The sequence below is a fragment of the Cupriavidus sp. WGlv3 genome (assembly GCF_023952475.1).
Classification (GTDB): Bacteria; Pseudomonadota; Gammaproteobacteria; order Burkholderiales; family Burkholderiaceae; genus Cupriavidus; species Cupriavidus phytorum.
This window is the reverse complement of record NZ_JALHRX010000008.1, coordinates 113287-170076: the sequence shown is the minus strand read 5'-3', so window position 1 is coordinate 170076 and position 56790 is coordinate 113287. Positions and strand designations below refer to the sequence as shown.

Annotated in this window: 49 protein-coding genes and 1 pseudogene (2 of these 50 cut by a window edge); 24 read left to right on the top strand and 26 right to left on the bottom strand. The window is 68.3% G+C overall.

From position 1 onward, the window contains the following. A protein-coding gene (locus MKD38_RS15720) for a M20 aminoacylase family protein (RefSeq protein ID WP_252678225.1) crosses the window boundary here: on the top strand, positions 1 to 925 show its 3' portion. Its footprint begins 257 nt before the window's first position; the window shows 925 of its 1182 coding nt (coding positions 258-1182); the start codon falls outside the window, past its left edge; its stop codon occupies positions 923 to 925. A 25-nt stretch (positions 926 to 950) separates the two neighbouring features. After that, positions 951 to 1961, top strand: coding sequence for a tripartite tricarboxylate transporter substrate binding protein (locus MKD38_RS15715; protein WP_252678106.1), 1011 nt, complete (start codon positions 951 to 953; stop codon positions 1959 to 1961). Positions 1962 to 1988: 27 nt separating this feature from the next. Here MKD38_RS15715 and MKD38_RS15710 read toward each other — a convergent pair whose 3' ends face one another. Beyond that, on the bottom strand, positions 1989 to 3485 hold the full coding sequence (locus MKD38_RS15710) for a PQQ-dependent sugar dehydrogenase (RefSeq protein WP_252678104.1): 1497 nt from the start codon (positions 3483 to 3485) through the stop codon (positions 1989 to 1991). Positions 3486 to 3971: 486 nt separating this feature from the next. Between MKD38_RS15710 and MKD38_RS15705 the strand changes: the two genes are divergently transcribed. From MKD38_RS15705 to MKD38_RS15695, 3 genes are read left to right on the top strand one after another with little or no spacing between them, the layout of a single operon-like run. Beyond that, positions 3972 to 4649, top strand: a complete 678-nt coding sequence (locus MKD38_RS15705) for a hypothetical protein (RefSeq protein ID WP_252678102.1) — start codon at positions 3972 to 3974, stop codon at positions 4647 to 4649. A 47-nt stretch (positions 4650 to 4696) separates the two neighbouring features. After that, on the top strand, positions 4697 to 5347 hold the full coding sequence (locus MKD38_RS15700; protein ID WP_252678100.1) for a hypothetical protein: 651 nt from the start codon (positions 4697 to 4699) through the stop codon (positions 5345 to 5347). Positions 5348 to 5402: 55 nt separating this feature from the next. Continuing rightward, a complete protein-coding gene (locus MKD38_RS15695) occupies positions 5403 to 6038 on the top strand; it encodes a uracil-DNA glycosylase family protein (protein WP_252678098.1) in 636 nt (211 codons plus the stop codon). Between the two features lie 42 nt (positions 6039 to 6080). On the opposite strand, the gene MKD38_RS15690 is transcribed toward MKD38_RS15695, so the two are convergent. The 3 genes from MKD38_RS15690 to MKD38_RS15680 are packed head-to-tail and all read right to left on the bottom strand — an operon-like array spanning position 6081 to position 9625. Continuing rightward, entirely contained in the window at positions 6081 to 7079 is a 999-nt protein-coding gene (locus MKD38_RS15690) for a tripartite tricarboxylate transporter substrate-binding protein (RefSeq protein WP_252678096.1), read from the bottom strand. A gap of 33 nt (positions 7080 to 7112) precedes the next feature. Further along, the gene (locus MKD38_RS15685; RefSeq protein ID WP_252678094.1) at positions 7113 to 8612 is read right to left on the bottom strand and encodes a M81 family metallopeptidase; all 1500 of its coding nucleotides are present in this window, start codon (positions 8610 to 8612) and stop codon (positions 7113 to 7115) included. Between the two features lie 26 nt (positions 8613 to 8638). Further along, positions 8639 to 9625 carry a Bug family tripartite tricarboxylate transporter substrate binding protein gene (locus MKD38_RS15680; RefSeq protein WP_252678092.1) on the bottom strand — a complete coding sequence of 329 codons (987 nt, stop codon included), beginning with the start codon at positions 9623 to 9625 and terminating at the stop codon, positions 8639 to 8641. A 170-nt stretch (positions 9626 to 9795) separates the two neighbouring features. On the opposite strand from MKD38_RS15680, the gene MKD38_RS15675 reads away from it, so the two are divergent. Continuing rightward, the gene (locus tag MKD38_RS15675; RefSeq protein WP_252678091.1) at positions 9796 to 10803 is read left to right on the top strand and encodes a LysR family transcriptional regulator; all 1008 of its coding nucleotides are present in this window, start codon (positions 9796 to 9798) and stop codon (positions 10801 to 10803) included. Positions 10804 to 10992: 189 nt separating this feature from the next. Here MKD38_RS15675 and MKD38_RS15670 read toward each other — a convergent pair whose 3' ends face one another. From MKD38_RS15670 to MKD38_RS15660, 3 genes are all read right to left on the bottom strand, one after another. Next, the gene (locus MKD38_RS15670; RefSeq protein ID WP_252678090.1) at positions 10993 to 13158 is read right to left on the bottom strand and encodes an alpha/beta hydrolase domain-containing protein; all 2166 of its coding nucleotides are present in this window, start codon (positions 13156 to 13158) and stop codon (positions 10993 to 10995) included. 163 nt (positions 13159 to 13321) lie between these two features. Further along, positions 13322 to 14464, bottom strand: a complete 1143-nt coding sequence (locus tag MKD38_RS15665; protein ID WP_252678089.1) for a mechanosensitive ion channel family protein — start codon at positions 14462 to 14464, stop codon at positions 13322 to 13324. Between the two features lie 83 nt (positions 14465 to 14547). Beyond that, the gene (locus MKD38_RS15660; protein WP_252678088.1) at positions 14548 to 15438 is read right to left on the bottom strand and encodes a LysR family transcriptional regulator; all 891 of its coding nucleotides are present in this window, start codon (positions 15436 to 15438) and stop codon (positions 14548 to 14550) included. 113 nt (positions 15439 to 15551) lie between these two features. On the opposite strand from MKD38_RS15660, the gene MKD38_RS15655 reads away from it, so the two are divergent. From MKD38_RS15655 to MKD38_RS15645, 3 genes are all read left to right on the top strand, one after another. Beyond that, entirely contained in the window at positions 15552 to 16523 is a 972-nt protein-coding gene (locus MKD38_RS15655; RefSeq protein ID WP_252678087.1) for an NAD-dependent epimerase/dehydratase family protein, read from the top strand. A 145-nt stretch (positions 16524 to 16668) separates the two neighbouring features. Then, positions 16669 to 18294, top strand: coding sequence for a GAF domain-containing sensor histidine kinase (locus tag MKD38_RS15650; RefSeq protein WP_252678086.1), 1626 nt, complete (start codon positions 16669 to 16671; stop codon positions 18292 to 18294). A gap of 280 nt (positions 18295 to 18574) precedes the next feature. Next, on the top strand, positions 18575 to 19309 hold the full coding sequence (locus MKD38_RS15645) for a GntR family transcriptional regulator (RefSeq protein ID WP_018008539.1): 735 nt from the start codon (positions 18575 to 18577) through the stop codon (positions 19307 to 19309). A 13-nt stretch (positions 19310 to 19322) separates the two neighbouring features. On the opposite strand, the gene MKD38_RS15640 is transcribed toward MKD38_RS15645, so the two are convergent. Together MKD38_RS15640 and MKD38_RS15635 are read right to left on the bottom strand one after the other, a co-directional pair. Further along, positions 19323 to 20054 (bottom strand): BON domain-containing protein, encoded by a 732-nt coding sequence (locus MKD38_RS15640; RefSeq protein WP_252678084.1) that lies wholly within the window; start codon positions 20052 to 20054, stop codon positions 19323 to 19325. Positions 20055 to 20221: 167 nt separating this feature from the next. Next, on the bottom strand, positions 20222 to 20890 hold the full coding sequence (locus MKD38_RS15635) for an alpha/beta hydrolase (protein WP_252678082.1): 669 nt from the start codon (positions 20888 to 20890) through the stop codon (positions 20222 to 20224). A 383-nt stretch (positions 20891 to 21273) separates the two neighbouring features. On the opposite strand from MKD38_RS15635, the gene MKD38_RS15630 reads away from it, so the two are divergent. From MKD38_RS15630 to MKD38_RS15610, 5 genes are all read left to right on the top strand, one after another. After that, a complete protein-coding gene (locus MKD38_RS15630; protein ID WP_252678080.1) occupies positions 21274 to 23739 on the top strand; it encodes a DUF3772 domain-containing protein in 2466 nt (821 codons plus the stop codon). 184 nt (positions 23740 to 23923) lie between these two features. Then, positions 23924 to 24811, top strand: a complete 888-nt coding sequence (locus tag MKD38_RS15625) for a LysR family transcriptional regulator (protein ID WP_252678078.1) — start codon at positions 23924 to 23926, stop codon at positions 24809 to 24811. A gap of 57 nt (positions 24812 to 24868) precedes the next feature. After that, on the top strand, positions 24869 to 25984 hold the full coding sequence (locus MKD38_RS15620) for an NAD(P)H-dependent flavin oxidoreductase (protein WP_256505031.1): 1116 nt from the start codon (positions 24869 to 24871) through the stop codon (positions 25982 to 25984). A gap of 169 nt (positions 25985 to 26153) precedes the next feature. Continuing rightward, positions 26154 to 26504: a hypothetical protein gene (locus MKD38_RS15615; protein WP_062804128.1), complete on the top strand. Its 351-nt coding sequence runs from the start codon at positions 26154 to 26156 to the stop codon at positions 26502 to 26504. 11 nt (positions 26505 to 26515) lie between these two features. Next, positions 26516 to 27100 carry a methyltransferase domain-containing protein gene (locus MKD38_RS15610; protein WP_252678076.1) on the top strand — a complete coding sequence of 195 codons (585 nt, stop codon included), beginning with the start codon at positions 26516 to 26518 and terminating at the stop codon, positions 27098 to 27100. 165 nt (positions 27101 to 27265) lie between these two features. Here the strand turns inward: MKD38_RS15610 and MKD38_RS15605 are convergent, their stop codons facing one another. The 4 genes from MKD38_RS15605 to MKD38_RS15590 all read right to left on the bottom strand — a co-directional run bounded on the left by MKD38_RS15605 (position 27266) and on the right by MKD38_RS15590 (position 33627). Next, entirely contained in the window at positions 27266 to 30382 is a 3117-nt protein-coding gene (locus tag MKD38_RS15605) for an efflux RND transporter permease subunit (protein WP_252678074.1), read from the bottom strand. A gap of 6 nt (positions 30383 to 30388) precedes the next feature. Then, positions 30389 to 31549: an efflux RND transporter periplasmic adaptor subunit gene (locus MKD38_RS15600; RefSeq protein ID WP_252678071.1), complete on the bottom strand. Its 1161-nt coding sequence runs from the start codon at positions 31547 to 31549 to the stop codon at positions 30389 to 30391. 2 nt (positions 31550 to 31551) lie between these two features. Next, the gene (locus tag MKD38_RS15595) at positions 31552 to 33000 is read right to left on the bottom strand and encodes a TolC family protein (RefSeq protein ID WP_252678069.1); all 1449 of its coding nucleotides are present in this window, start codon (positions 32998 to 33000) and stop codon (positions 31552 to 31554) included. Positions 33001 to 33216: 216 nt separating this feature from the next. Then, complete coding sequence (locus MKD38_RS15590; RefSeq protein ID WP_252678068.1) at positions 33217 to 33627, bottom strand: cobalt-zinc-cadmium resistance protein; 411 nt, start codon at positions 33625 to 33627, stop codon at positions 33217 to 33219. Positions 33628 to 33938: 311 nt separating this feature from the next. Here MKD38_RS15590 and MKD38_RS15585 point away from each other — a divergent pair, with 311 nt between their 5' ends. Together MKD38_RS15585 and MKD38_RS15580 are read left to right on the top strand one after the other, a co-directional pair. Then, positions 33939 to 34169, top strand: coding sequence for an antitoxin of toxin-antitoxin stability system (locus MKD38_RS15585; RefSeq protein WP_111517174.1), 231 nt, complete (start codon positions 33939 to 33941; stop codon positions 34167 to 34169). Beyond that, positions 34162 to 34521 (top strand): type II toxin-antitoxin system PemK/MazF family toxin, encoded by a 360-nt coding sequence (locus MKD38_RS15580; RefSeq protein WP_252678067.1) that lies wholly within the window; start codon positions 34162 to 34164, stop codon positions 34519 to 34521. The genes MKD38_RS15585 and MKD38_RS15580 overlap by 8 nt, the downstream gene beginning before the upstream one ends. A gap of 22 nt (positions 34522 to 34543) precedes the next feature. Here MKD38_RS15580 and MKD38_RS15575 read toward each other — a convergent pair whose 3' ends face one another. The 3 genes from MKD38_RS15575 to MKD38_RS15565 form a co-directional block, all read right to left on the bottom strand. Further along, positions 34544 to 36166, bottom strand: coding sequence for a rhodanese-related sulfurtransferase (locus MKD38_RS15575; protein ID WP_252678066.1), 1623 nt, complete (start codon positions 36164 to 36166; stop codon positions 34544 to 34546). Further along, on the bottom strand, positions 36163 to 36780 hold the full coding sequence (locus tag MKD38_RS15570; RefSeq protein WP_252678065.1) for a cysteine dioxygenase family protein: 618 nt from the start codon (positions 36778 to 36780) through the stop codon (positions 36163 to 36165). The genes MKD38_RS15575 and MKD38_RS15570 overlap by 4 nt, the downstream gene beginning before the upstream one ends. A 108-nt stretch (positions 36781 to 36888) precedes the next feature. Beyond that, complete coding sequence (locus tag MKD38_RS15565) at positions 36889 to 38103, bottom strand: acyl-CoA dehydrogenase family protein (RefSeq protein WP_252678064.1); 1215 nt, start codon at positions 38101 to 38103, stop codon at positions 36889 to 36891. A gap of 192 nt (positions 38104 to 38295) precedes the next feature. On the opposite strand from MKD38_RS15565, the gene MKD38_RS15560 reads away from it, so the two are divergent. The 8 genes from MKD38_RS15560 (at position 38296) to MKD38_RS15525 (ending at position 47669) form a co-directional block, all read left to right on the top strand. Then, the gene (locus MKD38_RS15560) at positions 38296 to 39393 is read left to right on the top strand and encodes an LLM class flavin-dependent oxidoreductase (protein WP_252678063.1); all 1098 of its coding nucleotides are present in this window, start codon (positions 38296 to 38298) and stop codon (positions 39391 to 39393) included. 35 nt (positions 39394 to 39428) lie between these two features. Then, the gene (locus MKD38_RS15555; protein WP_252678061.1) at positions 39429 to 40445 is read left to right on the top strand and encodes an ABC transporter substrate-binding protein; all 1017 of its coding nucleotides are present in this window, start codon (positions 39429 to 39431) and stop codon (positions 40443 to 40445) included. Positions 40446 to 40449: 4 nt separating this feature from the next. Then, positions 40450 to 41511, top strand: coding sequence for an ABC transporter permease (locus tag MKD38_RS15550; protein ID WP_252678059.1), 1062 nt, complete (start codon positions 40450 to 40452; stop codon positions 41509 to 41511). After that, positions 41505 to 42362: an ABC transporter ATP-binding protein gene (locus MKD38_RS15545; protein ID WP_252678221.1), complete on the top strand. Its 858-nt coding sequence runs from the start codon at positions 41505 to 41507 to the stop codon at positions 42360 to 42362. The genes MKD38_RS15550 and MKD38_RS15545 overlap by 7 nt, the downstream gene beginning before the upstream one ends. A 40-nt stretch (positions 42363 to 42402) precedes the next feature. Beyond that, complete coding sequence (locus MKD38_RS15540; protein ID WP_252678057.1) at positions 42403 to 43578, top strand: c-type cytochrome; 1176 nt, start codon at positions 42403 to 42405, stop codon at positions 43576 to 43578. 397 nt (positions 43579 to 43975) lie between these two features. After that, positions 43976 to 45742 (top strand): sulfoacetaldehyde acetyltransferase, encoded by a 1767-nt coding sequence (gene xsc, locus MKD38_RS15535; RefSeq protein ID WP_252678220.1) that lies wholly within the window; start codon positions 43976 to 43978, stop codon positions 45740 to 45742. Between the two features lie 128 nt (positions 45743 to 45870). Then, positions 45871 to 46902, top strand: a complete 1032-nt coding sequence (gene pta, locus MKD38_RS15530) for a phosphate acetyltransferase (protein WP_252678055.1) — start codon at positions 45871 to 45873, stop codon at positions 46900 to 46902. Next, positions 46899 to 47669, top strand: a complete 771-nt coding sequence (locus MKD38_RS15525; RefSeq protein WP_252678053.1) for a sulfite exporter TauE/SafE family protein — start codon at positions 46899 to 46901, stop codon at positions 47667 to 47669. The genes pta and MKD38_RS15525 overlap by 4 nt, the downstream gene beginning before the upstream one ends. A 26-nt stretch (positions 47670 to 47695) precedes the next feature. Here the strand turns inward: MKD38_RS15525 and MKD38_RS15520 are convergent, their stop codons facing one another. The 10 genes and pseudogenes from MKD38_RS15520 to MKD38_RS15475 form a co-directional block, all read right to left on the bottom strand. Then, on the bottom strand, positions 47696 to 49000 hold the full coding sequence (locus MKD38_RS15520) for an MFS transporter (RefSeq protein ID WP_252678051.1): 1305 nt from the start codon (positions 48998 to 49000) through the stop codon (positions 47696 to 47698). Positions 49001 to 49044: 44 nt separating this feature from the next. Further along, positions 49045 to 50535, bottom strand: a complete 1491-nt coding sequence (locus tag MKD38_RS15515) for an amidase (RefSeq protein ID WP_252678049.1) — start codon at positions 50533 to 50535, stop codon at positions 49045 to 49047. Between the two features lie 255 nt (positions 50536 to 50790). Further along, positions 50791 to 50967 (bottom strand): hypothetical protein, encoded by a 177-nt coding sequence (locus tag MKD38_RS15510; RefSeq protein WP_252678047.1) that lies wholly within the window; start codon positions 50965 to 50967, stop codon positions 50791 to 50793. A gap of 105 nt (positions 50968 to 51072) precedes the next feature. Next, on the bottom strand, positions 51073 to 51783 hold the full coding sequence (locus tag MKD38_RS15505; protein ID WP_111517157.1) for a GntR family transcriptional regulator: 711 nt from the start codon (positions 51781 to 51783) through the stop codon (positions 51073 to 51075). Positions 51784 to 51853: 70 nt separating this feature from the next. Beyond that, positions 51854 to 52855 (bottom strand): 2Fe-2S iron-sulfur cluster-binding protein, encoded by a 1002-nt coding sequence (locus MKD38_RS15500; protein WP_252678045.1) that lies wholly within the window; start codon positions 52853 to 52855, stop codon positions 51854 to 51856. Positions 52856 to 52876: 21 nt separating this feature from the next. Continuing rightward, positions 52877 to 53356: a GlcG/HbpS family heme-binding protein gene (locus MKD38_RS15495; RefSeq protein WP_252666363.1), complete on the bottom strand. Its 480-nt coding sequence runs from the start codon at positions 53354 to 53356 to the stop codon at positions 52877 to 52879. Positions 53357 to 53384: 28 nt separating this feature from the next. Further along, the gene (locus MKD38_RS15490; RefSeq protein ID WP_252678043.1) at positions 53385 to 54830 is read right to left on the bottom strand and encodes an aldehyde dehydrogenase family protein; all 1446 of its coding nucleotides are present in this window, start codon (positions 54828 to 54830) and stop codon (positions 53385 to 53387) included. Positions 54831 to 54855: 25 nt separating this feature from the next. Then, the gene (locus MKD38_RS15485) at positions 54856 to 55587 is read right to left on the bottom strand and encodes an iron-containing redox enzyme family protein (protein WP_092310146.1); all 732 of its coding nucleotides are present in this window, start codon (positions 55585 to 55587) and stop codon (positions 54856 to 54858) included. A gap of 169 nt (positions 55588 to 55756) precedes the next feature. Then, positions 55757 to 56689, bottom strand: coding sequence for an ornithine cyclodeaminase family protein (locus MKD38_RS15480; protein WP_252678041.1), 933 nt, complete (start codon positions 56687 to 56689; stop codon positions 55757 to 55759). Positions 56690 to 56746: 57 nt separating this feature from the next. Continuing rightward, positions 56747 to 56790: pseudogene (locus MKD38_RS15475) on the bottom strand (sulfite exporter TauE/SafE family protein) (it continues 543 nt past the right edge of the window).

Sequence of the window (56790 nt, the reverse complement as noted above, 5' to 3'; positions counted from 1 at the left end):
GCCGATCCAGGAACAGACCGGCCTGGACTATGCCAGCACCATCGCGGGCAAGATGCATGCATGCGGCCATGACGGCCACACCGCGATCCTGCTGTGTGCCGCGCGCTATCTGGCCGAGTCGGTCGATTTCAACGGCACGCTGAACCTGATCTTCCAGCCGGCCGAAGAAAACGAAGGCGGCGCGCTGCGCATGCTCGAGGACGGGCTGTTCGAGCGCTTCCCGTGCGACGAGGTGTACGCGCTGCACAACTCGCCGGGAATGCCGGTGGGACAGATCGGCGTCATCACCGGCCCCGCCATGGCCTCGTTCGACCGGGCCACGGTGACGCTGCGCGGACGCGGCGCGCACGGCGCCATGCCGCACCATGGCATCGACGTGATGCAGGGCGCGGCCAGCATGGTGCTGGGGCTGCAATCGATCGTCAGCCGCGAGATCGACGCGCTCAAGTCGGCGGTCATCACCGTCGGCGCGCTGCAGGCCGGCAGCACCTACAACGTGGTGCCCGACACCGCGACCATCAAGATCGGCGTGCGCACGCTCGACCCGCGCGTGCGCACGCTGGTCGAAGAGCGCATCCAGGCCTTCGTCACGGCCCAGGCGCAGAGCTTCCGGCTGCAGGCCGAGGTGGTCTACGAGCGCAAGTACCCGGTGCTGGTCAACCACGCCGCGCAGACCGAGTTCGCGCGCCAGGCCGCGCTCCGGCTGGTGGGCACGGACAACGTGGTCGAGCGCCCGCCCGTGATGGGCAGCGAAGACTTCGCCTACATGCTGGAGCATCGGCCCGGCGCCTATATCCGGCTGGGCAACGGCCTGGGCGAAGACGGCGGCTGCATGGTGCACAACCCGCTGTACGACTTCAACGACAAGGCCCTGCCGGTCGGCGCCGCATTCTGGGCGCACCTGGCGCAAAGCTATCTGGCCTGAAAATAGAAACCGAGGAGACAACCCCATGGCTATCCTGAACCGCCGCCGCTTCCTGCAACACGCCGGCCTTGCCGCCGGTGCTTCCGTACTTTCCGGCCTGCCGGCGTTTGCGGCCGATGCCTTTCCCGCCAAGGCCCTGTCGCTGGTGGTGCCTTATCCCGCCGGCGGCGCCAGCGACGCGTCGGCGCGCATCTTCGGCGAATCGATCAGCAAGAGCGTGCGCCAGCAGGTGGTGGTAGAGAACTACGGCGGCGGCACCGGGCTGATCGGCGCCAACAAGGTGCTGGCCGCGCCGGCCGACGGCTACACCTTCTTCCATGGCTCGATCAACGAGGTGTTCCTGGCGCCGCTGCTGAACCCCGCGGCACGCTACAAGCCGCAGGACTTTTTGCTGGCCGCGCCGATCAGCGACGCCAATATCGTGCTGATGGTGCGCAACGGCATCGCCGTGGACAGCCTCGACAAGTTCATCGAGTTCGCGCGGCAGGCCAAGGGCAAGTCGCTGACCTACGCCACCGTCGGCATCGATTCGATCTATCACCTGATGGGCGATGCGCTGGCCGCGCGCCTGGGCGTGCCGTTCCTGCACGTGCCCTACAAGGGCGGCGCGCCGGCGCTGCAGGGCCTTGCCGGCGGCGAGGTGGACTTCGCCATCCTGCCCTACCAGTCCAGCTTCGACAGCATGCAGCAGCAGGGCCGGCTGAAGATACTGACCAGCTTCTCGCGCGCCTTGCCGCCCGCGCTCAAGTCGGTCCCGCTGATTTCACAGAGCAAGCTGGTGCCGGATTTCGAATACACCATCGGCGGCGGCTATTTCGTCAGGCAGGGCACGCCGGCAGAGCGCGTGGCGGTGCTGCGCAAGGCCATCGGCGAAGCGCTGGCCAAGCCGGAGATCCGCACCAGGCTTGAAGCCGAGGGCCGCACCGTGCTGCAGCCGATCGACAGCCAGGAACAGGCGAACCGGATGTTCGAGCAGTACCTGGCGCGCGTCAACAAGCTGATCCAGGGCGTCGGCCGCAAGACCAACGCTGCCTGAGGCACAGCCAGGCGCGGCGGCAAGGCATCAAGGCGCGCCGCCCGAGGCATCGATCCGGTAGACCCGCCCGCTGTTTGCGGACGTGCCCGGATCGGCCATCACATAGAGCGCCTGCGCGCCATCCACGCCGAACGAGAACACGCTGCCCGGCACCGTGACGTTCCAGTCGACCGGCTCGGTGGCGGCGCCATCGCGGTACACGAAGCTCTGCAGCTTGCCGGTGCACAGATCGGAATAGAAGTAGCGCCCCTGCAGCGCCGGGCTGGCACTGCCGCGATACACGTAGCCGCCGACGATGGCACAGCCGCCGGCCTCGTGGCCGTACTCGAACACGGGCATGGTCAGTCCGCTCTTGTCGCAGGTGGCGGCGCCCACGCACGCGCTGCCCTCGGTCAGGTTCCAGCCGTAGTTCAGGCCCGCGCTGGTGGACAGTGCCACGTCGACTTCCTCGCGCTGCTCCTGGCCGACATCGGCGATATACAGTGACCCGGCGTCGAACGAGAACCGCCACGGGTTGCGCAGCCCGAGCGCCCAGATCTCGTCGCGGCTGCCGGACTGGCCGAGCAACGGGTTGCCGGCCGGCACGCCGTAGCCCGCCGCGCCGCTGACATCGATGCGCAGCATCTTGCCGAGCAGCGTCGCCGCGTTCTGCGCGTTGCCCGCCGGGTCGCCGCCACCGCCGCCGTCGCCCGTGCCGATATAGAGCATGCGGTCGGGGCCGAACGCGAGCTGGCCACCGTTATGGTTGGAGAAGGTTGGATGGGGGATCGACAGCAGCACCGTGCCAGCGTTGTCGGCGAGATCCGGGTTGGCGGCCGAGACCTGGTAGCGGGCGATGGTGATGGCGCCGGCGGTGTCGGTGTAATAGACGTAGAAGCGGCCGTTCGACGCGTAGTCCGGATCGAATGCCATCGACAGCAGTCCGCGCTCGCCGTCGGTGGTGGTCAGCGCCTCGATATCGAGAAACGGCGCGGCCAGCAGCGCGCCGTCACGCACGATGCGGATACGGCCGGCGCGTTCCACCACGAACAGGCGCGCATCGCCGGCGGGCGCCGTCAGGAAGATCGGCGCAGAGAACTCGCCGGGCACCTGCGTCAATGACAACTGCATCGACTCCGGCGATCCATAGGCGACGCTGGCCAGGGCCACCGCGCCCGCGGCCACCGCGACGGTCTGCGACGGCGGCTGCGGCTTGCGCAGCGAGCCACCCGTGAGCACGCTCATGGCCGTGACGGTATAGCTGCCCGGCGGCAGGTTGGAGAGGGTGGCCGACTGGGTCACGGCCTGGCGGAACTGGCCCGGTCCCAATACGATGATGGCCGCCGAGGTCCCGGATGGCAGGCCCGAGATCGACAGCGTCAGCGAGCCGTTGCCGCCACTACCACCGCCGCCGCCACCGCCGCCGCCAGCCTCGCCCGCACCGCCGCTTTCGCCTCCGCCACCACCGCCTCCGCAGGCTGCAAGGCCCAGGCAGCAGCAGGCGATGGCGAATCGGCGAAGCGCGTTGCGTAGTGCGTCGGGCATGGCTGGCTCCTGGACGACCGGGGCACCGCCTGGCATGCCGTGACCGCTGCGCGGCTGCGCATGGCTTGCGCCGGCGGGGCCGGCGGCAGGGGCGCCTTGCCCTTGTAAACTACGTCATGCGCGCGGCATCGGCCAACCACTGCAGGTCCGCTCGAAAGCGCGCATTCCGGACAACCGGGCGATGCCAGCCAGGCCGCGCCCGCCTGGAGCACCTTCACGCGGGATTCGTACTAAAGATTCGCCGTGCTGACGCACACTCCGACAGGTCGTTTCCGCACCATGCGCCGCTATCATCGGTGTGGATCTTTGCCTACACTAAACGCGGCGGCGGTTGGCGAGTGCCGGCGGCGCCGCCTTCGCCGTCTGATCGCGCCCCCGGGAAGCCGCCCGCCCGGGAGCCGCGGGCTCGATGCTGTCGCCCCCGGCAGGGGTGCGACGGCTTCGTCGCAGACCTTCGCCGTGGGCAGTTGCTGCCGGGTGCAACCAGTGCTGACTACTTCCGTAGATCCCCAGGCGGCCGAAGCGCGGCCGCGACTGCTCGATACCGTCGACCGCGTATGCGAGATGTGCTTTGGCCTGTTCATGGCCTTGACCTTCGTGGGGGCCGTGTCGGCCGTCGGCGCGCCGGCGGATGCCCCGCGCACGATGTTCTTCACGGCGCTGGGCTGCAACCTGGCCTGGGGGCTGGCCGACGCCGTGATGTATCTGGTGCGCACGCTGACCGAGCGCGGACGCAGGCTCTCCCTGGTCAAGGCGGTTCGCAATGCCGGTGACCCGGGCGACGCCATCGCGCGCCTGCGTGACGCGCTTTCGCCGGCCTTGCGCACGCTGGTCGACGATGCCGAGCTGGAAGCCATGCGAGGCCGCATCGCCCGCACTGCCGACCTGCCCGCGCGCCCGGCGCTGAGCGTACAGGATCTGCTGGCAGCGGTCGGGATCTTCCTGCTGGTGGTGCTTGCGACGTTCCCGGTGGCCCTGCCGTTTATCGTGTTTGCGGACGTCTCCACGGCGCTGCTGGTATCGCGCGTACTGACCATCCTGATGCTGTTCGGGGCTGGCATCGCACTTGGGCGCCATGCCGGCTTCGGCGGATGGATCGCGGGTGCGATGATGACGCTGGTCGGGGTTGCACTGACCATGGCCATCATCGCGCTTGGGGGCTGACCATGCAGGCCGGAGGCAGCGCTGCACGTCCGGCGGCACCACCGCCCATGCGGGCCGCGCTACTGGCTGCGCGACAGGCCGCACGCTGCCTGGTGCTGGCAGCGGCGATCGCGCCGCTGCCCTTGCATGCCGCCGAAGACAGCGGCACGACCGCGGAGGCGCCGGCGTGGAGCGGCGGGGTCTCGGCTTACCTCAACCTGCCGCGCGGCAGCGAAGCCTATGTCACGGGCATCGCCATCGCCAAGCGTGGCGTCCTGCATCTGGAGGCGCGCAGCAACTACGAAGGCATGGATGCGTACTCATTCTTCGTCGGCTACAACCTTGGCTGGGGTGATGCGTTGCGGCTGGATTTCACGCCGATCCTCGGCGTGGTCACCGGCAGCACGCACAGCGTCGTGGGCGGGTTCGAGGCCACGCTGACCGGCCGCTATGCCGATGCCTATATCGAGTTCGAGTACGTGCCGGACGCCGAACCGTCCGGGTACGCCTATGCATGGAGCGAGCTGGCCTGGCGCCCCCGTGACTGGCTGCGGCTTGGCCTGGCGGCCCAGCGCACGCGTGTGCCCGACAATGGCCGCAATCTGCAGCGCGGCGTGTTTGCGCAAGTGAAAGGGAAGCACGTCTCCGGTGCGGTCTACTGGTTCAACCCCGCCGCGCACGACCAGATCGCCGTGGTCTCGATCGGGCTGAGCTTCTGACGCGGCCGCGGGCTCCGCGCGAAACTGAGGACGAATTGTCCGGACGGGTGCAGGAATGGACTTACCGCGCAAAACCCAGCGTCACCAACCGGCCGCGCTCGATGCCCTGCTGGCCGAGGTCCGCACCTGCCGCGCCTGCGCGCAGCACTTGCCGCTCGGCCCGCGTCCGGTAGTGCGCGCCGGCGCCGGCGCGCGCATCCTGATCGTCGGCCAGGCGCCGGGAACGCGCGTGCACGAGACCGGCATTCCATGGAACGATGCCAGCGGCGATCGGCTGCGGCAGTGGCTCGGCGTCGACGACGCCACCTTCTGCGATGCCTCGCAATTCGCCATCATTCCGATGGGCTTGTGCTATCCGGGCCGCGGCAAAGGCGGCGACAACCCGCCGCGCCCGGAATGCGCGCCCCTGTGGATGGATCGCCTGCTGGCGCAACTGCCGTCGATCGCGCTGACCCTGCTGGTCGGGCAGTACGCGCAGCGGCATTTCCTCGGGGCGCGCCGCAAGCCGACGCTGACCGAAACCGTCCGGGCGTGGCAGGACTACACGCCAGGCTTCATACCGCTGCCGCACCCGTCGCCGCGCAACCAGCCGTGGTTCAAGCAGCATCCATGGTTCGAGAGCGAGGTGTTGCCGATGTTGCGGGAGCGGGTCAGGCTGTTGCTGCGGCCTGGCGATATGCCGACAGGCTAGGCAGCATGCGATACCTGCCGCGCCGTAGCCTGTCGAGGGGCCTCATTCGCTGGCCGTAAAGCCCGAGGCCGCGACCGCCGGCTGCCACTGCGCGCGCTGCGTCTGGATCAGCTTGCGCAAGGAATCTCCCGGCTTGCCGTTCATTTCCATGCCCAGCGCCGACATCTTGTCGCGCACCGCGGGGTCCTTGACAGCGTCGAGCAGCGCCTTCTCGATCCTCGCCACCGCAGCCGGCGGCGTCCCGGCCGGCACAAAAGCCGAGTACCAGCCGGATGCCGCCTCGAAACCTGGCGCGCCCGCCTCCGCCAGCGTTGGCACGTCAGGCAGCAGCGTCGAGCGGCGGGTCCCGGTGACGCCGAGGAACCGTATCCTGCCCGCCCGGTACAGTTCCATCTGCCCGCCCACCGCATCGATCCCCAGCGGCAGCGTGCCGCCGATCTCATCGGCCAGCATCATGACGGCGCCGCGATAGGCGGTGGGCAGCAATGGCACGCCGATCGATTTTCCGAGCGACAGCACCCCGAAATGAATACTGCCGCCGAGCGTGACCAGGCCGACGCCGCCCTTGTCCGGGTTGCGCTTCACCCACGCCAGGTATTCCGGCATGGTCCGATAGGGCTGGTTGACGCTGGCAGACGCCACCAGCGGCACGTCGGCCAGGTAGGCCACCGGAACCAGGTCCTTGTCGGGGTCATAGGCCAGGCGCTTGTAGGTCAGCGGAAAGATGGTGAACGGCGGCGCGGGGGAAATCAGCACCGTCTTGCCATCCGGCGGCGCGCGTTTGACGTTCTCCAGTGCCAGCCGCGCCGATGCGCCCGGGCGGTTCTCGACCAGCACAGGCGTGTCGAGCGAGACCCGCAATTTTTCAGCAAGCGTTCGCGCAAAAATGTCGAGCGCGCCACCGGCCGCAAAGCCGACGACGATGCGCACGGGCGCTTCGCCGCTGGCGGCGCGGGCCATGGCGGGAGCGGCACTGATACCCAGGGCCAGAGCCAATGCCAGCGCGGGGGCCAGCCGTTGCAAGGGATTCGGAAATTGCATGCGGGTCACTCCAGTTGACGGGGGCCGCTGCGCTCAGGCGGCATCCAGCTCAGTGTGCGCTTCCAGTGGATAGATGGGGCGGCGCAGGTTGCGGAACGGAAACTGGCTGTAGTCGGAGCTGCAGACACCGGGGCCGGCCACCAGCACGATCTCGCTGGCGATCGGCTCGAACCCGGCGCGGAAATGCTGGCGCGACTTGATCAGGATGTACTTGCGGCGCGACAGGTCGATGCCCGCGTGCGTGAACACGCCGGTATCGAACGGCTCCTGCGGTTTTTCGCAGATCACCACCAACGTCCCCGCGACATCCAGCACCACGGTGCGACCCAGGCTCAGTTTCATGCCCGTGAACATCGGGCCGGTGACCTGATAGTTGCCGTCGGTAATGCACTGCACCCGGCCGGTCAATCTCAGCGGGCGGCCCTTCAGGTCCAGCGCCGGCATGTCGGTCTTGCCGCCCACATCGAGCGTGACGGACTGCCCTACGCCGGCGGCAATCAATTCCACCACGGCACCCGGATCCCAGAACGGCCCGGCGACCACGCCTTCGAGCCCCTGGCGCAGGACTTCGCCCAACACCGTCATTTCGTCCGTTGGCCCGCCTGCACCACAGTTGTCGCCATGATCCACCAGCACGACCGGACCTTGCGGGAGCGTCCTGGCGCGCGCGATGGATTCTGCCATCGGCTCGATCGGGAAGACGAAATCAGCCCGGCGTTCCCACGCCATGCCGCAGAGCTCGTCGAGCAAGCGCCGGCCCGCTTCGATTCTGGTGGTCTCAGCCACGATCACCACTGCCAGGCCCGTATGCGGGATATCGGCAAGCGGAAAGCCACCGAACACCGACGCGTTGAGCACCTCGCCATCGCGCTCGGCCGTCATCGCACGCTCCATGATGTCCTTCATGGGTTGCGCGCGCGGGGTCTGGCGCAGCATGTGAGTCAGCATCGGCAGCGTGCGCCACAGCAACACCGGGCGGGCCTCGCCTCGCAACGCCGCCATCAGGGTACGGGCGGCGCGTGCGCCGGTCTCATACACGTCCACGTGGGGATAGGTGCAGTAGCCGGCGATCACGGTCGCATTGTCGACCAGTGCAGCGCTGAAGTTGGCGTGGAAATCGAGCGATACCGCGATCGGCGTCTGCGGCGCGACGGCGCGTATGCGGGCCAGCAACTCGCCTTCGGCATCCGGATAACCCTCGGCCACCATGGCGCCATGCAGGTCCAGCATCACCGCATCGCAGCCCGCGCGTACCGCCTCCACGATGGTGCCCGCCATCGACTCGAACGCTTCGGCCGTGACCATGCCGCTAGGCACTGCGTTCGCCATCAATGGCATCACGAATTCGTCGCCCTGGCGCCGAGCGATATCGATGAATGCGGCCGCGGCGCTGTTGGTGCCCTGACAGGCGCGCACTGCGTCGTCGCCGTAAAGCGGGCCATCAGTGCTGCCGCGGTTGAAGGAGCTCAGTGGCGTGGTAATCGGCGAAAAGGTATTGGTTTCATGCCGCATCAGGGCAATGACAAAGCGCATGGACTGGCTCCGACAGCGTGAAAGGTTCAGTTGGATTCGAGATCGACCGCGCGTGCAATGGCGCCGTAGCGGATCGTTTCGGCTTGCAGGAAGCGGCGGGCCTGCTCGGGGGTGGAAAGTACCGGCTCGTAGGCAAGCGTCTTCAGGCGTGCGGCGAAGTCCGCTTCATGCACGCTGGCCTTCACTTCCTGGTAGAGCCGGTCGATGACCGGGGCCGGCGTACCCGTCTTGACCACCAGCGCCAGGTTGCCGCGTACCTGCAGTGCATCCGCGCCACCCGCCCTCTGCGTTGCGAGGGCGGAAAACTGCGTAACCGGCTCCGCCTGCAGCACGGCCAGGGGCCTGGCCTTGCCATCCTGTACGTAGTTGACCGAAGAGCCGATCACATCGACATGGGCATAAGTCTGGCCGCCAATCAGATCCGCCATGGCGGGCGGCGAGCCGCGGTACGGAACGATGGTGAAGTCCAGGCCATTGCGGCGCTTCCAGTCGGCCAGGCCGAGGTGGGCGGCCCCCGCGACGACGTTGATGCTGATCGACACCTTGCCTGGATTGCGCTGGATATGCCTTTTCAGTTCACTCAGCGTGGTCTCCTTGCGGTCGGCGCGCGTGATGATCCAGTGCGGCACGGTGCTGACGATGGTCACCGGCGTCAGGTCATCGGGCCGATAGCGCAGGCCCTTGATCGTGTACGGATTGATACTGAGGGTGCCGTCGCTGGCCAGCAGCAGGGTATTGCCGTCGGCCTTCTCCTTGAGCACTGACGACACGCCCGGCACGGTCGCGCCGCCAGCGATGTTTTCCACCACCACCGGCTGCCCCAGCCGCTGTTCCAGCTTGCGCGCGAGCGTGCGGCCAATGATGTCGTAGGAACCGCCGGCCGGGAACGGCACGACCAGGCGCAGCGGCCGGTCGGGCCACGCGGTCGCAGCGCTTGCGCAAGTGGCCGTTAGCAAGGCTGCGCCGGCAAGCATGCAGCGCATGGTCGAGCGCAAACGGCATACTGCTTCCATGGGTCTCCTCCTGAGGTCTGATTGCCTTGTGATGGCCTGGAATGAATCAGGTGATGCGCCGACTATATGGGATCGGTTCCGATAGCAAAAGCGAATAAAACTCGCTGTTTGTTAATCAGATGGTTAACTCATAAAATGAGCCATTCAACCCCGCCGAAGCGTCGCCTGCCATGCCCGCCGAAACCTTCGCCCATACCCTGCTTGGCCGCCTCAAGCTGCGGCATCTGCGCATCATGCTGGCGTTGAGCGAAATGCAGACCGCCGCCGCGGTCGCCGTGCGCTTCCATGTCAGCCCCGCCGCGGTGTCCAAGACACTGGCCGAGATCGAAGACATCGTGGGCATGCCACTGTTCGAGCGCAGCCGCCGCGGCCTGCGGCTGACCGATCCCGGCAGGGAGATGGCGGCGCATGCGGCGGTCTTGCTGGCGCAGCTGGAACGGCTCGCCGAATCGCTGGAGGCGGTGCGCGCCGGCAGCCAGGGGGCGTTGCGCATCGCGTTCCGGACGATGTCGGTGCAGCCCTTCCTGGCACGGGCGATGAGCGACTTCTACCGGGATCACCCGCGCGTGGAGATCAGCGTGATCGAAGGCGGCATCGGCGAACTGGCGGATCAGCTTGTGGATGGCTCGCTGGATCTGCTGTTCGCCTATGACGATCCGCGCCTGTCGCTACCCGCGCTGCGCGCGGCGCCAGTGGTCCCGGCACAGAAGGTGGTGATCGTCGCCAGCCAGGACCATCCGCTGCTGACGCGCCGCAAGCTGACGGCACGTGAACTGTCCGGACAGCAATGGTGTATTCCGGTGGCCGGCTCGCGCATGCTTCACTTGCTGCATTCGGCGTTCCAGGCGCTGGACGCCCCAGTGCCCACGCTTGGCATCCGCACCAGCGATGTGGCCGCCACGGCCAGCCTGTTGCAGGCGGGTCATTTCCTGGCGGTGTTTCCGGAGCGCATCGCCGCGCAGCTCACCCTGGCCAAGGTGGGAAGGGTGCTTCGCTTCGAACTCGGCAGCCGCGTGGAGCCGGTGGTGGCAGTGTGGAACGGCGAACTCACGCCGCGCACGCCGGCTCGCCTGTTTCGCGAGCTAGTCATGGACCGCGCCAGCGAGGTTTTCATGGCCGAGCCGGTGCCGTTGCTGGCCGCGCGCGCGGTGGCGGCGGCTGCCGCTCGCAAGCGCTGAGCGGGGAGCCTTGCGGCTCCGCTCAGTGCGGGCACAGCACCGCCGCCATCTCCTTCGCCGCCCCTGCACTGGCGGCAAACCGCGTCGAACGGACGGCGCCGCTGACCGGCACCTATCGCGATCGTACGCCAACCACCCGCCGGGCGGGGGGCGTGATGCTGATCGAGATGGCCAACCAGCGGCCGTACGTCACGGCAGCACAGGATTCGCCACCGCGCGCGCAATGATCGCATCAGCATCGCGCTGCAGCAGGAAGCGCTGCGCCACCAGTTCATTAGTCGCAGCCGTAACCGCCGCGACATATCCGGCCTGGTTCGTATACAGCGACTCCAGCGACGGCCTGCTGTCCCCCGCGGCCTGGCGCGCCGCCTCGGTCTTGTGGAACGGGATAAACGCGCCTGTCAGGTTGGACAAGTCGACGATCCCCGGCGTCGCCACGTAGTTGAACTCCAGACTGGTGCCGATCGGCGCGCGTGCTTCCACGCTGCGGATGCCGGCACGCGGAATGCCGGTCGAGGCATCGAGCTGCGGCACCAGGATTGCGTAGTCGCGGTTCAGATAGGCGGGAGGCAGGACCGACGCGATGCCCGATTCATCCTCGCGCCGGTACTGCGAGCCGAAGTCCAGCAGCGGGTAGCCGTTGTAACGGCCCAGGTACTGGAACTCCGGAATCGCGGTCTGCACGCCGGACACCGGCCACGTCAGCCCTTTCATCACCGGCACCGTCAGCGCCGAAGGCCGCACCAGCGTGCCGTCGGCTAACGCCGGCACCTGGCTCGGCGGCGGCGCCGTGTCGCGCACCACCCAATCCTCCAGATCGAGGAACAGCGCGCGGAAAGTGTCGTTGAAATGAATGACGGTGCCGGCAGGATAGACGTTGCGGGTCGGCACATAGTTGATGCTGGCCGTGCCGCCCGGGCCGCCGTGCTGGGCGCCTGCGTAGTAGTAGATGCGGGCGTTGTCGGGCTGCTTCAGGTCGGTGAAGCCGTTGGCGTCGGTCAGTACCGGCGAGCCCTGCAGTTGCCAGAACTCGGTGCCGGACAAGCCGAGGAAGAACTTCGGGCAGGTGCTGGTGGCCGCGCAGCGCTTCATCACGCCGCCGGTCGTCCCGGCGACATCGTCGACATAGTCCTTGTCCAGCGCGCGCGGCGCAGTCTGCCCGAACGCGGTATGGTCGGTGCGCAGCCCGCCACCGCCGCCCGGCACGGCAAAACGCGTGTTGATATTGGTCTGGCGCGCGGCCACGTGGGCGTAGATGCCGTCGAACACCGTCGAACCATCGAGCGCCTGGTTGAAGCCCAGATGCAGGAACGTCTTCATCGCATTGCCCGACTGCGACGTGCCCTGCCCGATGGCATGCCGGATGCGGCCGGCGATCGGGTTCGGCGTACCGACGCTGTCGACGGCCTTGTTGCGGAAGAAGCTGACGACATCGCGCAGCGCGGCCAGGCCCACGCCCATCACCTTCGGGTCCTTCGCCACGTAGACCAGTTCATAGAGATACTGCGGATCGAAGCCGCCGCGCAGGCAGATGCTGGCCGGATCGGCGGTGCCGGGGAACGGGTTGGCACCATCGCACCTGGCGAATTTCCAGTCGCTGGCGGGAATCGCTACGCGGGCGTCGGTCTCGTTGATGCGCCGGGTCAGCGCGTAGCCGGGCTGGGTATTGTCGAGGCTGGCCGGCACGTAGGGGATCATCGAGCCATTGAACACGCCGCCGGGCAGCGACATCGAGGCGGTTGCCGTGGTCGGCACCAGCTCGGCGCGATACGGGCCTGTGATGGAAGTGCCGTCGGCATTCTTCGCCACCGGCACGGTGACGGTCAGGCGCGCCGGGTTCGACTTGGGCACATCGCCTTGCCAAGCCGAATAGAGGAACACGTAGCCGCGCTCGAAATAGACGGCGTCGCCGGGCGTCGTGCCCGGGTTCGGCATGGTCAAAATGTTGCCGCGGTTCGGCGCGTCGTAGCGCAGCACACCGCCCGCCTTGCCCATGTCCTTGGGCTTGAGCATGACAAAATCGGTCGTGTACTCGACCATGCCATTGGTATTGACCGGCGCCAGGCCCAGGTCCTGGATGATCGCATTCTTGGGATCCTTGGGATCGACCTCGCCGGTGATAGTGCCCGTCACCTGCTCATACTGGCCCACGCTGCCGTAGCTGCCGGCGAAGTCCTGCGTGCCGGTGATCTTCAGTGTCAGTGCGGGCGTGCGCGTCTGCGGTGGTGTGCCGCCACCACCTGAACCACCGCCCCCACCGCCATCGCCACCACCACATCCGGCCAACAGCAAGATGGCCGTGGCGCCGCCCAGGGCGAGCGCCATCGCGTGCCGCCCGAGTGCACGTGCTTCCATCGGTGTCTCCTCGTCTCGTCGTTATAAAAATGGTTCCCGTCGGAATTACGGGATGCGACTCGACTATAGAGGACTTGGATTGTGCTGATAAATTGATTGTTTGGATGGATTTATCGACTCCGCAGGTCAATCGCGGAAGGTCTGTTCAGTGAGGTCCTTACCTTCACAGCGCTGCGCTGCGCTCAGCTTCGGCAATGCCTTCCACGCCATCCCGGGAACGCGCGGCAGCGCCATGCAGATGACGTGCGCCGCCATGCTGCGCCGGGCCCTCGCCTTCGATTCGCAGCCGCGGCAGGAACTGCGGAAACTCGCGCTGCATGAAGTCGATCAGTCCTTCGCGCACCACACAGCGCAAGTCCCACGCCAGCCCGGACGAGGCCGCGGTGCACAGTACGCGTATCTGCATGGTGCGCTCGGTGGCATCGGTGACCACCAGGTTGAAGAAGCGACGGTCCCACTCGGGCGCTGCATGGACGATGCGCTCCAGTTCCTTGCGCAACGGTGCCAGCGGCATGCCGTAGTCCACGTGAAAGAACACGGATCCCAGCAGCTGCGCATTGTTGCGGGTCCAGTTCTGGAACGGCTTCTCGATGAAATACTGCAGCGGGATGATCAGACGGCGGTCGTCCCATATCCGGAGCACGACGTAGGTACCGGTAATCTCCTCCACACGGCCCCACTCCCCTTCGACGATCAGTACGTCATCGAGCCGGATCGGCTGGGTCAGCGCGAGTTGGAGTCCGGCGATCATATTGCTGAACACCGGCTTGGCCGCAAAGCCCGCAATCAGCCCGACCACGCCCGCCGAGGCCAGCAAGCTGGCGCCGACTTGCCGCGCCCCCGGAAACGTCATCAGCAGCATTGCCGCGCCCATCACCACGACCAGCGTCATCGCAATGCGCGACAGCACGCGGGTCTGGGTGTGGATGCGCCGCGCACCCACGTTGTCCTCCACATCGACAGGGTGCCGGTCCAGCACCCCTTGCGCAAACCCCGCGATCATGCGCGCCGCAAGCCAGGTGGTCGCGACGATCATCAGCAGCCCGTTGAAATGCCGCACGCTGTCGATCCAGCGCAGATCGTTGGGCGCGGCCTGCCAGGCCGTCTGCAACGCCAGCAGCGGCAAGACTGCCTTCGATGGGGCGCGTGACTTGATCACGATGGCATGCAGCACCGGCGCGGTCCGGGTGATCCGCAACAGCAGCAGCCCGCCAAGGCGATGCGCGATCAGCGCCGCGATGACAGCGATCAGAGCCGCCGCCCATGTGCCGAACCACGGGTGATCGATAAGGGTGGGAAGGCTCATGGGCGTCTTGTTTCATTGGGGTTGCGCGACTATGGAGGTAGCGACACGACGAGCGGGCGGAAGTTTCCGCCTTCGGACGTTCCTCATCCGGCGTAGGCACGCAAGCCCGAAGCCAGCGCGGCAAACGTCACCGCACATCGGGCACTGCCGCGCAGGTCCTCGTGCATGGCGACCCAGGTATCCATCGTCACGGAGAACTGATGTTGCAGGATCCGGACCAGCCGCTTGTCCCGCGCCGCCAGCGCCGACTGGCACACGCCGATGCCGAACCCTGCCCGTATCGCGCCGAGCTGCGCCAGGTCGCTGTCGGCGCGAAACGCCAGACTGTCGCGCGAGAACGCCTGGAACTGTTCCTGCAGACGGCGGATATATGCGCTTTCCTGGTCGAAGCCGATCAGCGTGAAGCCGGACAGCTCGTCCAGCGATTGGGGCACGCCACGGGCTGCCAGATAGCTGTGATGGGCATGCAGGCCCAGCTCGATCCCGCCCACATGCTGGGCCACCAGCGCCTCCTGTTCCGGCCGGAACATTCGCACCGCGATGTCCGCCTCGCGACGCAGCAGGTCGTCCACCTGGTTCGACAGGACCAGCTCGATCTCCAGCTCCGGATGCGCATCGCGCAGTGCCGTGAGTATCGGTGGAAGCACTTCGACGCCGATGACCTCGCTGGCCGACACCCGGACCGTGCCGCGCACGCCCGAGCCGTGGCCGCTGGCCACCCGCCGCATTGCCGCTGCCGTCGCAGCGATGCCAGCCGCATAGGGTCTCAGCTCGTGCGCGGCGTCGGTGGGCGCGAATCCGTCGAAAGAGCGGGTAAAGAGCTTCAGCCCCAGGGCGGCCTCAAGGCTGTCGATGTGCCGGCCCACGGTCGGCTGCGTCAGGCCCATCGCGCGCCCGGCGGCGGACAGCGAGCCGGTTTCCAGCACATGAAGAAAAGTCCGGTACCACTCCCAGTTAGGTTCGCTGTTGAGCATCCTATACATTTTTGTTTAGCGACCACGCGATTATAGGGAATTTCCTTTTGGCACCGGAGTTTGCAAACTGAGTGCAATCGCAAAACCAGTAATACCCACAAGGAGAAATCACCATGCCCAGTGTCGCTCTGTTCGGCGCAGCCGGCGCAATTGGCCACAGCGTGGCCGCCGCATTGCGCAGCAAGGGACAGCCGTATCGCGTGGTCGGCCGCAACGAAGCACGCCTGCGCCAGGCATTCGGGGGCGACCCGCTCGCCGAGATCGCTGCCTGGGACCCGGATTCGCCGGCCTCGGTGCAGGCCGCTGCCAGCGGCATCGAGACGCTGATCTACATGGTCGGGGTCAACTACTGGCAGTTCCAGCTACACCCCGGGCTGATGCGCAAGACCCTGGATGCCGCCATAGCCGTTGGCGTCAAGCAATTCATCCTGATCGGCACGGTGTACCCCTATGGCCGCGTGCAGACCGGCAACCCGGTTCGCGAAGACCATCCGCGCCAGCCCCACACATTCAAGGGCCGCATGCGCAAGGCGCAGGAAGACCTGCTGATGCAGGCCGACGCCAGAGGGCAGATCCATGCGACGGTGCTGCGGCTGCCCGACTTCTACGGCCCTGGCGTGGAAGCCAGCCTGCTGCACCGCGCCGCGCAGGCGGCCGTGAATGGCGGCACGGCCGACCTGATCGGGCCGATCGACCGGCCGCATGAGTTCGTCTATGTGCCCGACGTGGGACCGGTGGTCGCCCGGCTGATCGACACGCCGGCCGCCTTCGGCAAGATCTGGCACCTTGCCGGTGCCGGCGTCACGACACAACATGACCTTGTCTTGGAAATGGAACGACAGACGGGGCGGCCGCTGAAGCTGCGCGTCGCCGGCAAGGCGATGCTGCGCCTGCTGGGTCTGTTCAACCCGTTCATGCGCGAACTGGTCGAGATGCATTACCTGATGACCGACCCGCTGATCCTGGACGACTCGGCGCTGCAACGGCTGCTCGGGCCGATTCGCAAGACACCCTACGCGGAGGGCATTCGTCAGACGCTGGCCGCGGTGCGGAACCCCAGGTCCGCGACCGAAGCTTCAGCCTGAACTGTTGGTACGCAGGCCTCTGCGAAGCCAGGGTCACGTCGTAATCGGCCCGAACAAGGTCTACCATTTAAGCCGGATAAACAGTCATCATCGGAAACCAGCCACCGGTTACAGCGCTGAACTCGTCGGCGCGCAACAAGGCCCGATGAAATCTACGTTCCTCAGCGCCTTAGCGACCATGCCGCACTCAATCCAGATACCTCCTGAAACCGTCAGGAAATGGCAAGAGATTGTCGATCTGCTCGCCGGAATCATGCGCGTTCCTTCCGCGTTGATCATGCAGGTACAGCCTCCGAACATCAAAGTCTTTGTCTCCAGCGAATCCGAAGGGAACCCTTACGAGCCGGCCGAAACCGCGCCCTTGAACACGGGGCTCTATTGCGAGACCGTGATGAAAACCCGCCAGCCGCTGCTGGTGCCTGACGCGCTGCAGGACGACGAGTGGAAATCGAACCCTGATATCAAGCTGGGGATGCTCTCGTACCTGGGTGTCCCGATCAGTTGGCCCGATGGCGAGATATTCGGCACGATTTGCGTGCTTGACAGAAAAAGAAACGATTACAGCGAGACTTTTCACAAACTCCTGCTGCTGTGCCGCGACGTGCTGCAGGCCGACCTCGAATCGCTCACCGCAGTCAACCAACAACTCGAGGAGCGCGAAGCGAAGATCGAGCGCCTGGTCAACGCGGACATTATCGGCATCTTCATCTGGGAACTCGGAGGCCGGATTATCGAGGCCAATGACGCGTTCCTCCGCACCGTCGGCTACGAGCGTGAGGATGTCATCTCCGGCCGCCTGCGCTGGACCGACCTGACCCCGCCGGAATGGTTCGAGCGCGATGTCCGGCAATGGCTGCCAGAGCTCGAGCGGACCGGTCGCCTGCAACCGTTCGAGAAGGAGTATTTCCGCAAGGACGGCAGCCGGGTGCCCGTGCTGATCGGCGTGGCGAGCTTCGAACAAGGCGGGAACCAGGGTGTCGCTTTCGTTCTCGATCTGAGCGAGCGCAAGCGCGCGGAGGCCGAAGCGCGCGAAAGCGAACGCTGCTACCGCGAGATCCAGACAGCGCTGGCGCACGCCAACCGTGTCACAACGATGGGGCAGCTCACCGCCTCGATCAGCCATGAATTAAAGCAACCGATCGGCGCGTGCGGCACCAATGCCGAAGCGGGTCTGCGCTGGCTGGACGCACAGTCGCCGAATCTTGATGAGGTTCGCCAGGCGCTTGAGCGTATCACCAGGGACGCTAGCCGCGCCGGTGCGATCATCAACCGCATTCGCGGCCTCGTCAAAAACACCCCGATGCATACCGAGTGGGTACAGATCAACGAGGCGATCCAGGAGGTCATTGCCCTGACGCGCGGCGAGGCGATGAAACACCACGTGTCCGTGCGGATGGAGCTTGCTGAGGACTTGCCGTTCGTTCCTGCCGACCGGGTCCAACTCCAGCAGGCGATGCTGAACCTGATCGTCAACGCCATCGAAGCGATGAGCGAGGCGGACGAGGGACCGCGGGACCTGACCATCCGCACCGGCATGGATGGGCCGGACGCCGTCCTTGTCACAGTGTGCGATTCGGGGCCGGGTGTTGCTGCCGAGAACATCGAGCGCATCTTCGAGCCGTTCTGTACGACGAAGGCCGGCGGGATGGGCATGGGGCTGTCCATTTGCCGCTCGATCGTGCATGCGCACGGCGGAACGCTACGACTCAACGCAAACGTGCCACGCGGCACCGAATTTCAGTTCACCGTGCCCGTCTCCGCCACGCATTGACAAATTCTGCCTAGGCGGTTATCGCGCCAACGATTCAGGGGAGCGGCAGCCCAGTTTGTGGTGCTGAACAGCCGTGGCAGAGCTGCGCCCACGTGGCGTTCGCGGGACTGGTGTCGGCGCTGTCGGTGGCACTGATCGGGCGGGGGCGCGGGGCCGGGGCGCCGCGTGAAAGCGGCGTGCCGCTGCGCGGCCCGGCGCGCTGAGCGCAACGGTCGCGGCCGCCGTTGCGGCAGGCCGGCAATGTCTTAGAATGGCACCACGCTAATGACAGGGACATTGCATGCAACCTTCGGACGGCACCGGCACCGGAACCGGCACCACCGCCGCCCCGCTCCTGCCCAAGGTGGTGCGCCAGCGGCTGCACGACACCGTGGTCGACCACCTGCGCAACTTCATCGTCGAAGGGGTGCTGGCGCCCGGCATGAAGCTGAACGAGCGCGAACTGTGCGAAACGCTGGGGATCTCGCGCACGCCGCTGCGCGAGGCGCTCAAGGTGCTTGCCGCCGAGGGGCTGATCGAGATCTCGCCCAACCGCGGCGCCAGCGTCTCGCGCATGAGCGAGGCCGAGGCGTGGGAGGCGTTCGAGCTGATGAGCGGCCTGGAAGCCTTTGCCGGCGAACTGGCGTGCGAGCGCATCACCGCGCCGGAACTGGCCGAGATCAAGGCGCTGCATTACGCCATGCTGGCCTGCCATGCCCGCAACGACCTGCCCGGCTACTACAGCCGCAACCAGGAAATCCACGACCGCATCGCCGCGGCGGCGCGCAACCAGACCCTGCTGCAGACCTACCTGACGCTGAACCGGCGGCTCAAGGCGATGCGCTTCCGCTCCAACCACCAGACCGACAAGTGGGACCGCGCGGTGCACGACCACGAAGAAATGATCCGCGCGCTCGAAGCGCGGGACGGCAAGCGGCTGGCGTCGATCCTGCGCCAGCACCTGCTGGAGAAGCGCGCCGCGGTGATGCAGATCCACCCGGATCCGGCCAGCGCGCCTGCCGTGCCCAACGCCTGAGCGCGGCGCCCCGTCAGCGCCGCGTCGCCAGGATGCGGTAGCCGCGGCTGCAATGCTCCTGCGCCGCGGCGCGGGCTTCATCCGGATCGTCGAACAGGCCGGCCTGGGCAATTCCCGGCACCAGCACGGCTTCGCCGGATTCCGCGCCGAGGAAGCGCCCGTCGCGCGACTGGACGATATACAGCACGTCCGCGCTCACCTCTCCCACCGGCTGGCGCCAGCCGGCAGACTGGCCCAGGCGCCGCTGTCCGGGCACGCTGCCGCCGGCACCGGCCTCCTGCTGCCCGTCGTCCATACCGCCTGCGCGGCGCGCCACCTGCAGGTTGTTGCGCACCTCATTGACGCCCAGCACGTCTTCGGCCAGCTCTTCAATGCGGTACTTGATGCCGCGCTCGGCCACGGTGCCGGTCAGCGTGACGATGCCCGAGCCAACGTCGACGGTCACGTCCGAGACGTCATCGTCGGCATGCGCCAGCCGTTCGCACAGGTCATCGCGGATGCGCGTGTCGGTGCGCTGGTAGTTCTTGGGCAGCCGGCGCGATGCGGTTCGCGCCGGGATGCCGGGACGGTACTGCTCTTCCGGAGCCTCGCCCTCTTCCGTGCCATAGCGCGCCTGCCCGTAGCCAAAGCCCGCGCCGCCCGGATTGCCGCTGCGCCAGTGGTGTGCCTGGCGGGTATCGCCGGGCTCGCCATAGCCGCGGTTGCGCCACGTTTCCCTGATTTCTGACGGTGGATAGTCTTTCATGGATTGCCTCCGATCTGAACGCGCGAGTTGCGCCATATCTGGCGCCGTGTCTGCTATCGGTAGCATCATCCATGCCTCACGCCCGGTCACCGCGGCGCGCTGCGGCTCGCGCCTCCCGGACGGCCCCGCCGGCGCGCACCGCGCAAGCGCGGCAACGATCGAAGTTTTTACACGGTGGCGCCGTGCGCGGGCCGGTCGAGGTAGCCGCCGACGATGCGCACCAGCAGCGGCAGCTTGCCGGTAAAGAAGTGATCCGCGCCCGGCACCACCACTACGGGCAATGCCTGGGGCCGGGCCCAGTCAAACAGCGCGGCCAGCTGCGCGCGCTCGTCGCGCTCGCCATGGACCACCAGGCAATCGGCCGGCACGGCCGGGGTGTCATAGCTGCGATGCCCTTTCACCACGCCGTAGGGGGTGCCTGTCAGCACCAGGTGGCGGATCGGCACCGACTGCGCCGCCAGGGCCGCGGCTACATGGGTCATGACGAAGGCACCGAAGGAAAACCCGGCCAGCGCCAGCGGCAGGCCGGGATGCGCGTCGCGCAGGTGGGCCACCACCGCCAGCATGTCCTGCGCCTCGCCGCGGCCCTGGTCATGGGCACCGCCCGAACCCTCCACGCCACGGAAATTCGGCCGCACGGTCAGGTAGCCGCGCGCCACCAGCGCCTTGGCCAGCTGGTGCGGCACCTTGTGTGTGGCCGACCCGCCCAGCAAGGGGTGCGGATGGCCCACCACGGCAATGCCGCGCGGATCGCCTTGCGGTCGGTCGACCAGCATTTCAATCGGCCCGGCGTCGCCGTCGAGCCTGGTCTTTTCGGGGCCTGACGCAAGCGCCATGCGTTCTCCAGAAGATGTCGAGTGACTGAGGCAATGCGGGCCGCGCACGGCCCGAAGCCCGTGATGTTACTGCGATGGCGGCGAGGATGCCGACGTGGGCCGCGTCGGCGGCGCGCACATGGATGCGTATCAATTTGTCACAGTGTGCCCGATCCGCCGCAGCAGCCGGCGGTGTGGCGGATGGGCTTTTCTATAATTCCGGCGAATCGCGGCGGGGCCGGTTGCACCGGTCCTGCCGCCCGCGGCCAAGCGCTGCGATGCATCTGCGTGGCCGCATCGCGCCTTGCCGCACCATGCGCCGAGAGGATCGCCAGCGAGCAGCGGTCCCCTCGCCTGATCATCGCCGGCGTTCCGGCCATCCCCGCATCCGACGAGATTCCGCCATGAGCAACGTTTCACGGCTCGCACTGGGCCTTGCGCTCGCAGCGCTATGCCACCTGATGCCAGCCACCCTGCCCGCCGCGATCGCGGCGCCGGCATCCGAGGCCGCCTCCGCCACCGAGGCCCAGCAGCCCCCCGCCCTCACGCACGCCGAAGCCAGCGCCGAACTCAAGCGCCTGCAGACCGAGCAGGACCGCATCAAGCAACAAGCCTCCGACCCCGAGGGCACCACCAGGCTCGACGAACTCGACCATGAGCTGCACAAGCTCGATGCGGATGTCGACAGCCTGAGTGCCGCGCTGGCGCCGCAACGCGACCAGCTGCAGGCGCAGCTCGGCGTGCTGGGCCCGCCGCCGTCGGACGGCATCACCAAGGAGGCTCCGGCGGTGGTGCGGCAGCGCGCCGAACTCAATGCGCGGCGCCTGCAGCTCGATGCGCAGCTCAAGCAGGCGGCCGAGAGCAAGGAGAACATCGCCAACCTGAGCGGCCAGATCGCCCGGCTGCAGCGCAGCCAGCTGAAAGACCAGCTCGCGCTGCGCTCCGACAGCATCCTGAACCCGCAGTTCTGGAAGCCGTTGGTCAGCCCCGCGGCCGAGGACCGCGCGCGCATGGCCGCGTTCCTGGACCAGGTGGTGCCGATGGTGCAGCTGGCCTGGCAGCCGTCGCAGCGCGCCGCCACCATCGCGCTGCTGCTGCTCGCGCTGGGCGTGTGGCTGCTGGGCAAGCGCCTGGCCGAACGCGCGCTGGCCTGGTTCTGCCTGAACAAGCTGCCGCCGACGCGGCTGCGGCGCAGCGCGCTGGCGCTGGCCACCACCATCGCGACGGTGGCCACCACGGGGCTGGCGGTGCAGATCGTCTACAACGCCTTCACGCGCAACTATGAACTGCCGCCGGACCTGATGACGCTGTACGGCGGGCTGGTCAAGCTGACCCTGACCAGCGCCCTGATCGCGGGCCTCGGGCGCGCCCTGCTATGCACGCGCCATCCGTCGTGGCGGCTGCCCGCGCTGGCCGATCCCGTGGCGCGCGCGATGAAGCCGTTCCCCGCGGTGCTGGCCGGGCTGTTGCTGCTGGCCGGCACGCTGGAACAGCTCAACCGCATTGCCGATACCAGCGTGCAGGTCACGCTGCTGGGGCGCGGGCTGGTCTCGCTGGTGGTGGTGCTGACCATCGGCGCGGCGCTGCTGCGCGCCAACCGCGTGCGCAACGAGCTGGCCGCGGCTGGCGAGCAGCCCGAGGCGCGCGCCACGCTGGCGGGCCTGATCCACGCCGGTGTCACGCTGATCGTGATCGTGTCGATGGTGGCGCTGCTGGCCGGCTATATCAGCTTTGCGCGCTTCCTGACCTACGAGCTGGTCTGGTTCGACATCGTGCTGTGCAGCCTTTACCTGCTGACCCAGGTTACGCGCGACCTGTTCGAAAGCCTGTTCTCGACCCAGCACACCAGCGGCCAGGTGATCAAGCAGCTGTTCGGCGTCGACGATGCGCGGCTGGAGCAGGCCGCCACCATCCTGTCCGGCATTGGCGCCAGCCTGTTGCTGCTGCTGGCGGTGGTGGCCCTGCTGACCGGCGGTTTCGGCACCACCCCCGCGGACCTGGTCAACAGCCTGGTCACCGTGCTGGGCGGCGAAAAGCTGCGCAGCCTGAACATCATGCCCGAGCGCATCCTCAATGCGCTGGTCGCCCTGGGCGTGGGCATCTGGCTGCTGCGCACGGTGCGGCGCTGGCTGGATGCGGAGCTGCTGCCCAAGCTGTGCATGGAGCCCGGGCTGCGCGCGTCGCTGATCACGCTGTTCAGCAATGTCGGCTACGTGCTGCTGGTGCTGCTGACGCTGTCGCTGCTGGGCGTGCGCTGGGACAACCTGGCGTGGATCGTCAGCGCGCTGTCGGTCGGCATCGGCTTCGGCCTGCAGGAGATCGTGAAGAACTTCGTCTCCGGCCTGATCCTGCTGACCGAGCGCCCGGTCAAGGTGGGCGACATGGTCAGCATCGCCGGCGTCGAGGGCGACATCCGCCGCATCAACGTGCGCGCCACCGAGATCCAGCTCGGCGACCGCTCCACCGTGATCGTGCCCAACTCGCAGCTGATCTCGCAGAACCTGCGCAACGTCACCATGAGCAACAGCACCCAGGGGGTGGCCTCGCTGCAGCTCACCTTCCCGCTGAACACCGACCCCGAGCAGCTGCGCGACCTGCTGCTCGACGTCTACCGCGAGAACGAAAGCATCCTCGACGTGCCGGCCCCGTCGGTGATGTTCAGCCAGCTCGCGCCCAACGGCATCACGCTGTCGGTGACCGGCTATGTCGGCAGCCCGCGCATCGCCGCGAACACGCGCAGCGACCTGCTGTTCGAGATCCTCAAGCGGCTGCGCGCCGCCGGCATCTCGCTGTCGGTGCCGCAGTCGCTGCGGCTGGAGAACATGCCGCCGTTCGGGCCGGAACCGGAGCGGGCGCTGGCGACCGGCTGACAGCCGGCGGCAGCGCCGCCATGCCAATCATCGCCACTACAACCCGGCGTGCCCGGCGGCGATGCCGGCGCACGGCGCGGCGGGCTGCGCTCGATATTCTCATGGAAAGATTGTTTGTTTTGCTATATTCTCCAAACGAGAATATCCAAACGACCGTTTTTCCGCCTGCCGCGCCCGACCGCCGATGGAACTGGCCGAACTCGAAATCTTCCGCGCCGTAGCCACGGAGCAGAGCATCACCCGCGCCGCGCGCCTGCTGGACCGGGTGCAATCCAACGTCACCACGCGCGTCAAGCAACTGGAAGAGGCGTTGGGCGTGGCGCTGTTCCAGCGCGACAGCAAGCGCATGCTGCTGACGCCCGAAGGGCACCGGCTGCTCGCCTATGCCAACCAGATGCTGGCGCTGGCCGAAGAAGCGCGGCAGTCGGTGCAGGGCGCCGCGCCGTCGGGCCGCCTGCGCATCGGCACCATGGAAAGCGCCGCCGCCAACCGCCTGCCGATGCCGCTGGCGCGCTTCCACGCGGCCTGGCCCGGCGTGGACATCGAGATCCGCACCGGCACCACGCGCGCGCTGGTCGACGCCGTGCTCGACCACCGGCTCGATTGCGCCGTGGTCGCGCACCCGGGCGAAGGGCCGGCGCGCGCGGCCGATCTGGATGAACTCGCCCCCGGCCTGGAAGGCACCTACCTGTTCACCGAACACTTGCAGTTGGTGCTACCGGCCAGCCATCCCAAGGTGCGCGGGCCGCAGGATGTGGCATTGCGCCGCCTGGCCGCCTTCCCCAAGGGCTGCACCTACCGCCAGTGCGCGGAAGACTGGCTGGCGCAGGGCGGCGACGCCATGCGCCGGCGCCTGGCCGTTACCGAGATGCCGTCGTACCACGCCATGCTGGCCTGCGTCAGCGCCGGCACCGCGATGGCGATCCTGCCCCGCTCGCTGCTGGCGCTGCACCGCGACGCGGTCGACGTGCAGACCGTGCCGGTGCGCGCGGTGCACACCTATCTCGTCAAGCGTGCTGGCTATGCCACGCACGCCTGCGACGCCTTCGTGCGCGAACTGCGCGACGGCTGACCCCTGCCGTCCCCCTCGCCGCACCATCGCCATCGAACCTTGTCAAGGAGCGCCAAATTGACCCCGACAACCCCCATCGCTGATCGGCTGCCGCTGTTGCGCAGGCTTGGCATCCGCACCCCGATCATCCAGGCACCCATGGCTGGTGTCAGCACGCCCGCGCTCGCCGCGGCCGTCACCAATGCCGGCGGGCTCGGTTCGCTCGGCGTGGGTGCCATGGATGCCGAAGCCGCGCGCAAGGCCATCCGCGAGACCCGCGCGCTGACCAGCGGCCCGTTCAACGTCAACGTGTTCTGCCATGCGCCGGCCGTTGCCGATGGCGCGCGCGAGCAGGCCTGGCTGGCCTATCTTGCGCCGCGCTTTGCCGAATTCGGCGCCACCCCGCCGGCGACGCTGCGCGAGATCTATCGCAGCTACGTCACCGACGAAGCCATGCACGCGATGCTGCTGGAAGAACGCCCGGCCGTGGTCAGCTTCCATTTCGGGCTGCCCGATGCGGACCGGATTCGCGCGCTGCGCGACGCCGGCATCGTGCTGCTGGCCAGCGCCACCTCGCTCGCCGAGGCGCGCGCGATCGAGGCGGCGGGCCTCGACGCGATCGTCGCGCAGGGTATCGAGGCCGGCGGCCATCGCGGTGTGTTCGACCCGGCCGCCGTCGACGAGGGCCTGGGCACCTTCGCGCTGGTACGCGTGCTGGCGGCGCAGACCCGCCTGCCGGTGATCGCCGCGGGCGGCATCATGGACGGTGCCGGCATCGCCGCGGCGCTGGCGCTGGGCGCGCAAGCCGCGCAGCTTGGCACCGCCTTTATCGCCTGCCCCGAGACCGTGGCCGACGGCCCTTACCGCGAGGCGCTGCTGCAGGCGCGCAGGCCGACCGTGCTGACGCGGGCCATTTCCGGCCGCCATGCGCGCGGCCTGGCCAACCGCTTCACCGAGCTTGGCGCCGCAGCCGACGCGCCCGCCACGCCGGACTACCCGACCGCCTACGATGCCGGCAAGGCCTTGCACGCCGCCGCCAAGGCGCACGGCAGCGCGGACTTTGCCGCGCAGTGGGCCGGCCAGGCGGTGCCGCTGGCCCGTGCGCTGCCGGCGACGGAGCTGGTCGCGGCGCTGGCCGGCGAGCTTGCTGCCAGCGCGCGCGGGCTGGGGTCGCTGGCCGAAACGCTCGGGTAAGCGGTTTCGGACACCGCCGTCTTACCGCGTCTTACACCAGGTTAAAAAAAGCAGGTCTTAAAAGCCGCGGTTACAAAGCTAACAAGTCGACCCGGGGCCGGAAACACCTTGAGCGCCGCTTTGCGTCCATCATTCAGGAGCACAAGCTGTGCATGACAAGGAGTTCGAAATGCGCCCCTCCACCCGCATCGTCGCCGCGGCGGTCCTGGCCGCGACCCTGGTAGCCGCCGGTTCCGCCTCCGCGCGCGGCCGGCACCACCACCATGGCGGCTCCAACGCCGGCGCCGTGCTGGCGGTCGGCGCGCTGGCGGGCCTGGCGCTGGGCGCCATGCTGGCCTCGGGACCGGTGGTGGCGGCACCGGTCGCGCCGCCGCCCGTCACCTACGCCCCCGCGCCGGTCTCGTACGCGGCGCCGGCAGTGCCGCCGGGCTATTGCTACCGCGACTACGACCGCGCCTACGTGCCGTGCGGCCCGCAGCCATCGGGCTACTACCGCGAGGCGCCGTACTACGGCTACTGAGGCCTGCCGCCATGCCGGTCGACCGCGACTATTTCGCTGGCCTGTACGGTCGTAACGAGGACCCCTGGGGCATCGGCACGCGCTGGTACGAAGCGCGCAAGCGCGCCCTGCTGCTGGCCACGCTGCCGCGCGAGCGCTTCACCCGCGCCTTCGAGCCCGGCTGCGGCGGCGGCCACCTGAGCGTGGCGCTGGCGCCGCGCTGCGACGAGTTGGTCGCGATGGAGCTGGCCGAGACCGCGGCCGAGCAGGCGCGGCAACGGCTGGCACCGTTCCCGCAGGCACGCGTGCTGACCGGCGAATTGCCGCAGCAGTGGCCGGAAGGCAGGTTCGACCTGATGGTGTTTTCCGAACTGGGCTACTACTTTCCCAAGCCGGACTGGCACGAGGTCGCCGCCATGGCCGCGCGCGCGCTGGCCGACGACGGCGTCATCGTCGCCTGCCATTTCCGGCATCCGTTCGCGGAGCAGCAAATTACCGCGCAGGCGGTGCACGAAGCGATCGGCGCGCAGCGGGGGCTGTATCGGCATATCCGCCACGAGGAACCGGATTTCGTGCTGGAACTGTGGACGCGGCAGCTGGAGATGCGGCTGGCGTAGGCGTCTGTGTTGATCGGGAAATAAAAACGCCCCATGCAAGTTGCCACTTGCATGGGGCGTTGTCTTTGGGCAAATCGGCCGGCCAAGTCCACCGGTTCATGAATTACCGCCGCGGTACTCCCTCTCCCGCAGGTGGGAGAGGGGAGCAAACCAGCGGTTCAACAATTACACCGGCACATCCCTGGTCGGATCCGGCTTGCGATCATCGAACCAGCGATACAGCGTCGGCACCATCACCAGCGTCAGCAGCGTCGACGTGATCAGCCCGCCGATCACCACCACCGCCAGCGGTCGCTGGACTTCGGAACCCGGGCCGGTCGAGAACAGGAACGGCACCAGGCCCAGCATGGCGATGGTCGCGGTCATCATCACCGGACGGAAACGCTGGGTCGCGCCCTGCACCACCGCCTCGTCGAGGGACAGGCCCGAATCGCGCAGCGTGCGGATGTACGACACCAGCACCACCCCGTTCAGCACCGCCATGCCCCACAGCGCGATAAAGCCCACCGACGCCGGCACCGACAGGTATTCGCCGGTGACGAACAGCCCGATGATGCCGCCGATCGATGCGAACGGCAGCACCGTGATGATCAGCGTGGCGAAGCGCAGCGAGTTGAACAGCAGGAACAGCAGGAAGAAGATCGCGGCGATGGTGACCGGCACGATGATCTTCAGGTGGCCCATGGCGCGTTCCATGTTCTGGAACTGGCCGCCCCACTCCAGGTAGTAGCCTTCCGGCAGCTTGACCTTGGCGTCGGCGGCCTGCTGCAGCTCGGCGACGAAGCCGCCGAGGTCGCGATCCTTCACGTTGATCATCACCACGACGCGGCGCTTGGCCATTTCGCGGCTGATCTGCGCCGGGCCGTCATTGACTTCGATCCTGGCCACGCTCTGCAGCGGCACCTGCGTGCCGTCCGGCGTGTTCACCAGCAGCTGGCGGATCGACTGCACGTTGTTGCGGAACTCGTCCGGCAGGCGCACCGCCGCGGCAAAGCGGCGCTCGCCTTCGAAGATATCGGTGGCGCGCTTGCCGCCGATGGCGATCTCGATCACGTCGTGGATGTCCGAGACGTTGAGCCCGTAGCGCGCAATCGCCTGGCGGTCGATCTCGATCGACAGGTACTGCTGGCCCGACACGCGCTCGATGCGGATATCCTGCGAGCCCTGGATGCCGCCGGCGACGCGGGCGATCTCGCCCGCCAGCTCGCGCAGCTTGTCCAGGTCATCGCCGAACACCTTCACCGCCACGTCGGAACGCACGCCGCTGACCATTTCGTCGACGCGGTCCGAGATCGGCTGCGCCATCACGATCTGCACGCCCGGAATGGCCTTGAGCTTTTCGCGGATGGCGTTGGCGATATCGTCCTGGGTCCAGCCGTCGGGCCACTCGTCGCGGTCCTTCAGGCTGGCGATCGGGGTCGATTCGTTCTGGCCCTGCGGATCCGCCGGGCTTTCGCCGCGGCCCACGCCCGACACCACCGACTTCACGCCCGGCACGCCCAGCACCAGCTTGTTGGCTTCCTTCTCCAGCTTGATCGACTCTTCCAGCGAGATATTGGGCACGCGGTCGATTGCGGGGACAATCGAGCCTTCCTTCATCTCCGGAATGAACGAGGTACCAAGCAGCGGCACGATCAGCAGCGTGGCGACGAAGGCGCCGACCGCGCTGAGCACGGTCTTGCGGCTGTTGCCCAGCGCCCAGTGCAGCAGGCGCAGGTAGTGGCGCTTCATGAAGGCGATCAGGAAGGTGTCATGCTCGGCGCCGCCCTTGAGCAGGTACGACGACAGCACCGGCGACAGCGTCAGCGACAGGAACAGCGAGATCGCCAGCGCGATCGAGATGGTGAACGCCAGCGGCGCGAACATCTTGCCTTCCATGCCCGACAGCGTCATCAGCGGCAGGAACACCAGGATGATGATGCCCACGCCGACGATCACCGGCGTGGCCACTTCCTGCACCGCCTTGACCAGGATCTCGGTCTTGGACAGTCCGGGCTCCTTGTGGCCGAGCCGCTCGAATGCGTTCTCGACCACCACCACCGAGCCGTCGACCATCAGGCCGATGGCGATCGCCAGCCCCCCGAGTGACATCAGGTTGGCCGACAGCCCGGCCTCGTTCATCACCATGAAGGTCAGCAATGGCGTCAGCACCAGCGTGGCCAGCACGATCACCGAGGAACGCACGTCGCCCAGGAACAGGAACAGCACGATCACCACCAGCACCACGCCTTCGAGCAGCACCTTGGTCACGGTCCACAGTGCCGCGTCGACCAGTTCGCTGCGGTCGTAGTACGGCACGATCTGCAGCTTGCCCGGCAGCATGCCGCGCTCGTTGATCTCGGCCACGCGGGCCTTGACGCGGCTGACCACTTCCTTGGCATTGCCGCCGCGCATCATCATGACGATGCCGCCGACCGCCTCGGTCTGGCCGTTCTTGACCAGCGCGCCCTGGCGCACCTCATGGCCGATGGTGACGTTGGCCACGTCGCGCAGGTAGACCGGCGTACCGTTGACTTCCTTCAGCACGATGCTGCCGAGATCCTCGACGCCCTTGGCCAGGCCGACGCCGCGGATCAGGTACTGCTCGGCGTAGTGCGGCAGCACGCCGCCGCCGGAGTTGGCGTTGTTGCGCGCCAGCGCCTCGTAGACCTGCTGGATCGAAACGCCGTAATGGCGCATCCGCTCCGGGTTGACCAGCGCCTGGTACTGGCGCACATAACCGCCCTGCGAGTTGATCTCGGCCACGCCGGGAATCGAGCGCAGCAGCGGGCGCACCACCCAGTCCTGGGCGATGCGGCGCTCGGCCAGCTCTTCCTGGGTCAGTTCGCGGTTGCCGTCGTCGGCGCGGTCCAGCGTGTACTGGTAGACCTCGCCCAGGCCCGTGGAAACCGGGCCCAGCACCGGCGACACGCCTTCCGGCATGCGCCCGCCCACTTCGATCAGGCGCTCCATCACCAGCTGGCGCGCGAAATACACGTCGGTGGCATCGGTGAACACCAGCGTGATCAGCGACAGGCCCGCCTTGTTCAGCGAGCGCATTTCTTCCAGCCCGGGCAGGCCGGTCATGGCCATTTCCACGGGCACGGTGACAAAGCGCTCCACTTCCTCGGGCGAACGGCCCGCGGCCTCGGTGGCGATCTGCACCTGCACGTTGGTCACGTCCGGGAACGCATCCACCGACAGCTTGGTGGCAGCGCGCAGGCCGAAGAAGAACAGCACCACGGCGAGGACGCACACCACCAGCCGCTGCTTGATGGCGGCTTCGACTAGGGATTTCATCATGGCCGATTACCCTTGTTCGAGGCGCTTGCGCTCGTTGTCCAGGTGGAAGGCGCCCTCGACCACGATGCGGTCGCCGGCCTTCACGCCGTTCTGGACCACGCGCATGCCGTCGCTTTCGGCACCCAGCTTGACGCGGGTCAGGCGGTACTTGTTGCCCGGCATCTCGACATAGACCATTTCGTCATTGCCGTCGCGCACCACCGCCGCCGCCGGCACCACCAGCTGGTCGACCGGCTTGCCGGCAATCAGCATGCTGGCCAGCATGGCCGGCTTGAGCCGGCCCTCGCGGTTCTCCAGCTCGGTGCGGACCAGCACCGTGCGCGACTGCGGGCTGACCGTGCGGCCCACGTAGATCAGCTTGCCGGTAATGGTCTGGCGCCCGGCGCCGTTGGCCAGCGACGGCACCTCGATCTCCACGCTCTGGCCTTCTGCCACCTGCGCGGCCTGCTGCTCGGGGACCTCGGCCACCACCCATACGCGCGACAGGTCGGCCACGGTGTAGAGCGCGTCGGCGGGCTGCACCACCTGGCCCTGCGCCACGTTGCGCTCGACCACGGTGCCGCTGATGCTGGAATACACCGGCGAGTGCGAGTTGATGCTGCCGCTCTTGGCCAGTTGCGCGATCGAGCTCGCCGACATGCCCAGCACGCGCAGCTGGTCGCGGTAGGCGCGCATCTCGGCCGAGGCGATCGCCAGTTCGCTCTCGCGCCGCTGCAGTTCGCCGCGGCCGATCACGTCGGCGGCAAACAGCTGGCGCGCGCGCTCGGCGTTGCGGTCTTGCAGCTCGGTCTGGGCCTCGCTCTTCAGGAACGCCATCTGCGCCGCGCCCAGCTCGCTGCTGTGCAGGCGCGCCAGCACCTGGCCGGCCTTCACTTCCTGGCCCAGCGTGGCATAGAGGTCGGTGACGCGGCCGGTCACGCTGGCGCCGATGCGCGACACGCGCTGCTCGTCGAAGTCGATGCGGCCGGCCACGCGCAGCATCTCGCTGAATGGGGAGGTGGCCACCGGGGCCACCTTCAGGCCCTTCTGCAGGTTGCCCTCGGGCTGGATCACGCCGGGCGGCAGCTTGGGCGCCTCGGCGACCGGTTCAGGTTTGTCGGAACAGGCCGCCAGGCTGAACGTCAGGACGGCGGCGGCCGTCAGCGAAAGCAGGAAATTGGGACGCATGGTTATTTCTGTTCGATGTTGGACGTCGGCTGCAGGCCCGGCGCGGCGGTGGCGCCGGGGGCGGTCGACATAAGCTTTTCGATCTGGATCGCGGCCAGTTGCAGGTCGTACTGCGCGGCGATCAGCTCATTGCGCGCGCCACGCAGCACGCGCTGGGCATCGAGGTAGTCCAGGATGCCGCGCTCGCCGAAGCGGTAGGCGGCCTCGGCCACGCCCAGCGCCGACTCGGCCTCGCGCACGATGCCGGACTCGAGCGCCGTCACCTGGGCCTGGTTGATCTCGTACTGGCGGTAGGCCGCTTCCAGTTCCTGCGTCAGCTCGAACTCGCGCATCTCCAGCGCGCTGCGCGCCTGCGTGGCCTGCGCGGTGGCTTCGCCCACCGGGCCGCGGCGGCGGTCCCACAGCGGGATGGTCAGGATCAGGCCGATCTGCGAGACGTTGTTGTCGGGCTGGCGGTCGGTGCTGGCGCGCAGCGCCACTTCCGGCCAGCGCAGCGACTTCTGGTAATCGACGCCCAGCTGCGCGCGCTCCAGCTCCATGCGGCGCTGGACCAGTTCGGCGTTGCTGGCGGTCATGGTGTCGCGCAGCGCCGGCAGCGGCGGCACGTCGGGCGACTGGCCCAGCGTGCCCGCCAGCGAGAACTGGCCCGGCATGGCGCCACCCACCTGCTGGCGCAGCGCGGCCTTGGCCTGGTTGACGCGCAGCTCGGCGGTCTGCTGGCTCTTCTGCGACGCCAGCAGTTCGGTCTCGGCCTTGATCAGCTCGTAGCGCGGGGCCTCGCCCACTTCCACGCGCAGGCGTGCGCGCGAGTGGATCTGGCGCATCATCGCCAGGTCTTCCTCGGCGGCGTGCAGTTCGCTCTCGCGGCGCAGCACGTCGTAGTAGGCGGTCTTCACGCGCGCGGCCAGGTCGGCGCGGAAGCCCTGCCGCAGCGCCTGCGACGATTCCAGCCCGCGCGTCGCCATGGCCTCGCGCAGGTTGCGCTGGTGCGGGTAATCGAACTTCTGCACCACCGCATAGCTGGGCGCATTGCCGCTGGCCACGCCCGGCTGCTTGCCGGACATGCGGCCATACATCACCTCGACCTGCGGATTCGGATAGGCGCGGGCGCTGCTGATCGCGGCGCTGGCCACATCGACATTGGCTTCGGCGGCGGCCACGCCCTTGTTGGTGGACTGGGCCAGGTCGAGCAGCTGGGGCAGCGAATAGGCGGGTCCGGCGACGGCGGCGCCGGCAGGAGCGGTCTTTGGTACGGCGGCGGCCGCCAGGATGGCGGCGCCCGGCAGCGGCGCGGCAGCCGGCTTGGACAGCGGTGCGCGGGCCGCAGGCGCGGCACCGGCCAGGTCTGTCGCCTTCGCGGAGGTGCCGCCTTGGGCTCCGGCCTGGGCCGGGGCCGCGGCAAGCGCCATCAGCGAAAGCGACGCGATCAGGGTCAGCTTGGTTGTTGTCATGAGTCGGGAAAGCAAGCGGTACGTCTGCCTCTCGCCACGCTGCCGCCCGCCCCGGGTGACGCCGTCACGGGGACGTAATCACGGCAGGACGCAAAACGGCGGCGGCATGCCCGCGCGGTCAGGCGGCAGGCAGGCTGGCGATATCAGGCAAAGGGGCGCGGCCCGCGCTGGGCGGCTGCATGCGGCAGCGCGCGTGATGCGGGCGCAGGAAAGCGGTCAGGCCAGGGGTATGGGCGGCCGGAAGAAGGCCGAAGGCGGCGGGTCGGCGCGGCCGGGCGGGCGCTGGGCCACGTCGCCGCTGGGCAGCAACAGCTTCACCGGCGGCAACGCAAACAGCGCACTGGATTCTTCGATCTCGTCGAGCAGGTCGAGCGGATCGAGCAGGTCGGCCGACCAGATATTGCAGTACCCGGGTGGCGGGTCATCGCAGATATCGTCGTCGTGCAGCCCGTCGTCGCCGGGCACCACGATGCGGCCCAGATCGTCGACAGGCTGTGCCGCCGCCATGTCGATCAGGTCCACCCCCGCCTGTTGCGGCCCCGGCAACGCCGCGCGCGCGTCCGCCGCTGCTCCAAAGGAGAGCAGCGACAGGCACATGGCAGTCAGCAGCAGGAACAACAGTCGCATTGGGTCGGGGGCATTGGCGGCATCGCCCGGGGCCAGGTTGTTACGGGGGGCCGCCAGGGATGCTGCAGGACAGCATTGTAACTGAACGATTACGATTGACAGGGAATCGTTACGTTCGTTCCCTTGCTGTAGAGAGATCGCGCGCCTTTCACGTCTTTCAGACTTCTCCCCTACCCCGCCATTGCCCGTCTCCGTAGGCTTCTTTCACCTTTCGCCAAGCGGCGAAGGGTCTATCGTCTGCAATTTCGTAATACAAGAACGCGTGACAAATGAGCGCTATAATTGCGTATTACCCATTGTCGGAGCCACTCATGCAAGGCACGACCCTGTCATTCCGCGCAGGCGAAGAACTGGCCGAGCAAACCCGCGCGCTGGCGACTGCGGCAGGCCAGAAGACGTCGGACTACATCCGCGACGCCGTCCGCGAGAAAAACGAGCGCGAGATGGCCAACCGTATCGCGATGCTGTCGCGCAAGTTAGGGGCGAAGCACCTGGCTGCCAACGAAGAGATGGACAGCACCGCCGGAGACGGCCTTGCTTAAGCTGAGGCGGGGACAGGTCTGGGAGGTCGATTTCAATCCCCAGGCCCACCGGGAAGAGCCTGCCAAGCGAAACCGGCCGGCGCTGGTGCTGCAGACCGATCTGCTCAGCGATGCCGGTCATCCGACTACGATCGTCGTGCCCGGGACATCACAGACCGAGCCCGAGGATTGCTTTCCGTTGCGCGTGGCGCTGGGGCAGCTGCCGGGGCTGGCCCATGAAACGGACCTGTTGATCGACCAGGTCCGCTCGATATCCAATCGCCGTTTCATGGGCAGCCGCCCGGTGGCGACGCTGGCCCCCAATCACCTGCGCAAGGTGGAAGAGGCCATGCGCCTGCTGCTTCGGCTCTAGGCGTTGCCGGAACGCAGCCGCCCTACACCACCCTGAACCCATGCGTCCCGTCGCGTTCCAGTTGCGCGATCAGGCCGAACTCCCAGTCCAGGTAACCCTGCATCGCCTCGCGCGGGTTGTCGGTGCCTTCATAGGGGCGGCGATAGCGGTCGGTGCGGTCTGAGGCCAGGCGCGTCTCGCCGCTCTCCAGCGGCAGCCCCGCGGCGATCCAGGCCTGGGTGCCGCCTTCCAGCACGAATACCTCCGCATCGGTCAGGCGCCGCAGGTCGGCGGCGGCAAAGCGCGCCAGCAGGCTGCTGCCGCAGGTGAGCACGTAGCGCTGCGGCCGCGGGATGCGGGCCAGCGCGTCGGCCAGCTGGGCGCGAATGACAAAATACGCGCCCGGGATATGGCGCCTGACGTAGTTGGCGCTGGTGGTGAAATCCAGCACGGCGGTGCTGGAGTCGCCCGCGTCCAGCCACGCAGCCAGCTGCGCCGTGCCGACGCTGGCGACTGGCCCTGGCGTTGGCACCGGCGCGGCAACCGCGCCGGTTTCGCTGCGCGCCGACGCGGCCACCGGTTCCACCACCCATACCTCCCAGCCCATCTGCGCCAGCCAGGATCCCGTCATGCTCGCACGCACGTCATCGTCGTCGGCCAGCACCATGCGCGCGCCGCGCACCGGGGCGCTGTGGTCGGTTTCCTGCACCAGCTGCCCGCCCGGCGCATTGACAAAGCCCGGCAGGTGGCCGTCGGCGAATTCCTCGGGCGTGCGCACATCGAAGCGGTACAACGTGCGCCCGGGCGACTGCAGTGTGTCCAACTGCGCCAGCGCGATGCGCCGCACGCCGGCCCGGTCGGCGATCTCGCGTGCGCCGCGGCGGGCGCTGTCGCGGTTGGCGTCGCTGACCGCGGCCGGGGCGCGGCGGCTGGCGCCATGGTCCAGTTGCTGGCCGGCCAGGGTCCAGCCGATGGTGCCGTTGCGCAGCGCCGCCGCCGGGTTCGGGATCCCCGCGTTCACCAGTGACTGCGTGCCGATGATGCTGCGCGTGCGACCCGCGCAATTGACGATCACGCGCGTGCGCGGATCGGGGGCGAGCTCGCGCACGCGCAGCACCAGCTCGGCGCCCGGTACGCTGGTAGCGGTGGGAATGCTCATGGTCTGGTACTCGTCGAAGCGGCGCGCGTCGACGATCACCACATCGGCCCGGCTGTCGATCAGTGCCTGCACTTCCTCGGCCGCCAGCGACGGCGTATGGCGCGCGGCCTCCACCACTTCACCGAACGACTTGCTCGGCACGTTGACGTCGCGGAACACCTCGCCGCCGCCATCGATCCATGCGCGCAGCCCGCCTTCGAGCCGATGCACGCGGGTATAGCCCAGGCCTTGCAGCACGGCCGCCGCGCGTGGCGCGAGGTCGGCGCCGGCATGCTCGCCGTAGACCACGATCAGCGTATCGCGGCGCGGAATGCGCGCCCACGCGTCCAGCTCCAGCCGCGACAGCGGAAAGTTGGCGGCCCACAGCGGGTGCTCCTGGGCGAAAGGATCTTCCTCGCGTACGTCGATCAGTGCGATCTCGTCGCGGTTGCGCAAGGCGTGGCGTACGGCTTCCGGCGACACCGTCGGAAAGGCCGGCGCGGCCGGCGTAGCGGTAACAGTGGTCATGACTGGGCAAGTTCGCGGGAGCGGTCCCACGGGTTGGGCAGGGTCTGGTTGGAATAGCCCGAGACAAAGGGCTTGCGGGCACCGTCCTCGGCGTAGACCGAGCGGCGCACCGCGCCGATATTGGCGCCGTAGACATGGATGCTGACCGAGACGCGGTCGTCGTAGACGTTGTTGACGCGATGGATATCGCCCACCGCCGGCGACACGGCTTCGACCTGCCCGGGCAGCAAGCGCACGCTCGCGCCGCTGGCAACGGGGCGTCCGGTGGCGTCGAGCGCGAACGGCTGCGCGTCTTCGGCGCCGCGCAGCATGCCGATCAGTCCCCACACGGTGTGGTCGTGGATCGGCGTGCGCTGGCCCGGCCCCCAGACAAAGCTGACGATGGAGAAGCGCTCGGCGGAATCGCAATGCAGCAGGTGCTGCTGGTAGTACTCGGGGTGCGGCTGCGCCCACGCCTCGGGCAGCCAGTCATCGCGCGCTACCAGCGTTGCCAGCAGGGCCCCGCCTTCATGCAGGATGCGGGTCTCGTCGGGGTGCTGGTCGAGCAGCGCGGCCAGGCCGGTGATGAAATCGCGCAGCGGCGCCAGCGCGTTGGGATCGGGGGAACTGCCCATGGGAATGCTCCGGAGTGTCTCGTTGTGGTTGCCGGCCGCCGGGGCCGGCCGCGCGGCCCTCTGCGGGGCGCTGGTCCCGCAAACATAGCACGGCGGGCGCGGCGGCGCTTACACGCCCAGCTGCGCGCGCCCGGCGGCGAGCAGGATCGAATCGTTCTGCGGCGTATGGATGCGGCTGCACAGCACGTCGCGATAGTGGCGCTCGAGTGGGTGGTTGCGGCTGAGCCCGTGGTTGCCCGAAAGCTGCAGCGCCAATTCCGCGGCGCGGATGGCGTTGCCGGTCACGGTGAACTTCAGCAGACCGCTGTCGGCGCTTGCCGGCGGATCGCCCGCGTCGGTGCGCGCCGCGGCGTCGTCGAGCAGCACCTGGTTGACGCGCAGCAGCGCGGCGATCTCGCCGACGGCCTCCTGCACACGCGGCAGCGTGGCCAGCGGCGCGCCCAGGCTGCCGGGCGCGCGCTCGCGCACGAAGTCGTTGAGCCAGTTCGACGCCGCGCGCGCTACCGCGTCATAGAGGCTGCCCAGCAGCACCACCATCCAGGCCTGCTGGTCGGCGTTGGCGTCAGCGTCGGCCTGGCTGGCACCAGCCGGCGCCCACGCCGAGGGCGCACGGATATCGACGGCGTGGTCCGGCGGGATCCAGACATTGTCGAGCACGGTCTCGTGGCTGCCCGAGGCACGCAGGCCAAGGTGGTTCCAGTTCTCCACGATGCGTACGCCGGCGATACCCGACGCAGGTCCCGGCACCAGGAACACGCCCACGCGCGGCTGCGGCTCGTCGGTGCGCGCCCACACCGCGAGCCAGCGCAAGGCGGGGATGCCGGTGCTGTACAGCTTGCGGCCGCTGACGCGCCAGCCGTCGGCCACGCGCGTCGCCACCGTGGCCGGCAGGCCGCCGCGCGCGGGCGAGCCCAGCTGCGGTTCCACCCGCAGCGAATTAATCAGCGCGCCCTCCTGCACCGCGCTGGCGAAGACCTGCTCGCGCAGCGCCGCCGGCCAGTGCGAATCGGCGCGCGCAATGGCGCGATGCTGCAGGTAGGTCATGGTCAGCACCAGCGCGGTCGCGGCGTCGCCGCCGGCCAGCGCGGCCACGATGCGGCGCGCCTGCGCCAGGCTCGCGCCGCCGCCGCCGCCGTGCGCGCGCGGCACTACCTGCGCGATCAGGCCATGCTCGTGCAGCTGCGCGAAGTTGTCGTGCGGGAAGCTGGCCGCGGCATCGTGCGCGCCGGCATCGCCGGCAAAGCGCGCCGACAGCGCCGACAGCACCTCGCCAAGGCGCGCATCGCTGGCAGGCAGCCGGCGCTGGGCAGACGTCAGGGACATGAAGCAAGACTCCGGGAATGAATGAGCGCGCGGCGCGCACCGAATGCCGCCTAGCGTAGCGCCGCCGGCGCCCGGCGAAAACGATGCTTATTGAATATGGAGCGTCGTTTTTATTCGTTAGCGCAGGCGCGCCGCTGTCGTACTTTCTGCCTCAGTCCCAATCCACCGACACCGACTTCCAGGAGAACGCATATGAGCGTCGATTTCATCGGCATGATCCAGAGCCAGAAGCAGTCCGAGATCCATCCCCCGTCAGGCCCGGTGATCGATCGCGACTACGTGCGCGCATTTGCCCAGGCGCATGAGCAGGCCGGCTTCGACCGCATCCTGGTGCCGCACCACTCCACCGGTCCGTCGGCGACGCTGACCATTGCCTACGCCGCCAGCGTGACCGAGCGCATCCACTTCATGCTGGCGCACCGTCCCGGCTTTACCGCGCCGACGCTGGCGGCGCGCCAGATCGCCACGCTCGACCAGTTCAGCGGCGGCCGCCTGGGCGTGCATGTCATCTCCGGCGGCTCGGACAGCGAGCAGCAGCGCGACGGCGACTTCCTCGACCATGACCAGCGCTATGCGCGCACCGACGAGTACCTGCACATCCTGCGCCGCATCTGGACCGAGACCACGCCGTTCGACCACGAAGGCCAGTTCTACCGCTTTACCCAGGGCTTCTCCGAGGTCAAGCCCGCGCAGCAGCCGCATGTGCCGATCTATTTCGGCGGCGCCTCGCCCGCCGCGCTGGCGGTTGCGGGCAAGCATGCCGACGTCTACGCGCTGTGGGGCGAGTCGCTCGACCAGGTGCGCGAGCTGACTACGCGCGTGCGCGCCGAAGCCGCGCGCCACGGCCGCACGGTGCGCTTCTCGGTATCGTTCCGCCCGATCCTGGCCGACACCGAAGACCAGGCCTGGGCGCGTGCCGACCGCATCCTCGAACGCACCCGCGCGCTGCGCGTGCAAGCCGGCTACAGCCGCGGCGGCCCGCAGCAGAGCGAAGGGGCACGCCGGCTGCTGGCGGCGGCCGAGCAGGGCGACCGCGTCGACCAGCGCCTGTGGACCGCGATCGCGCGCGAGACCGGCGGGCGCTCCAACTCCACCGCGCTGGTCGGCACGCCGGAGCAGGTCGCGCAGGCACTGCTGGCGTACTACGAGCTGGGCGTCACCACCTTCCTGATCCGCGGCTTCGATCCGCTGGAAGACGCCATCGACTACGGCCGCCAGCTGATTCCGCGCGTGCGCGCCCTGGTGGCGCAGCACGACGCCGCGGCAGCCACGCAGCGCCAGGCCGCCTGAGCGCCCCCATCACACCACGAAGACGGGAATCCCACATGAGCCAGAACCACAGCAACCATGCCGACCCGCGCCGACGCCGCGTGTTGCGGCTTGCCGGCGCCGCGGCAGTGGCCGCGCCCGCGCTGATCCTCGGCCGGCAGGCCTGGTCGGCGCCGCGCAAGCTGACCTTTGCCTGGAACCAGAATTCCTTTTGCCTGACACCGGTGGTGGTGGCGCAGGAGAAAGGTTTCTTCGAGAAGAACGGCCTGCAGGTCGACCTGATCAACTACAGCGGCTCCACCGACCAGCTGCTGGAATCGATCGCCACCGGCAAGGCCGATGCCGCGGTGGGCATGATCCATCGCTGGCTCAAGCCGCTCGAAGCCGGCTTCGACGTCAAGATCATTGGCAGCTCGCACGGCGGCTGCGTGCGGCTGGTGGGATCGAAGGCCGCGGGCGTCACCACGCTGCAGCAACTGAAGGGCAAGACCGTCGGCGTCAGCGACCTGGCGGCGCCGGGCAAGCACTTCTTCACCATACTGCTGGCCAAGCATGGCATCGACCCCGACAAGGACGTCACCTGGCGCCAGTACCCGGCCGACCTGCTAGGCGTGGCAGTCGACAAGGGCGAGATCCAGGCCATTGCCGACGGCGACCCCAATCTCTACCTGCTGGAAAAGCGCACCAACGGCGCCTACGTAGAACTGGCCACCAACCTCACCGGCGAGTACGCGCGCAAGGTCTGCTGCGTGGTCGGCGCGCGCGGCGAACTGGTGCGCAACGACCGCCCCGCGGCGACGTCGCTGGCGCGCGCCATCGTGCAGGCCACCGACTATGTCAACGAGAATCCCAACGAGGCCGCGAAGGTGTTCGCCAGGTACTCGCCCAGGATCAATCCGGACGACCTGCGCAAGCTCTACGCCACGCTGACCTATAGCCACCACCCGACCGGTGTCGACCTGCGCGACGAGATCGCGTTCTACGCCGACGATTTCCGCCGCATCGGCGTGCTGAAGAAGTCCACCGATGCCAAACGCCTGGCGCAGCACGTCTACGCCAACGTGCTGGGGTAATGCCATGACCACAAGCCAAAGCGCGCTCGAGCCAGGCCTCGGGCGCCAGCCCTCCGCGGCGCCCGCACCATACGCGACCGCAGCCACATCCCGCCACGCCGGCCCGATCTGGGCCACCGGCATCCTCGCCGCGCTGGCGTGGGCCGCGTTTGGTGCGCTGACATGGCAATGGCCCAACCAGGCAGTGGGCTTCAGCGACTGGGCCTATACCGCGGAGCTTGGCATCGCGGCGCTGGTGGGCGCGGCCGTGCTCGCCGTGGTGGCGCTGGCCGGCCAGCGGGCCCGGACCGCGCAGCGTCCGCTGGCGGCGTTGCGCACCGCCGGCCCGTGGCTGGTGGCGCTGCCCGTCGCGCTGTTGGCCTGGGAAATCCTGACCGCCAAGACCGCGATCCTGCCCACGCCGTTCTTCGCGCCGCCGCAGGCGCTGATCGAGGTGTATGCGGACGACTGGCCGCGGCTGGGCGAGAGTGCGCTGAACACGCTGAAGCTGCTCGGGCTGGGCGTCGCGTATGGCGGTCTCGCGGGCTTCCTGGTTGGGGTGTCGATCGGCTGGTCGCGGCGCATCGGCTACTGGGTGCATCCGGTGCTGCGCGTGCTGGGGCCGTTGCCGTCGACCGCACTGCTGCCACTGACCTTCTACTTCTTCCCGTCGAGCTATGCCGCGGCAGTGTTCCTGATTGCGCTGGCCACGGCGTTCCCGGTGGCGGTGCTGACCTGGTCGGGCGTGGCCGGCGTCAACAAGAGCTATTACGACGTCGCGCGCACGCTGGGCGCATCGGGCTGGTTCCTGGTGCTGCGCGTGGCGATCCCGGCGGCGCTGCCGCAGGTGTTCGTCGGCCTGTTCATGGGGCTCGGCGCTTCGTTCTCGGTGCTGGTCACGGCGGAAATGATGGGCGTGAAGTCGGGCCTGGGCTGGTACCTGACCTGGGCCCAGGGCTGGGCCTCGTACGTCAACATGTATGCGGCGCTGATCGTGATGGCGCTGCTGTTCTCGGGCGTGATCACGCTGCTGTTCGCCGCGCGCGACCGCGTGTTGTCGTGGCAGAAGGGGACGGTGAAATGGTGAGCGTGGTCGAGCGGTTGAAGGCAGCGGGTTCTTTCCCGCGCGCGAAGCAGGCTTCCCTTTCCCGCCAGGCGGAGAGCGACGACGCGGGAGTGCCGACCGGCGCCCGTATCGATATCCGGCAGGTCAGCCACTGGTTCGGCCATGGCAACGAGCGGCTGCAGGTCCTCGACGAGGTCGGCCTCAGCGTCGCGCCGGGCGAGTTCGTCGCCCTGCTCGGCCCCAGCGGCTGCGGCAAGTCCACGCTGTTGCGGCTGGTCGCGGGCCTGGAGGGGCCGACGTCCGGAGACATCCTGCAGGACGGCGCGCCGATTACCGACCCGGACCCGTCGCGCATCGTGGTGTTCCAGGATCCCACGCTGTACCCGTGGCGCCGTGTCTGGGACAACGTCGCGCTCGGGCTGCAGGCGCAGGGCATCCTCGCGCAGCAGCGCCATCGCGTCGACGACGCGTTGCGCCGGGTCGGACTGGAATCGTTCGCGCGCGCCTTCCCGCACCAGCTGTCCGGCGGCATGGCGCAGCGCGTGGCGCTGGCGCGCGCGCTGGTCAACGATCCGCGCTTGCTGGTGCTGGACGAACCGCTGGGCAAGCTGGATTCGCTGACGCGGCTGGCAATGCAGAGCGACCTGGTCGAACTGTGGCAGCGCTCGCGCTTCTCGGCGCTGCTGGTCACGCACGACGTGGAAGAGGCGCTGTTCCTGGCGCAGCGCGTCATCGTTTTCAGCCAGCGCCCGGCGCGCATCGCGGCCGAGCTCCGCGTCGACCTGCCCTATCCGCGCCATCGCGGCGATCCGCGCCTGACCGCGTTGCGCCATGAGGCGCTGCGCCACCTGGGACTCGACGCCAGCTGGTAATGATGGGCATGGCGCCGTACTTCCCCGCGCGGGCCGCCCGATGAGCGGCCCGCCGCCGCAGGCCTGGCTGAATGCGTTGCTGGTGCTGGTCGAGGCGCTGCAGCGCGGCCTGCTGTCGCTCTGGCATGCGCTGGGCCTGACCGGCGACAGCCACGGCCAGCCCGCCTGGCCATGGGCAAGGCGCGTGGCCGGCGAGACCCTGCTGATCGACCTGGGCCTGGCACGCCAGCTCGGCCTGACCCTGTGCGCCCTTGCCGTTGCGGTGCTGACCGTGGCGTTGGCCCTGGCCTGGCGCCGCCGTCGCGGCGTGCTGCTCGCTGCCGGCGCGCTGGCGCTGGTGGCGGCGCCATGGCCCACTGTATCGCTGCTGTTGGTGCCGGCCGCGCCCACCAGCTTCCACGCCAGCCCGACGCGTTTTTCCGTCGACACCATTGCCGTCGGCGCGCGCGTCTATGCGCAGCATTGCGCCGGCTGCCACGGCACGGACGGGCGCGGCGAAGGGCCGCTCGCCGCCGGCCTGGCGGTGTGGCCGCCCACGCTGGCCGGCCCGCTGCTGGCGCGGCGCGCCGATGGCGAGCTGTTCTGGCACGTGCTGGCCGGCATGCGCGACCGGCTCGGACAGCCCACCATGCCGGCCTTCCGCGACCGGCTTGGCGACGGCGAGGCCTGGGCCGTGATCGACTACATGAAGGCGCTGTCGGCTGGCAGCGGCAGCGCAGGCAACTGGCCGGTGCCGCTGCAACTGCCCGAGCTTGCGGTCCGTTGCGGCGACGCCGCGCCGGTGGTCCTGTCCGCATGGCGCGGCGGGCAGCGCGTGCGGCTGGTGGCGGTCGACGGCGCCTCTACTCTGCCCTTCGACGATCCCCGCTTCCTGACCGTGCTGGTCTCGCCCGACGGCCGGCCGCCGGCGCAGGTGCCGCGCTTCCGCGCGGGCTGCACCGCTGCCTCGGCGCATGCCTGGCAAGCGGTCGCGGCGATCTCCGGCCAGGCGCCGGCACGGCTGGCCGGCACGCAGTTGCTGGCCGACCGCGACGGCTGGCTGCGCGCCCAAGGCACGCCTGGCCGGCCGTGGTCCGACGCGGACCTGGTCTGCGTGTCGGGTCCTGACGCCGACTCGCCACGCGCGCCCTCCCCTGTGGCCGACGGCCTGACTGCGCTATTGCTGCGCATGGACGCCGAGCCGGTGCGCTTCGTCAAGGGCGGCTTCATTCACTGAGCTGCCGTCACCGGGCCGCACCGTTCGCGTGCGGTTCCACCTGATCGACCTCCCATTTTTTACTGCCACCGCTGGGCCTTTGTTGCGGCCTGCGGCGACTGCCCAGCGTTGGCTGCCGCATTTCAGAATTAAAAATGCCTTATAAGGCACTTCATTTGGTTATTTGTCTCGATTTTTCATCAATTTCATTCCGTAAACCAAAACTTCCTATTGACCAACGGAAGTCTCCCGCCTACATTTCCACCAACAAGCAATTTTCCGGAACGTCTTGTTCCACTTTATAACACCTCATCAGGAGACAACCGCCATGCGCGACCTCGAAACCACCCAGCAGCCCGCCGTTTCCGGTGGCTCGGCCGCCGCGAAGGACAGTCAGGTTCCGGCTGGCCCGCAGACCATGACCCCGTCGGAAGCCTTCGTCGAAACGATGGCCGCCAACGGCGTGACCGACATGTTCGGCATCATGGGCTCGGCCTTCATGGACGCGATGGACATCTTTGCGCCGGCCGGCATCCGCCTGATTCCGGTGGTGCACGAGCAAGGCGCCGGCCACATGGCCGACGGCTACGCCCGCGTGTCGGGCCGCCACGGCGTGGTGATCGGTCAGAACGGCCCCGGCATCTCCAACTGCGTGACCTCGATCGCCGCCGCCTACTGGGCCCACAGCCCCGTGGTGATCGTCACCCCCGAAGCCGGCACCATGGGCATCGGCCTGGGCGGCTTCCAGGAAGCCAACCAGCTGCCGATGTTCCAGGAGTTCACCAAGTACCAGGGCCACGTCACCAACCCGGCGCGCATGGCGGAGTTCACCGCACGCTGCTTCGACCGCGCCAAGGCCGAAATGGGCCCGACCCAGCTGAACATCCCGCGCGACCACTTCTACGGCAAGATCACCGCCGAGATCCCCAAGCCGCAGAACCTCGATCGCGGCCCCGGCGGCGAGCAGAGCCTGAATGAAGCGGCCGAGCTGCTGGCCAATGCCAAGTTCCCGGTGATCATCTCGGGTGGCGGCGTGGTGATGGCCGATGCCATCGAAGAATGCAAGGCGCTGGCCGAGCGCCTGGGCGCCCCGGTGGTCAACAGCTATCTGCACAACGATTCGTTCCCCGCCAGCCACCCGCTGTGGTGCGGCCCGCTGGGCTACCAGGGCTCGAAGGCGGCGATGAAGCTGATCTCGCGCGCCGACGTGGTGGTGGCGCTGGGCTCGCGCCTGGGGCCGTTCGGCACGCTGCCGCAGCACGGCATGGACTACTGGCCCAAGACCGCCAAGATCATCCAGATCGACGCCGACCACAAGATGCTGGGCCTGGTGAAGAAGATTTCGGTCGGCATCTGCGGCGACGCCAAGGCCGCCGCGATCGCGCTGACCCAGCGCCTGGCCGGCCGCACGCTCGCCTGTGACGCGACCCGCGACGGTCGCGCCACCGAAATCGCCAACGAGAAGGCAGCGTGGGAGAAGGAGCTGGACGACTGGACGCACGAGCGCGACCCGTACTCGCTCGACATGATCGAAGAGCAGAAGAACGAGCGCACGCCCACCGGCGGCCACTACCTGCATCCGCGCCAGGTGCTGCGCGAGCTGGAAAAGGCCATGCCGGCGGACGTGATGGTGTCCACCGACATCGGCAACATCAACTCGGTGGCCAACAGCTACCTGCGCTTCGAGAAGCCGCGCAGCTTCTTCGCGGCGATGAGCTGGGGCAACTGCGGCTACGCCTTCCCCACCATCATCGGCGCCAAGGTCGCGGCACCGCACCGCCCGGCCGTGTCGTACGCCGGTGACGGCGCCTGGGGCATGAGCCTGATGGAGACCATGACCTGCGTGCGCCACAACATCCCGGTGACCGCGGTGGTGTTCCACAACCGCCAGTGGGGCGCGGAGAAGAAGAACCAGGTGGACTTCTACAACCGCCGCTTCGTCGCGGGCGAGCTCGACAACCAGAGCTTTGCCGAAATCGCCAAGGCGATGGGCGCGGAAGGCATCGTGGTGGATCGCCTGGAAGACGTGGGCCCGGCACTGAAGCGCGCCATCGACCTGCAGATGAACCACGGCAAGACCACCATCATCGAGATCATGTGCACGCGCGAACTGGGCGACCCGTTCCGCCGCGATGCGCTGGCCAAGCCGGTGCGTTATCTGGACAAGTACAAGGACTACGTCTGAGTCCGAACTTGCACAGGCGCATCGCTTGCGATGGGCATACTCCCTCTCCCGCTTGCAGGAGAGGGAAGAACACCAAGGGCATAGCGTGGGACGCTGGCCCTTTTTTCAGTTTTACCGAGCCAACCATCATGAAACCCATCCTCCGCATCATCGACCGCGCCCGTGCCGCGCCTCGCCGCATCGTGCTGTGCGAGGCCGATGACCCGCGCATCCTGCAGGCCGCGCAACGCGCCACGCAGGAAGGCATCGCGCGCATCGTGCTGGTTGGCGACGCGCGCCAGATCAGCGCCGCCGCTGCCATCCACGGCATCGGGCTGGACGGCATGACGCGGATCGATCCCGCCACCTCGGCGCTGACGCCCTCGTTCGCGCAGCAGCTCTTCGCGTTGCGCCAGAAAAAGGGCATGACGCTCGACGAAGCCAAGCGCGCCGTGCTGGATCCGTTGTGCTTCGCCAACCTGATGGTGCGCCTGGGCCATGCCGACGGCTCGGTCGCAGGCGCCGCCCACACCACCGCCGACGTCGTGCGCAACGCGATCCAGCTGATCGGATTGGCGCCGGGCTTCCGGCTGGTGTCGAGCTTCTTCCTGATGATGCTGTGCGAGCCGTTCCACACGCTAAAGGGCGGGCTGATCTTCTCTGACTGCGGACTGGTGGTCGACCCGGATGCCGAGGCCCTGGCCGATATCGCCATGGCCGCCGCCGACAGCGCGCGCGCCCTGCTGAACGACGAGCCGCGCGTGGCGATGCTGTCGTTCTCGACCAGCGGCAGCGCCCACCACGCCGCGGTCGACAAGGTCGTGGCCGCGACCGAGCGCGTACGCGCGCAGCGCCCCGGCCTGGCCATCGACGGCGACGTGCAGCTCGATGCCGCCATCGTCGCCGAGATCGCCGCGCGCAAGGTCGCGCATTCGCAGGTGAATGGCCACGCCAACGTGCTGGTGTTCCCCAGCCTGGAGGCCGGCAACATCGGCTACAAGCTGGCCGAGCGCGTCGGCGGCGCCAAGGCCATCGGCCCGATGCTGCAGGGACTGAACAAGCCGGCCAACGATCTCTCGCGCGGCTGCAGCGCCGACGACGTGTTCCATGTGATCGCCGTCACCGTGGTCCAGGCGCAAGCCAGCGCGGACCAGGCCACCAAAGGCGAGCAGGCGGCATGAAAGCGGAATTGTTGTTGCCGCTGCTGGGCCTGCAAGCCCTGCTCGGTGCCGGTACCTATTTCCAGACGGTGACCGGCTTTGGCCTCGGCATGATCGTGATGGGTGCCACCAGCGGGCTGGGCCTGGCGCCGGTAGCCACCGTCGCCGCCGTGGTCAGCCTGGTCACGCTGGCCAACAGCGCCTGCGCGCTGCCTGGCAAGTTCCAGCATATCGACTGGCGCGCCGTGGGCGCGGCGGCGATCGGCATCCTGCCTTCGGTGCTGGTCGGCGTGCTGGTGCTGGAATACCTGAGCAGCAGCGCCGCCACGCTGCTGCAGCTGCTGCTGGGCGCGGTGATCCTGTACGGCGGCCTCAGCGCCGCCTTCAAACCCGAGCCCCTGCCGCAACGCTCCGGCGACGGCAGCTTCTTCATGAGCGGCGTCTTCGGCGGCTTGCTGAGCGGCATGTTCGGCGTCTCCGGGCCGCCGCTGATCTTCCAGTTCTACCGGCAGCCGATGAAGCCGGTGGAAATTCGCTGCGCGCTGATCCTGGTATTCACCGTGACCTCGACCGTGCGCACGCTGTTCTCAGCCTGGCAGGGCCAACTCGACGCCGCGATCTGGCTGCAGGCCGCGGTCGGGGTGCCGGTGGTGGTGATTGCCACGCTGCTCGGCCGCCGCTTTCCGCCGCCGTTCTCGCCGACCACGACGCGGCGGGTCGCGTTCGGGGTGCTGATCGGGATCGGGGTCAGTTTGATGCTGCCGGCGATTTCGGCGTGGTTGCACTGAGGCGCCGGCACAGTCCCCCTTCGCTCTCAGGCCACCGTCCCAGCCGGCCGCCCCAGCGGCGCCGCGTCTTCCTTGCCGCCACTGCCGCCAGCCTGCTCCAGGTCCATGCCGGTGGTTTCGGGTAGCAGCGCGGCGGCCACCACCACCATCGCATAGCCGACCCCCGCGACAATCGCAATCGCGGTCGGCAGCGAGGTGTGGCCCGAGCTGAGCCATCCCACCGACAGCGGAAACAGCGAGCCGATCACACGGCCGGCGTTGTACGAGACGCCATAGCCGGTCGCGCGCACATCGTTGGGATAGGACTCGGCGATGGTTGCGCCGATGCCGGCAAACACACCCTGCATCAGCACACCCAGCGGGAAGCCCAGGAACAGCATCGACGTGTTCGACACCGGGATCACCATGTAGACCAGCGCAGCGATGAACGCCCCCGCGGCGAAGACCATGTACGTCAGCCGGCGGCCCCAGCGATCGGTGGCATAGGCGCCCGCCACGTAACCGGCAAGCGAGCCGATGATGGTGACCGCCAGGTAGGAACTGGTGCCGAACACCGACAGGCCGCGCTCGGTCTTGAGGAAGGTGGGCAGCCACGTCGCAATGGCGTAGTACGCGCCCAGCATGCCGCCGGACAGCAGGCTGCACAGCAGCGTCTTGGCCAGCAGCGGCCCACGGAACAGCCGGCCCAGCCCCGCCAGCGCCGAGCCGTGATGGCCGGCGGCGCGGCTCTTCAGGAAGATCTCGGGCTCTTCCAGGTTGCGGCGCAGGTAGATCACCACCAGCGCCGGCAGGATGCCGAGGAAGAAGCAGACGCGCCATGCCGTCTCCGCCGGCAGCACGCTGAACGTGATCGCGTAGACGATCGCCGCCGCGCCCCAGCCGAAGGAATAGCTGCTGGCGGTAAAGCCGGAGTATTTGCCGCGATGCGCCGGGTTGCGGATCATCTCGGTCACCAGCACCATGCACAGCGACGATTCGCCGCCGAACCCCAGCCCCTGGATCATGCGGAATACCATCAGTTGCTCCGGCGACTGCGCCAGCCCGCACAGGAAGCACGCGCCCGCGAACACGATGATGGTCCAGCGCAGCACGCGCACGCGGCCGTAACGATCGGCCAGGATGCCGGCCCCGATGGCCCCGACCAGCGACGACACCAGCGTCCAGGTGACGATCGCCCCCGCGGTCGATTTGCTCATGCCCCACTGCCCCAGCAGCGTGGAGATGAGGAAGGAATAGATCATGAAGTCGAACACGTCGACGGCATGCCCCAGGAACGCGCCATAGAATCCCTTGCGCTCCATGCGCGACAAATCACGGAACCAATCGAACATGATCCCCTCCCCTGTGGTGTGTGATGTGTTGTGGTTGGATGTGGTCAGTTGTGGTGCGCCGCGGACTGCGGCGGCCTTGGCGTCCGGTAGGCATAGCCCGCTTCCTCCAGCAGGCAGGCAAAACGCAAGGCGGTGAGATCCTGGTAGCGGCCGGCGACGATCTGCACGCCGACCGGCAACCCGCCGGCACCGGGGCCGATCGGCGCCACCGCAGAAGGCAGTCCGCACAGCCCGGAATGGCCGGCCCAGAACAACTGGGTGGTCATCGGCTGCGGGCGGCCGTTGACAGTGAGCGTGCGCTGCCACGGATCGCCGGCTTCGTCGAGCGCAAACGCCGTGGTCGCGGCGGCCGGGCACAGCAGTACGTCGTAGCCGGTGAAGAAGCTGCGCCATGCGGCGGCAAAACGTTCGCGCGCCACCTGCAGGCGCAGCCAGTCGCGATGCCGCAGCGTCGCGCCGGTGTACTGCAGGGTCGCGTAGTCGTGATCGCCGGCGGTGGCAGTGGCGCTGCGGGCCAGCGCATCGGCGAAGGCGGCGTCATCCATGTGCACCGAGGTGGTGGCGCGCAGCAGCGTTACGTAGACGTGCCATAGCTCGCCGGCGTCGAAGTCCGGCCGTGCGTGCCAGCCGACGTGGGCACCTTGCTCCGCCAGCCAGTGGCCCAGTTGCTCGATCTGGGTGGCGACCTCGCCGTCCGCTTCGGCCTGGGCATGGGTGGGCAGCACGGCGATGCGGAAGTCGGCGAGCCGGCGGTGCGGGCATTCCGGCCACTGCAAGCGGTATGGCAGCGCGTCGTCACCGTGCGGGCCCGCGATGACGCGCAATACCGGTTCCAGGTCGCGCGCGCTGCGCGCCAGCGGGCCGGCGACATTGATGTCCTGCTCGCCGAAGCGCGCGGCACCGGTGCCGTGGCCGGCCAGCGGCACCAGCCCTTGGCTAGGCTTGAGCGAGAAAATGCCGCAGTAGTGCGCCGGATTGCGCAGCGAGGATCCGATGTCGGAACCCACGTCGAAGAACGACAGGCCGGCGCAGACCGCCGCGGCGCTGCCGCCGGACGAGCCGCCCGGCGTGCGCGTCGGATCGTGCGGGTTGCGAGTAGTGCCGTAGATCGCGTTGTAGCTCTGCCAGTCGCGCAGGCCGAGCGGGACGTTGGTCTTGCCGAGCAAGATCGCACCGGCGTCGCGCAGCCGCTGCACCACCACCGCATCGCCCCCGGCGACGTGCCCGCGCAGGGCCGGATTGCCGCAGGTGGTCGGCCAGCCGGCGACGTCGAACGACTCCTTGACCGAGAACGGCACGCCGTCGAGCACGCCGCGCGCCTGGCCGGCGCGGCGGCGCCGGTCGCTGTCGCGCGCCGCCGCGCGGGCCGCGCCGAAATCCGACAGCACCAGCGCGTTGATGGTGCCGTGCCATTGCCGCTGCGCCGCCTCGCACACGTCCACCAGTTGCTCCGACGACACCGTGCCGTCGGCAAGCCGCTGCGCCACCTCCCATAGCGGCGGAAATCCGCCAGTCGTCCAGTCGGGCAGGTTCACATCGGCTCCTTTCGTTATCCGCGCCGTCCGGCGCGATGGGGGCGTATGAGGGACTCAGGCGTACTGCGATTGCGTTGGTATACTATATTCCGCCTCGCGCGATGTGCAAGGACAATGCGCGCGCGGACATCGCGTGCGCAGCGTGCGCGACCTTTGGCATGACAGGGAACAATGGCCCGCAGGACGCGTGCCAGGGAAGAGGATGGAACAGTCAGGCCGCGCGGCGGGGCTACGCCGCGCGTCTTTCAGAGGCGCTCAGCAGTGGCCGCGGCGCGGCGTGCGGCCGCCCAGCGCAAGCAGGAAGCGGCCGACATCGCGCAGCCGCAGCGGTACCAGCGGCGTGGCATGGCGCACCGCATCGCGCGCGGCAAAGTGGCCCAGCAACTGCTGGCCGACGGGTTGAGAAAGGTAGCGTTGTTCGGGCGACTGCATGGCAAATCTCGTGACCTTGGATGACTACAGTATACATTTAATTGGTGCACTGCGTCATATCGGGGCACGACATGCCCTGCGGGCGGGCATCTGCAAACCGAGCCTTCAGGCCGCCTGCGCCGCGCTGCCCTGCCCGTCCACCGGCAGGTCAGCCGCCTTGGCGGCGCTGTAGACATGGCGCGCGGCCAGCAGTGCCGCGAGGTCGGCGTCGCCGGCGATCACGGCCTGCAGGATCTGCGCGTGCTCGTCCCAGTTCTGGCGTGCGCGCACCACGTTGGCCGGGCCGAACAGCACCGCGGTGCGCTCGCGCAGCGAACGCATCATTTCCTGCAGCACGCTGTTGGCCGCGATGGTGCCGAGCACTTCGTGGAAGCGCGTATTGAGCGCCAGCAGTTCATCCGCGCGGCCCTGCGCCGCGGCCTCCATGCCCTGCCGCAACACGGTTTCCAGCTCCGCCACCAGCGCCGGGTCGCGCCGCTGCGCGGCGAGCTTGGCGTTGAGGCCCTCCAGTGTGGCGCGCACTTCGACCATCTCGCGCGCAATCACCGGCGACAGGCTGGCCACGGTCGCGCCGCGGCGCGGCTCGATCACCACCAGCCCTTCGCTGGCGAGCGCGCGCAGCGCCTCGCGCACCGGGATGCGCGACACGCCCAGTTCCGCCGAGAGCTTGTTCTCCACCAGCCGTTCGCCCGGGGCGTATTTGCCGTTCAGGATGCCTTCGCGCAGCTTGTCGGTGACAAGGGCGAACAGCGGCGAGTGGCTGGCACCGAGGCTCAGCGGCTCGGCGGGCGCGGCAGGAGACGGAGTGAGGGACATGGGTCGGCAGAGGCGTAAGCGGAGAGGCTGGCGTCATTGTATACCAGCCATTTATGCCTGCCGCCATGTCTTAACAAGGGTGCTGGAACGTGAAGCTGTCGGCGTACAGGTGGCCGGGACTGGCGCCATGCGCGATAAAGGCGGCACGCGCGTCACGAATCATGTCGGGCGAGCCGCACAGGTAAATGGCGTACTCGCAGAGGTCGCCCAGGTCGGCCAGCGCCGCGTCATGCACATAGCCGCGCCGGCCCTGCCAGTCCGCGCCGGCACGCGACAACACCGGCGCGTAGCGGAACTCGTAGAGCCGTTCGCCCCAGCCCGGAATCTCGCGGTGCAGGTACAGGTCCTGCACCTGCCGCATGCCCCAGTACAACGACACCGGCGGGCAGTCGGGATCGTCCATCAGCGATTCCAGGATCGCCTTAATCGGCGCCAGGCCGGTACCGGTGGCCACCATCAGCAGCGGCCGATAGTCGCTCTCGCGGTAGAAGAAGGTCCCCAGCGGCAACTCGACCTCGATCGCATCGCCGGCGCGCATGCGCGGCAGGATGCCATCGGTAAAGGCGCCGCCGGGAATGCGCCGCACGTGCAGGTCGATGTGCCCGTCGCGCGGCACCGAAGCCATCGAGAAGCTGCGCGCGAGCCCGTCGGCACTCAACAGCTTCAAATACTGGCCGGGCCGGTAGTCCAGCGCACCCGCGCCGGGCACTTCCAGCTCGACGTGGATGACGTCGGCCGACAGCGGGCGCAGCGCCCGCACCACCGCGCGATGGCGCACCGGCTCGGCGCAGGCCTCGTCGTCGCGCGCGGTGCTGATGACCAGGTCGGCCCGCGGCTGCGCCTGGCACGCCAGCGCGATACCCGCCGCGGCCTCGTCAGGGGCCAGGCCGAACGGTTCCTCGTCGTAGCACACCTGTCCGTCGAGCAGGCGGATGCGGCAGGTGCCGCATCCGCCCAGCTGGCAGTCGTGGCGCAAGCCAACGCCGGCGCGCTGCGCCGCCTGCAGCAGCGTCTCGCCGCGCTCGACAAAGAAGACCTGCTCGGTTTCGGCGACCTGGATGCGGTACGACATGGTAGCTCCCGGCAAGCGTGCCTACTTCTTGATGTCGGCCTGCACCAGCACCCGCAGGTCCTGCGGTGCCAGCAGTTCGGCCAGTGCCTGCAGCGCGGCCAGGCCGGCCTGCGTGTCCTGTTCGCCATTGCCGCCCGACAGGCCGATGCCGCCGATCACTTCGTCGTCAACCACGATCGGGAAGCCGCCGACAAAGGCGGCGAACTTGCCCTCGAAGCTCCACTGGATGCCGAAGGCCTCGTTGCCGGGCAGCGCCGGCCCGTTCGGCGGCGTGGTGAACAGGTGCGTCGAGCGCTTGTGGCCCGCGGCGGTGAATGCCTTGTTCCAGGCGATCTGCGGACCGGTGATGCGGGCGCCGTCCATGCGCTCGAGCGCGAGCGGATAGCCGCCCTCGTCGACCACGCAGATCGACTCCAGCACGCCGATCTCTTCCGAGCGCCGGATCGCGGCGGCAACCATGTGGCGCGCTTCGCGCAGTTCCAGCTTGATGGCTTTTTTCATGACGATGACTCCTTGCTGCGGGACGGGCTCATGCGCCCCGGTAGACGGTCTTGACCTGCGTATAGAACTCCAGCCCAGTACGGCCCGATTCGCGGAAGGTCGACGTGCTCGACCGCTTTACCCCGCCGAACGGCGCGTTGACCAGGTTGCCGGTGGTGGTGCGGTTGATCTTGACCGTGCCCGCCTCGATGTCATTGGCGAAGTGGTGGATGTAGCGCGGGTTGCTGGTGACGATGGCCGCGGCCAGCCCGTACTCGGTGTCGTTGGCCTTGGCGATGGCGTCGGCATAGTCGGTGAAGCCGAGGATGGCGATCACCGGGCCAAAGATCTCCTCACGCGCGATCCGCATCCGAGGGGTCACGTCGGTAAAGACCGTCGGGGCAACGTAATAGCCCTTGTCGTAATCGCCGCCGGTCAGCCGCGCCCCGCCGCACAGCAGCGTCGCCTCGGCCTTGCCGATGTCGAGGTAGCGCAGCACCGTGTCCAGTTGCCGGGCCGAGGCCAGCGGCCCCAGGTCCATACCCGGCGTCATGCCGCTGCCGACCTTGAGCGCGGCAACCCTGGCCAGCAGGCGCTCGGTGTAGGCCGCCTTGACCGCCTCGGCCACCAGCACGCGGCTGGTGCCGGTGCACGCCTGTCCCGACAGCGAGAAGCCGCCCTTGATGGTCAGGTCGACCGCGCGCTCGAGGTCGGCATCCTCCATCACGATCAGCGGGTTCTTGCCGCCCAGCTCCATCTGCGTGCGCGTGGTCAGCGGCACCGCGCGGTGGATCTGCTCCCCTGCACGCGACGAGCCGGTGAACGAGATCGCGCGCACCGCAGGCGCCTCGGTGATGGCGGCACCGATCTCGGCGGCACTGCCGGTGATGAAGTTGAGCACGCCCTTGGGCAGCCCGGCCTGCACCAGCGCTTCAGCCAACCGGTAGCCCGACAGCGGCGCCTCGGACGACGGCTTGAACACCACCGTGTTGCCGGTGACCAGCGCCGGCGCGATCTTGCGCGCGGGAATCGACACCGGGAAGTTCCACGGCGCGATCACCGTCACCACGCCGAGCGGCTCGCGCTGGCTGTAGACCAGCTGGTCGGGATCGTCGTTGGGATACACCTCGCCGGTGAAGGTCTGCCCTTCCACGGCATAGAAGCGCAGCGTCTGGGCCGAGCGCAGCACCTCGTCGCGCGCCAGCGCCAGCGCCTTGCCCTCCTCGCGCGTCAGTTCCGCCGCGATGCTGTCGGCATTGGCTTCGAGGTGGTCGGCGGCGCGGTTGAGCATGGCGGCGCGCTTGCCGACCGGCGTCTTTTTCCAGCCGGCAAAGGCCGCTGCCGCGGCCGCCACGGCGGCCTGCGCGTCCACCGCGGACGAGGCCTGGAAGCGGCCCACCAGGTCGGCGGTGTCGGCCGGGTTGACGTTGTCGAAGGTCCGGCCCGACTGGCAGGCCGTCCATTCGCCGTCGATATGGTTGAGGAACACAGTCATCGTTTATTCCGTTGCGTGGCGCCGCTCAGGCCGCCATGTCCAGTTCGGGCAGCGGCAGCTCTTGCTCGACGTAGTCGTGATAGAGCGCAGTCGTGTACAGCAGCCGCATCTGCGCGCCGATCTCGCAGATCTTCAGGCAGCGCTGCTGCAGTTCCGGCGTATTGGCGTGCTCGAGCACGATCTGGTAGCCGCGCTCGCCGTGGATCTCGTCCGAGACGATATGCAGGTCGAAGAACTCGACCTCTTCGTCGGTGAACTGGTACTTGTCGCGCAGCGTCGGCGTCTGCTTGCGGTAGATCGACGGCACCTGCGATTCCAGGCCCACCACCAGGCCGGCCACGGCCACGATCGGGTCCTCGCGCATCGCCACCGCGTAGCACCAGCTCTGCAGGCCGCGCGTGGTGGGCGACATGTTGTCCGGGTCGATCACGCGCTCGCGCGTGGTGCCGCAGGCTTCGGCAAAACGGATCAGCAGGTCGGTGTGGCGGTCGCCGCCGATCTCCTCCTCGTACATATTGGCCAGCAGGAAGTCCTTGGCCTCGGTATAGCGGTCCGGCGTGCGCGCATAGATGTAGCCGAGGTAATCCGCGAACGGGCCGACGTAGTGGTAGTGGTTCTCGGCCCAGCGCGCGAGATGGGCGCGGGTCAGTTTGCCGCTTGCCCAGGCCACGCTGAACGGCGCCTGGTTGGCGCTCTTGCCTTTGATCGCTTGTTCGAGGGCGGCACGGAATGCTTCGCGGTTCATCAGTTCGGCCATGACGGGCTCCTGGTTGTCGGTGTGGGCGATGCGATGGGTGGGATGCCGGGAAAGTTGGCTTCGGTGTGCCCCGGCATATTTGTATACTATATACAGTCAATCAGCCTCGACAAGGGCCCTGTTGACTCATCCACGTCAGTGTTTACCCGTGACTTTCGAGGGGCGAGAGTTAGCCAGCGCGGCGATCCGCCTCGCCCGCGATACGCGACCACGCATATCCCGCCAGCGCGACGTCTTCCAGCCCCACGCCGACCGACTTGTAGATCACGATGTCGTCATCGCGCTGCCGCGGCGATACCTTGCCGAGCACCACGTCGGCCAGTTCGACGATCTTTTCCGGCGGCAGTGCGCCGGGACCGGCCAGCACGATATCGCCGGCCTCGCGCGTCGATTGCGGCCGCCATTCCACCACCACGGCGGCGGCGCGGCGCAGCGCGGTGTCGTCCAGTTCGCGCGTGTGCGGCAGGCTCGAGCCGATCGCGGCGACGAAGGCGCCGGGCCGGATTGCCGCACCGGAGAACAGCGGCGTGGTCGCGCGCGAGGCCGTGACGATGATGTCGGCCTCGGCCACGGCGGCATCGGGCTCGGCCAGCGTCACCGGAATGCCGCACTGCGCCGACAGCCGGTCCGGCATGCCGGCGTCGGCGTGCGGATCGGACACCAGGATGCGCCCCAGCCGAAGCGTGGCGCTGAGCTGGCGCGCGTGCTGCGCGCCCTGCGTGCCGGCACCGAACAACGCCAGCGTGCGCGCGCCGGCGCGGGCCAGCCGCTGCGCCGCCAGCGTGGTGCAGGCGGCGGTGCGCAGGCGCGTGATGGCGCCGGCATCGAGCGAAGCGAGCGGACGGCCGTCTGCGGACGAGAAGATCAGGATAACGAAGGAGAACTGGCCGTTGATGGTGGTGTAGACCTTGGCCCCGGCCACGCCCTGCTGCGGGATCACCGCGCCCAGCGTGGACAGCTTGACGCCGCCGGCCTCGGTGCGGATCCGCGCCTGCATCGCGGCATCGCCGCGCCCGAAACTGGAAAACGCGGACGCCATGACGTCGAGGGCCGCTTCCGGCGTGACATGGGCATCGATCATGGCATCGGTGATGTGCTGCATGGAAACTCCGCTGGTGGGTTAGTTGCAAAGCGAGAAAATCCGTGTGGGCACGCCGTCTCAGGCAAACGCCGCGCGGCCGAGCACGCCCAGTGCGCCGGCCG

Bases quoted from the DNA above. Each gene is read 5' to 3' on its own strand.
- MKD38_RS15715 (WP_252678106.1), top strand. From the start codon at position 951: ATGGCTATCCTGAACCGCCGCCGCTTCCTGCAACACGCCGGCCTTGCC.
- MKD38_RS15710 (WP_252678104.1), bottom strand. From the start codon at position 3,485: ATGCCCGACGCACTACGCAACGCGCTTCGCCGATTCGCCATCGCCTGC.
- MKD38_RS15700 (WP_252678100.1), top strand. From the start codon at position 4,697: ATGCGGGCCGCGCTACTGGCTGCGCGACAGGCCGCACGCTGCCTGGTG.
- MKD38_RS15695 (WP_252678098.1), top strand. From the start codon at position 5,403: ATGGACTTACCGCGCAAAACCCAGCGTCACCAACCGGCCGCGCTCGAT.
- MKD38_RS15690 (WP_252678096.1), bottom strand. From the start codon at position 7,079: ATGCAATTTCCGAATCCCTTGCAACGGCTGGCCCCCGCGCTGGCATTG.
- MKD38_RS15685 (WP_252678094.1), bottom strand. From the start codon at position 8,612: ATGCGCTTTGTCATTGCCCTGATGCGGCATGAAACCAATACCTTTTCG.
- MKD38_RS15680 (WP_252678092.1), bottom strand. From the start codon at position 9,625: ATGGAAGCAGTATGCCGTTTGCGCTCGACCATGCGCTGCATGCTTGCC.
- MKD38_RS15675 (WP_252678091.1), top strand. From the start codon at position 9,796: ATGCCCGCCGAAACCTTCGCCCATACCCTGCTTGGCCGCCTCAAGCTG.
- MKD38_RS15670 (WP_252678090.1), bottom strand. From the start codon at position 13,158: ATGGAAGCACGTGCACTCGGGCGGCACGCGATGGCGCTCGCCCTGGGC.
- MKD38_RS15665 (WP_252678089.1), bottom strand. From the start codon at position 14,464: ATGAGCCTTCCCACCCTTATCGATCACCCGTGGTTCGGCACATGGGCG.
- MKD38_RS15660 (WP_252678088.1), bottom strand. From the start codon at position 15,438: ATGCTCAACAGCGAACCTAACTGGGAGTGGTACCGGACTTTTCTTCAT.
- MKD38_RS15655 (WP_252678087.1), top strand. From the start codon at position 15,552: ATGCCCAGTGTCGCTCTGTTCGGCGCAGCCGGCGCAATTGGCCACAGC.
- MKD38_RS15650 (WP_252678086.1), top strand. From the start codon at position 16,669: ATGAAATCTACGTTCCTCAGCGCCTTAGCGACCATGCCGCACTCAATC.
- MKD38_RS15645 (WP_018008539.1), top strand. From the start codon at position 18,575: ATGCAACCTTCGGACGGCACCGGCACCGGAACCGGCACCACCGCCGCC.
- MKD38_RS15640 (WP_252678084.1), bottom strand. From the start codon at position 20,054: ATGAAAGACTATCCACCGTCAGAAATCAGGGAAACGTGGCGCAACCGC.
- MKD38_RS15635 (WP_252678082.1), bottom strand. From the start codon at position 20,890: ATGGCGCTTGCGTCAGGCCCCGAAAAGACCAGGCTCGACGGCGACGCC.
- MKD38_RS15630 (WP_252678080.1), top strand. From the start codon at position 21,274: ATGAGCAACGTTTCACGGCTCGCACTGGGCCTTGCGCTCGCAGCGCTA.
- MKD38_RS15625 (WP_252678078.1), top strand. From the start codon at position 23,924: ATGGAACTGGCCGAACTCGAAATCTTCCGCGCCGTAGCCACGGAGCAG.
- MKD38_RS15615 (WP_062804128.1), top strand. From the start codon at position 26,154: ATGCGCCCCTCCACCCGCATCGTCGCCGCGGCGGTCCTGGCCGCGACC.
- MKD38_RS15610 (WP_252678076.1), top strand. From the start codon at position 26,516: ATGCCGGTCGACCGCGACTATTTCGCTGGCCTGTACGGTCGTAACGAG.
- MKD38_RS15605 (WP_252678074.1), bottom strand. From the start codon at position 30,382: ATGATGAAATCCCTAGTCGAAGCCGCCATCAAGCAGCGGCTGGTGGTG.
- MKD38_RS15600 (WP_252678071.1), bottom strand. From the start codon at position 31,549: ATGCGTCCCAATTTCCTGCTTTCGCTGACGGCCGCCGCCGTCCTGACG.
- MKD38_RS15595 (WP_252678069.1), bottom strand. From the start codon at position 33,000: ATGACAACAACCAAGCTGACCCTGATCGCGTCGCTTTCGCTGATGGCG.
- MKD38_RS15590 (WP_252678068.1), bottom strand. From the start codon at position 33,627: ATGCGACTGTTGTTCCTGCTGCTGACTGCCATGTGCCTGTCGCTGCTC.
- MKD38_RS15585 (WP_111517174.1), top strand. From the start codon at position 33,939: ATGCAAGGCACGACCCTGTCATTCCGCGCAGGCGAAGAACTGGCCGAG.
- MKD38_RS15575 (WP_252678066.1), bottom strand. From the start codon at position 36,166: ATGACCACTGTTACCGCTACGCCGGCCGCGCCGGCCTTTCCGACGGTG.
- MKD38_RS15570 (WP_252678065.1), bottom strand. From the start codon at position 36,780: ATGGGCAGTTCCCCCGATCCCAACGCGCTGGCGCCGCTGCGCGATTTC.
- MKD38_RS15565 (WP_252678064.1), bottom strand. From the start codon at position 38,103: ATGTCCCTGACGTCTGCCCAGCGCCGGCTGCCTGCCAGCGATGCGCGC.
- MKD38_RS15560 (WP_252678063.1), top strand. From the start codon at position 38,296: ATGAGCGTCGATTTCATCGGCATGATCCAGAGCCAGAAGCAGTCCGAG.
- MKD38_RS15555 (WP_252678061.1), top strand. From the start codon at position 39,429: ATGAGCCAGAACCACAGCAACCATGCCGACCCGCGCCGACGCCGCGTG.
- MKD38_RS15550 (WP_252678059.1), top strand. From the start codon at position 40,450: ATGACCACAAGCCAAAGCGCGCTCGAGCCAGGCCTCGGGCGCCAGCCC.
- MKD38_RS15545 (WP_252678221.1), top strand. From the start codon at position 41,505: ATGGTGAGCGTGGTCGAGCGGTTGAAGGCAGCGGGTTCTTTCCCGCGC.
- MKD38_RS15540 (WP_252678057.1), top strand. From the start codon at position 42,403: ATGAGCGGCCCGCCGCCGCAGGCCTGGCTGAATGCGTTGCTGGTGCTG.
- xsc (WP_252678220.1), top strand. From the start codon at position 43,976: ATGACCCCGTCGGAAGCCTTCGTCGAAACGATGGCCGCCAACGGCGTG.
- pta (WP_252678055.1), top strand. From the start codon at position 45,871: ATGAAACCCATCCTCCGCATCATCGACCGCGCCCGTGCCGCGCCTCGC.
- MKD38_RS15525 (WP_252678053.1), top strand. From the start codon at position 46,899: ATGAAAGCGGAATTGTTGTTGCCGCTGCTGGGCCTGCAAGCCCTGCTC.
- MKD38_RS15520 (WP_252678051.1), bottom strand. From the start codon at position 49,000: ATGTTCGATTGGTTCCGTGATTTGTCGCGCATGGAGCGCAAGGGATTC.
- MKD38_RS15510 (WP_252678047.1), bottom strand. From the start codon at position 50,967: ATGCAGTCGCCCGAACAACGCTACCTTTCTCAACCCGTCGGCCAGCAG.
- MKD38_RS15505 (WP_111517157.1), bottom strand. From the start codon at position 51,783: ATGTCCCTCACTCCGTCTCCTGCCGCGCCCGCCGAGCCGCTGAGCCTC.
- MKD38_RS15500 (WP_252678045.1), bottom strand. From the start codon at position 52,855: ATGTCGTACCGCATCCAGGTCGCCGAAACCGAGCAGGTCTTCTTTGTC.
- MKD38_RS15495 (WP_252666363.1), bottom strand. From the start codon at position 53,356: ATGAAAAAAGCCATCAAGCTGGAACTGCGCGAAGCGCGCCACATGGTT.
- MKD38_RS15490 (WP_252678043.1), bottom strand. From the start codon at position 54,830: ATGACTGTGTTCCTCAACCATATCGACGGCGAATGGACGGCCTGCCAG.
- MKD38_RS15485 (WP_092310146.1), bottom strand. From the start codon at position 55,587: ATGGCCGAACTGATGAACCGCGAAGCATTCCGTGCCGCCCTCGAACAA.
- MKD38_RS15480 (WP_252678041.1), bottom strand. From the start codon at position 56,689: ATGCAGCACATCACCGATGCCATGATCGATGCCCATGTCACGCCGGAA.